Genomic DNA, 56226 nt, shown 5'->3' with positions numbered 1-56226 from the left:
ACGGCCAGCGGATGCACCTTCACGGCACCGCCCACGAGCAGCGGCTGCAGCACGTGCGCCTCGAGCAGGTGCACCCCGAGCACGCCGGCCAGCATGATGATCGCCTGGAACGGGCCGCCGAACACCAGCGCAACCAGCACGGCGATGATGCCGGAGACGATGGCGCCGATCACCGGGATGAACGACGCGATCAGCACGATCACCGCGATCGGCACCGCCAGCGGCAGGCCGAGGAAGAACGCGACGAGGCCGATGCCGATGCCGTTCACGAGCGCGACGAGAATCTGAACGCGTACGAAGCTCGTCAGGGTGCCCCACCCGGCCGTGCCGGCCGCGTCGAGGCCGGGTGCTGCGTTCTCCGGGAACAGCCGAACGATCCACCGCCAGATTCCTGCGCCGTCGATGAGCATGAAGATCGTCGCGAACAGTGCGATCAACGCTCCTGTGAGCACGTGGCCGGTCGCGGTTCCCACCTTGAGCGCGCCGCCGAGGATGCTCGAGGCATCCTTCTGGATGAAAGCTGCGGCATCCTTCAGATAGTTCGACAGGTCGTGGTCGCTCAGGCTGAACGGCGGCTGTCGCAGCGCCTCCCTGACGCGGTCGTAGGCGGACATCCATTCGCGTTGGAGTTGCGGGATGCCCGCACGCACCTGCCAGACCACCAGCAGCACGAGGCCGCCCACGACGACGACGAGCGCCAGCAGGCACACCACGATCGCCAGCCACTTCGGCCAGCGGCGTTTCATCAGCGCGCTGACGCTGGGCTGCACGAGTGCGCACACCAGGATGGCCACCAGCAGCGGCACCACGACGTCCTGGAACACCGAGATGAGGTAGATCACCACTCCTGCGAGCGCGACGATGACCAGCAGCCGCCACGCCCACTCGGATGCCGTGCGCACGCCACGCGGCAGTCCCGAACCGTTCTTCTGGTCCTTGCTCGGTTCGACATCGCTCATGGCGCGCCCCTCCCCTCGAGATGCGCGCGGCCGCGGAAGGTCGTTCGTGCGCATCCGTCGAACACTACGTGACGAAGACGCCCGCAGACAGGGGGTCGCGTCGGAACGCGTGGCGTGTGCGCCGAGCGCTTGGCGAGATCCTTTCGCACTGTGTCGCTCGCGCCACTGTCGACGACGCGGCCGGGGCGAAAGCCTTGTGAGCGATCATCCGTCTTACAAAGGAGAACCATCATGACCCGCGTCGCCATCAACGGCTTCGGACGCATCGGCCGCAACGTGCTGCGCGCGCTGCTCGAGCGCGACAGCGACCTCGAGGTCGTCGCCGTCAACGACCTCACAGATCCGAGAGCACTCGCCAAGCTGCTCGCCTTCGACAGCACCGCCGGACGCCTCGGCCGACCCGTCAGCGCCGACGGCGACGCCCTCATCGTCGACGGACATCGCATCGCGGTGCTCGCCGAGCGCGACCCTGCGCAGCTGCCGTGGTGCGAGCTCGACGTCGATGTCGTGCTCGAGTCGACCGGCCGTTTCACATCCGCCGCTGCCGCCAAGGCCCACCTGGATGCCGGCGCCCGCCGCGTGCTGATCAGCGCGCCGGCAGACGGTGCAGACGTCACGCTCGCGTACGGCGTGAACACCGACGCGTTCGACCCGGCGCTCCACACCATCGTCTCGAACGCGTCGTGCACGACGAACGCGCTGGCGCCGCTCGCCGCCGTACTCGACGATCTGGCTGGAATCGAGCACGGCTTCATGACGACCGTGCACGCCTACACGCAGGAGCAGAACCTGCAGGACGGCCCGCACCGCGATCCACGCCGCGCGCGTGCCGCCGCGGTGAACATCGTTCCGACCACCACCGGTGCCGCGAAGGCGATCGGGCTGGTGCTGCCGAAGCTGGACGGCAAGCTCTCCGGCGACTCGATCCGGGTTCCCGTTCCCGTCGGATCGATCGTCGAGCTCAACACGGTCGTCGGCAAGGATGTCTCGCGCGACGACGTGCTCGCCGCCTACCGTGCGGCGGCGGACGGGCCGCTCAAGGGCATCCTGGAGTATTCAGAAGACGACCTCGTCTCGTCCGACATCACGGGCAACCCGGCGTCGTCGATCTTCGACTCCGCGCTCACCCGCGTCGACGGCCGCAACGTCAAGGTCGTCGCCTGGTACGACAACGAGTGGGGCTTCTCGAACCGCGTCGTCGACACGCTCGAGCTGCTCGTGCGCGGGTGATCGCGAACCAACCTCCGATCGGCACTCCTTGCCGACCTCCGGCGTGGCGAGATGTCGTTTCAACTGCAAAATGTGCTGTTCCCGATGACCTGAAGCGCGTTTTCTGCAGTCGAAACGACATCTCGTGCGTGCCCGGCTTCGTTCGCATCTCCCAAACACTTGTTTGACAGTTGGGAATCGTTCGACAAGACTGTCGTCTCGTGAACGAGATCGAGCAGTTGAGGGCGACGGCGCATCCGTTGCGGCTCCGCATGCTGTCGCTGCTGACCGGCGCGACCATGAGCGCCGCGGAGGTGGCGCGCGAACTCGGCGTCACCCAGGCCAACGCGAGCTACCACCTTCGGCTGCTCGAGCGGTCGGCGCTGGTGCGAGTCGTCGAAGAGGTCAAGGTGAACGGCGGGGTCGCCCGCCGTTACCGTCACGAGGCATCCTCCGAGCCGTTCGCCATTGATGAGACCGCTCGCGACGAGACCGCAGCGGATGCCCGCGCCCACTTCTTCGCGCTGCTCGCCGAGGCACTGCGTGAGCGAAGCGCCCGGCGCATCGACGGCCCTTCGGTGAACACCGACGCCGAGCTCTGGGTGACGCCGGAGGTGTGGCGCGAGGTCGTCGGGAAGGTGGGAGAAGCATCCGCGCTGCTGCATGCATCCGCTCAGCCGCCGCGCACGGAGGGCACGGTCACCGTGTCGATGACGACGGCGCTCTTCCGGCTCTCGCCCGATCGGGGGAAGCGGTCGTGACTCCGACGAGCAAGGCGACCCCGACGAGCAAGGCGACCCCGACGAGCGAGGCGGCTCCGACGACGAACAGTCCGTTCCGCTACGCACCCTTCCGCTACCTGTTCTCCGCACGGTTCGTGAACGTGGTCGGCAACGGCGTCGCCCCGATCGCCCTGGCGTTCGCCGTGCTCGACATCGGCGGGTCGCCACTCGACCTGGGCATCGTGGTCGCCGCGAGATCGATCGCGAACGTCGCCGTGCTGCTCATCGGCGGGGTGATCGCCGATCGTCTGCCCCGCAACGTCGTGCTGCTGGGCACCTCGATCCTCGCAGCGCTCACGCAGGGCACCGTCGCATGGATGGTGCTGAGCGGCTCCGCGTCGATCCTCGCGCTGGCAGCCCTCAGCGTGGTCAACGGGGCTGCGGCGGCCGTGGCACTGCCGGCATCCTCTGCCCTGATTCCGCAGACCGTCCCTGCGACGGCATTGCGCCCTGCGAACGCATTGCTGCGGTTGGGCCTCAACGGCGGAACGATGCTCGGCGCAGCGGGTGGCGCCGGACTCGTGGCGTTGGTCGGCCCCGGCTGGGGGCTCGCGATCGACGCGCTCGGCTTCGCCATCGCCGGTCCGCTCTTCATGCTCGTGCGGGGTCGTCCGACGCAGAAGCGCACGGAGGCGACCAGCGTGCTGCACGACCTGCGCATCGGATGGCGCGAGTTCGCCTCGCGCACCTGGGTGTGGGTGGTCGTGCTGCAGTTCGCCCTCGTGAACGCGGCCTTCGCCGGCGGGGTCGCCGTGCTCGGACCGATCGTGGCGGATGCCTCGTTCGGCCGCGCCAGCTGGGGACTGGTCGTCGCGGCGGAGACCGCCGGGCTCGTCGTCGGAGGGCTCGTCGCCCTGCGCTGGCAGCCGCGGCGCGCCCTCTTCATCGGCGTGCTGCTCACCGGAGTGTGCGCGCTCCCGATCGCTCTGCTCGCCGGCGCGCCCTCCGTGCCGCTTCTCGCCGCCGGCTTCTTTCTCGGCGGAATCGCGCTCGAGCAGTTCGGCGTGGCGTGGGACCAGTCGTTGCAGAGCCACGTTCCCGCCGACCGGCTCGCTCGGGTGTACTCGTACGACGCGCTCGGGTCGTTCGCGGCCATCCCGCTCGGCGAGCTGCTGGTCGGCCCGCTCGCCGCGCAGGTTGGCGTGCAGGCCGTGCTGTTCGGCGCTGCAGCCATCATCGTGCTCGCGTGTGCCGGCGCCGCCTTGGTCCCCGCTGTCCAACGACTCGGGACCGACGTCGACACGACGCACCGCGACGTCGACCGCGAGGTGGCGCCGTCGCCCGCCGAGTAGCCCGAATGCGTCAACGCACCCGTTTGATGGGCACGAAGAAGACGATGCACGAGAGGGCCAGCACCCCCGCGATGACGAAGAGCGCGGTGTAACCGAGCGTTCCGATGACGATCGCGCCGACGCCGCCGCCGATCACACCAGACAAGGTGTTCGTCGTGGCGAGGAAGCCGAGGTCGCGCGCTGCGGTCTCTTTGTTCGGCAGAATCTCGACCATGAGCGCCTGATCGACCGACGAGAATGCTCCGAACGCCAACGCGGCGAGCAGGATGTTGACGTACAGCACCCAGGTCTGCGTGCTGAGCAGCAGCACTGCCACTCCCGCGACGAAGAGCACGACACTGACGATGACGGGTGCTTTGCGCCGTCCCAGTCGGTCGGAAAGCGGGCCGGCGATGGCGGTGGCGACGGCCGCCGCCACGGCGAGCAGGATGCCGAGCACTGCGCCCAGTGAGGCCGCCTGTTCGATCGACAAGCCGAAGTGATACCGAAGCTGCTGAGTCTGAGTCTGCACGAGCATCATCAGCCCGACCATGAACACGAGCCGACCGAGATAGACCAACCAGTACTCGCGATCCTTGGGCGGGCGGAAGGTCGACATCATCTCCCGCAGGTTGACGAGCTTCTCACCTGGCTCGCGACGTAGACGCGCGCCAGGGATGGCGAGGACGACGACGAGCATCATCACGACCATGGTCCACGGCAGCACCAGGAATCCGACGCTGAGGTGCCGCACGCCGAAGACCCCGACGAGCACACTCACGACGATGCCGCCGAGCGCCGAGCCGAGCAGCGTGCCGAAGCTCGCGAAGGCGGATGCCCGCCCCATCAACTTCGAGTTCACCCGGTCCGGTAGCAGAGCGGTGTAGCTCGCGAGTGTGGTGTTGAGGCCGATCTGGAAGCCGCAGAAGAGCACGACGACGGCCCAGACCGCCGTGTACGGCACGAAACTCAGCCCCAGGATGCAGATCGCGGCGATGACGGTGCCCGTGATGATCCAGGGATTGCGACGACCCAATCGCGTTCGAGTGTGGTCGGAGACATTGCCGGCGACGACCGCGGCGACGGCCCCGAACAGTGCCCCGAACACATTCGCGGCACCGATCGATGCGTTGGCACCCGCCTCGTCGAGCCGCGCCGTGAAGTTGTATGCCATGAGCCCGGCAACGGCCGACGTCGGGATGGCGGTGCCGAGGATCATCAGCAGGTTGACCGGACCGAACCAGCCCAGACGGGCGACGAACCGACGTTCGCCGAGCTCGTTCGTCGGCGATTCGTCTGATGCGAAGCTGTCGGGTGCCGCGCCCTCCTGAGCGGGCCGGCTGGTCATCTGGTCGTGGGGAGGCGCGGGGACGGGGGCGTCCTGTGACATCGTCGAACTCCATTGTCTGGGATGCAGCGGATAGGGACGACGCAGAATATACCGACTGGTCGATTCTGCGTCCCGGCTAGTATCACCACTTTGGATCTGGAAAATCTACCAACTGGTAACTATGGTGATGGAATGCACCCGCCTCTTCCTGACGGATTCCTCTTCGGCGCCTCCACCTCTGCGCACCAGACCGAGGGGAACAACGTCGCCAGCGACTGGTGGGCGTTCGAGAACGCGCCGGGAAGTCCCGTGACGGAGCCGAGCGGCGATGCCTGCGACAGCTTCCTCCGATGGCGTGAGGACATGGACCTGCTTCGCTCGCTCGGTTTCAACAGCTACCGGTTCAGCGTCGAATGGGCCCGAGTCGAGCCGGTCCGCGGACGCCTCTCGCATTCGGCAGTCGCGCATTACGTCGACATGGTGGAGCACGCCCGTCGTATCGGGCTCGAACCGGTTGTCACGTTGCACCACTTCACGCATCCGCTCTGGTTCATGAGGGATGGTGGCTGGCTCGCCGACGACGCCATCGACAGGTTCGTGCGCTATCTGGATGCCGTCTCACCGGTGATCGACGCCGGTGCCCGGACCGTTGTGACGATCAACGAGCCCAACATCCTGTCGGTCATGCACGCCATCGTGCGCGGAGACGCTGCGCTCGAAGGCGGACTCCTCGGCGGCATCCCCGCCCCCCACCGAGCCACCGCGGAACGACTGGCCGATGCGCACCACGTGGCCGTCGACCACCTGCGGCGACGGCATCCGGGCGTTCGAACGGGGTGGACGGTCGCCAACCAGGCTGTGCAGTCGGCGCCGGGCGGCGGTGCTGTCGCCGACGACTACCGGTACACCAGGGAGGACTGGTTCCTGGAGCACAGCCGAGACGACGACTTCGTCGGCGTGCAGTCCTACACCCGCACGGTCATGGGACCCGACGGCATCGTCCCTGCTGCCGACGACGCCGAACTCACCCTGACCGGCTGGGAGTACTACCCGGCAGCCCTGGAAGAAGCGGTGAGGCACACGGCCACGGTCGCGCCAGGCCTGCCGATCATCGTGACGGAAAACGGTGCAGCGGTCGCGGACGACGAACGGCGCATCGACTACACCCGACACGCGCTCCGCGGTCTCGCCGAGGCGATGGCGGACGGCGTCGACGTGCGCGGCTACCTGCACTGGTCTGCACTCGACAACTACGAGTGGGGTCGCTACGCACCGACCTTCGGTCTGATCGCAGTGGACCGCACGACTTTCGTGCGCACGCCGAAGCCCTCCGCATTCTGGCTGGGCGACCTCGCGCGCAGGGGCATTCTCATCACTGACCATCAGGAGTCGGCGAACCAGGAACACGCATGACCGATCGGGCCGACACCGTCCCGATTCGAATGGCAGACGAGCTCACGGGCGGGCCACGCATGCGGTTCCGCTTGCAAGCGGCATGGGCGGCCGTCGCGGTGCGGCTCAGGGCGCCGGTGTGGATGACGCTTCCCGCGGTCCGTGCCATCGGCCCGCTCCTCGAGGACCGCACGCTTCTGCCGGCGATGGCTGCCCTCGAGCCCGCTGGAGTGCACCGCACCCTGGATGCACGGTACGGCCCCGACCCCGCGGAACTGGTCGACGTGTTCCGACCGGTTGATGCTCACGGACCGCTCCCCACGGTGGTATGGATGCACGGGGGTGGCTGGATAGGCGGCACGAAGAACGACCTCCGCTCCTACCTGGCCGTGCTCGCCTCGCACGGGTTCACCGTGGCCGGCGTCGACTACTCCTGGGCGCCGGAGGCGCACTATCCGACACAGGTCATCCAGGCGAGCAGAGCCGTCGCGTGGCTGCGCTCGCACTCGGCAGAGTTCGGGGCCGACCCCGAGCTGATCATCCTCGCCGGCGACTCCGCCGGAGCCCACATCGCGGCGCAGGTGGCCCGCGCGGCGACGGACGCCGGTTATGCCGAGCGCGCCGGACTCCGGATCGCCGACCTCGAGCGATCGAGCATCCGCGGAGTCGTGCTCACCTCAGGCCCATTCCGTTTGGGGCAGTCGAACGCGGAAGACCCGCTGGGCGGCTTCGGCGACCTGCTGTTGCGTGCATACACCGGGCGCCGCAACTACCTCCGTGTGCCTGCGCTGCGAGCGGCATCGCTGGTGGACGACATGCATGTCTCGTTCCCGCCCGCGTTCATCTCGGCTGGCACCACGGACCCCATGCTGGCCGACTCGCGGGCACTCGCCGGGGCGCTCGTTGCTCGGGGTGTCCCTGTCGTGGAGGCTTTCTTCCCGGCCGACCATGTTCCGGACCTGCCGCACGAGTTCGCAGTCGACCTGCGCCGCGGGGAGGCGCGCGACGTACTCGCCCACATCGTGGACTTCGTGCGTCGCAATACCGTGCGGGAGCCCGGCGCTACCATCGACGAATGACGGATGCGCCCGAAGCGGATGCGGGCGAGCCGCTCACGAAGTCCGCTCCGCCGCCGCGGGCGACGAAGGGGCAGCGCACTCGGCAGCGCATTCTCGGGTCGGCCCTCGACCTCTTCAGGGAACGGGGCTTCCAAGCGGTCTCGCTCCGTGACATCGGCGCACGGGCCGGAATCACCCACGTGACGGTGCTCCACTATTTCTCGTCGAAAGACGAGTTGCTCACTGAGCTCATGGTGCATCGCGACGACGTCGAGCGCGACCACTTGACCGACTTCGTGCGCGCCAACAGCGACCCTGACGACCCTCGCTGGCGGGGTCTGCGCCATCCAGCTCTGCGCTGGTACATGTCCCGGTTGGAGGGCAACGAGACGGAACCCCAGGCGACATCGCTGTTCCTTCGCATTGCCATGGAGGCCACGGCGGAAGACCATTCGGCGCACGATCATTTCGTGCGCCGCTACGAACTGGTGCGCCGGATGCTCGTCGACGCCCTGACCGACGAGCTCACGCAGCACGAAGGCACGGCTGTCGCGGTCTCGCCGACGACAGCCGCCGAACAGCTCATGGCCATCTCCGACGGCACCACCTTCCAGGAGGTGTACTGCGCAGATGCCACGCCCATCGTCGACAGCGCGTGGACGTATCTGCGCCTCATCGGGGTGGCCGAGGAGTCCTGACACGGACGCTTCGCGGGTCTCGATGCGCGTGCGGCGGAGCCTATCGATACTGACCACCGGGGCCCGGGCTCGACCAGCGGGCGCGAGCTAGCGGATGCCCGTTGTCGCGAGCGACAGCATGCGCTTCAGGTCGGCATCCGTTCCACCACGCCGCTGCGCTGCCCACGCGACCGACGACACCAGCGCGAAGACGTCGCGCGGGTCGACGTCGTCGCGCAGCTCGCCGGCGGCCTTCGCCCGGGCGACGAGCACGGAGGTCGTGTCGGTGAGCGGGAAGCAGGAGTTGCGCAGGGGTGAGTCGTCGCGGCGGAACGCCTCGGCGATCGACTCCGGCAGGTTGTCGTAGGTGCGAAGGTGCATGGCGAGCGCGAGCATCCACTCGTGAAGTGCTTCGCCAGGAGCCTCCGATGCCTTCAAGCCGGCGGCGAGGGTGTCGAGCCGGTCGACGCTGTCGCCGAGGGCGGTGGCGATGAGGCTGTCGCGCGTGGGGAAGTGGCGGTACAGGGTGCCGGGGCCGACGCCCGCTCGGCAGGCGATGTCGTCGAGTGAGGTGAGCACACCGTGCTCGGCGAATGCGTCGCTCGCCACCTCGACGATGTGGTCGTAGTTGCGCTGCGCATCGGCCCTCATCGGCCGCGTCGTTGCGGCTGTCGCGGTACCCATCTCGTTGCTCGCTTTCCCGTGCTGTGTCGCGTCTTCGTGCGGTCCGTGGCCGCCTCTCCTCGCGTTCGCGACCCCATGCTACGCCGGGCCACGAGCGTTCGCCGACGACGAACAGCCACACCATTGACAAAACGGAGACAGTCTCCGTATCGTTGCAGACCTAACAGGAGACTTCCTCCGAATAGCCACCGTACGCCACTAGGGATCGGATCGCCATCCATGTCAGAGGCAACTCTCGAACTTCCTCCAACGGGATCACTGCCGGCGCAGTCGGTCGCCTCCGCTCCGAAGTTCCGCACGCTCGGCCTCGTCGTCGTGTTCGTGACGCAGCTCATGCTGGTGGTCGACGCGAGCATCGTGAATGTGGCGCTGCCCGACATCCAGAAGTCGCTGCAGTTCACGCCGGTCGGCCTGTCCTGGGTCGTCACCGCATACGCGCTGGCCTTCGCGGGCCTGATGCTGCTGAGCGGCAAGGTCGGATCGATGATCGGCGCGAAGCGGGCGCTGATCATCGGCACGCTGGTGTTCATCATCGCGTCTGCCGCCGGCGGGTTCGCTCCGACCGCAACCGTGCTCGTGGTGGCGCGCGTGGTGCAGGGCATCGGCGCCGCGATCGCCGCACCCAGCACGCTGGTTCTGCTGATGGCCAACACCACGCCTGGCAAGCAGCGCAACCGTGCGATGGCGCTGTTCGTGCTGGCCGCGGGAAGCGGCGGCGCCATCGGCCTGATCCTGGGCGGCATTCTCACCACCGGCTTCGGTTGGGAGTGGGTGATGTTCGTGAACGTGCCTGTCGGCATCTTGATCGTCGTCGGGGCCGTCATGTTCCTGCGTGAGACGGAGAAGGAGCACGCGCGGCTCGATGTGGGCGGTGCTGTGGCATCCACCATCGGCATGGTCGCTCTGATCTACGGCTTCACGACCGCGGCGAGCGCCGGCTGGACGGACCCGATCGCACTGGCGTCGTTCGGCATCGCCGTGGTCTCGCTCGTGACGCTCGTGCTCATCGAGCGCAGGCACCACAGCCCCGTTGTTCCGCTCCAGCTCTTCGTCGGACCACGCAACGCGGCACCCCTCGTGGCGATGCTGCTCGTGCCGGCCGGGATGTTCGCGTTCTTCTACTTCATCACCCTGTTCACCCAGCAGGTGCTGCACTTCAACCCGCTGTCGACCGGGCTCGCCCTGCTACCGTTCGTCGTCGTGCTGGTCACCGCGAACCAGCTCGCGCCGAGGTTCCTGCCGCGGGTCGGCGAGTGGGTCGTGGGCGCAGTCGGGCTCGCCCTTCTGGCGGGCGGACTGCTGTGGCTGAGCAGGCTGGACTCGCACGACACGTTCGTCACGGGCATCCTCGGCCCGATCATCGTGATGGGCGCCGGGGCCGGCCTGACCTTCGCCCCCATCACCTCTGTGGTGATGAACCGCGCGCCGGAGGAGCACGTGAGTGCGGCATCCAGCGTGCTGCAGACCATGCAGCAGCTCGGCGGATCCATCGGCGTCGCCGCGCTCACCACGGTGTTCGTCTCGGTGACGGCGACCAGCGGAGAGACCGGAGGCGTGGCGGCAGCGGTGCTCGGGGGCGCGGCCTTCGTGTTCATCGCATTCGTGCTCTTCGCGCTGTGGGGCAGCAGGGTGCGCGCCGACAGCGACCGCGAGGCGGCGCCGCAGGTGCACTGAGCCTCGACCCACCCCGTTGACCCGGCACTGTATTGCTGAGCGGGCCTTCAATTCACGTGAATACGGGGGCCGCTCGGCAATACAGTGCCGGGTCGACGTTCGCGGGTTCTTCTCCGTCGGGGGAACGAGGTCCGGGATACCGGACAGCTTCGGGGGGCGACTCGCGGCGCGACGCGCACACTGGTGATGTGACCGTGTACGTGTCAGCGCTGGAGCTGTTCTCAATCGGCATCGGCCCGTCCAGCTCGCATACCGTCGGCCCGATGCGGGCCGCCCGTCGCTTCGCGTCCGCCCTCGAAGACCGGGGACTGCTCGCCGACGTGACCCACGTCACGTGTGTGCTCTGCGGCTCGCTCGCCGCGACCGGCGTCGGTCACGGAACCCCTGATGCGGTCGTCGCCGGACTCGCCGGACTCGAGCCGGAGACGTGCGATCCCGACGACGTGCACGGCGCCTGGGCGAGCGCCACCGGCCACGGCGCTCTGACACTCGCCGGGGGGCCGACCGTGTCGTTCGACACCTCCGACATCACGTTCGAACCCCGCACCAGGATGCCCGAGCACCCGAACGCGCTCATCCTGCGCGCGTACACTTGCGACCGGTCGGCACACGACCGAGGGGCGGCACCTGCCTTCGAGCAGACCTGGTTCTCGATCGGCGGCGGCTTCGTGCGGCTCAAGGAAGAGTCCACGACGGACGAACCTGCCACCGCGGACGAACCTGCCACCGCGACCAAGCCCGCTGCCGCCACCGACGATGAGCCTCGCGCTGACGAGTGGGCGTACTCCAACGCCGCCGAGTTGCTCTCGCTCTGCGCGCGTGAGGGCATCGACATGTGCGACGTCGCCTGGAGGGCTGAGCTCCGGGCGCGGAGTGCAGCCGACGTGCGTTCGGGACTGGATGCCATCTGGCTCGCCATGCACGGCAGCGTGGAGCGCGGGCTCGTCACGGGCATCCGCGAGCTGCCTGGCGGCCTTCACGTTCCGCGCCGCGCCGCGGCCATGCGCGAACGACTCGAGGCGGCACCCGCTGACCTCCCTGACCTCGCCGGCGAGTGGATGCGCGCCTTCGCCCTCGCCGTGAACGAGGAGAACGCCGCCGGCGGACGCGTCGTGACGGCGCCGACGAACGGTGCGGCCGGCATCCTGCCCGCCGTGCTCGAGTACCACATGCGGTTCAACCCGCGGGCGACGGATGCCGACGTTCAGCGCTTTCTGCTGACCGCGGCGGCCGTGGGCGGCATCCTCAAGGCGAACGCCTCGATATCTGGTGCCGAGGGCGGATGTCAGGCCGAGGTCGGATCCGCCTGCGCGATGGCCGCCGCTGGGCTGTGCGCCGTGCTCGGCGGAACGCCGGCGCAGGTGGAGAACGCGGCGGAGATCGCGGTCGAGCATCACCTCGGGCTCACCTGTGATCCGGTCGGCGGGCTGGTGCAGATTCCGTGCATCGAGCGCAACGCCATCGCGTCGTCGACCGCGGTCTCGGCCGCGCGACTCGCCCTCAACGGCGACGGCCGGCACATCGTGCCGCTCGACGTCGCCATCGAGACCATGCGCCAGACCGGCGCCGACATGAGCGACATGTACAAGGAGACGAGCGCCGCCGGACTCGCGGTCAACGTCGTCGAGTGCTGAGGCTGCCGCCTGCTTTCGGCTCGTAGTCTGCCAGCCCATCCATGGGGCGCCGGAATAGGATGCCCCGTGCATGCGTTCGCATGCAGTGACCGTGCGAGAGCGCGGCAGCGGCAGCGTCGCCGACACACTTATCCGCACCATCATCGAGGAGTCCCGTGTCCCTGACGCTCGACAACGACCGCACCGCCCAGACCAGCACCCCGATCAACGAGGTGCTCGCCAACCGCTTCAGCCCTCGTGCCTACGACTCGGATGTCGCTGTCGACGAGACGAAGCTCGTCGCCGCTCTCGAGGCGGCACGCTGGTCCCCGTCCGCCGCCAACACGCAGCCGTGGCGCTTCATCGTCGCCCGCCGTGGAACTCCCGAGTTCGACACGATCGTCGCGAACCTGATGGGCTTCAACCAAGTGTGGGCCGTGAACGCCGGAGCACTCATCGTCGGGCTCGCGGAGAACGTGAACGCCGAGGGCCAGCCGATGCGCTGGGCGCAGTACGACCTCGGTCAGGCGCTCGCGCACTTCAGCGTGCAGGCACACCACGAAGGGCTGCACGTGCACCAGATGGGCGGCTTCGAGGTGAACGGCATCCGTTCGGCCTTCGGCGTCGAGGACCGCTTCGAACCGATCAGCATCACCGCTGTCGGGCTGCTGGGCGATGTCGAGAGCCTGCCCGAAAGCACCCGCGACCGCGAGCGCGCGCCTCGCACGCGTCGTCCGCTCGACGAGATCCTGATCGTCAACGCGTAGTCTTCCCGCCACTCACGTGGCGTAGTTCCGCGCCGCCGCCGGATGCCCTTGCGGCGGCGGCGCGTGTCAGTCGTTCGAATCGCGCTCAACTGTCCGAACGACCTCAGCTGTTCGAACGAGCTCAGCCGTCATCGCCCTGATCGTTGCCGTTCTTCTTGTTCTTCTTCTGCTTCTCGTGCCCGTGGCCGACCTTGGTCGGCGCGGGCACCGTCGTCTCGGTCGGTGAAAGCGTCGGAGATACCGTCACGATGACGGTGGGGAGCGGAACGGGCTGCGCCTGACGCTGTTGGGCATCCAGCGAGGTCCATACGACGGCTCCGGCGATGACCACCGCAGCGGCGAGCGCGACAGCGAGCACCACGGCAAGGCGTCGGCGGTGCGGGTGCTTCGCGGTCGGTGCCGATTGCTCGACCTCGTCGGCGGACGACATGCGCATGGTCGGCGCATCCTGCGCTGACGGCAGCGGCAGCGTGGGCATGATCACCGTCGACTGCTCATCGATCGCCGGCAAGTCTCCGCTTCGGCGCAGCGATTCGACGGATGCCGCGACCTGCGCCGCCGACGGACGCTCGCCGGCATCCCGCGCCATCATCGACCCGAGCAAGTCGTTCCAGCCGACCGAGAGCCCCGAAGGCAGAACCGGATCCCGCGCGAGCCGGGCGACGCTCGACTCCACCGTGGATCCAGGAAACTCCCGGCGACCCGTCAAGCACTCCAAGACGACCAGGCCGAGCGAGTACACATCGGTCGCCGGTCCGACCTGGCCACCGGACACCTGCTCCGGGCTGAGATAGGCGGCGGTCCCGAGCACCATGCCGGCCGTCGTCAACTGCTCATTCCCGCTGAGCTGGGCGATGCCGAAGTCGACCAGCATGATCGAGCCGCCGGCATCCTCGATCAGGATGTTCTCCGGCTTGATGTCTCGATGCACGATTCCCCGCGCGTGCAGGTAATCGAGAGCCTGGCCGAGCTCGGCTGCCACACGCACGGCGAGATCCCGGTCGGGTCCGAGTCGATCGATCCGCCTGCGCAGCGACTCACCCTCGATCAACTGCATCACGAGGAACGCGGGATGCCTGCCCTCGGCATCATCCGGCCACTCGGCATCGAAAAGCGTGACAAGGTGCGGATGGCTCGCCGACGCGAGAACACGCGCCTCGCGCAACCGGCGCTTGCGATCCGACGCGATGGCGCCGTCTGCGCTGAAGACCTTGACCGCCACCGGTCGCCCGAGCTTCTCGTCCCAAGCGCCGTAGACCGTGGACATTCCGCCGCGCCCCAGCGCATCGGCCAGTCGATAACGTCCGGCCAGCAGCACAGAGGGTGCGGCATCGGGGTCAGACATCCGCCACCTCCCGATCAGCTCTCCACTTTACGGGTCGTGGCGGCGAGGCTTCTCAGGCCACCAGCCGGCCGATCGTGTTGGCCCAACCCTCTCGCATGCCGACGGCGACCCAGGATGCGATCTCCTCGTCGGTCATGGATGTCGGGAATGCGCAGGTGAAGACGTGCTCGGTCTGCGAGCCGTCGCCGACCGGCGCCAGAGCGATCGTGCAGACGATGCGCCGCTCCGGCGGGATCTCGTCGAGGTCGGGCCAGCCGCCGCTTGCGCCCCACTCGAAGACGATCCGCTCGCCGGGCACGAGTTCGAGATAGCGCCCTCCCGACCAGTAGCGCTTGTCCTCGCTCTCGTCCATCATCACGCGGAAGACTCCGCCCGGTCGCGCGTCGGCCTCGATGTGCTCGTCGGGAACGGGTCGGCCCGGATTGAAGAACCAGGCGAGGTGAGCCGCGTCTGTCCAGGCGCGGTAGGCAAGCTCCGGCGAGGCATCCAGTACACGGGTCAACGTGAACCCGCGGGTCGCCTCGGTCAGAGTCTGGCCGAAGAGTGTCGTGGTCATGATCATTCCTCCGTTGTGGTCTTCATCGACTTCAGATGGGTTTCGAGCGCATCGAAGCGCTGGTCGAAGAACGCGCGATACGGTGCGAGCCAGGCGTCCGCTTCTTCGAGCCGGGCCGCGTGCAGATGCACGGTGCGCCACTGGGCGTTGCGCTCCTTGCCCACCAGTCCGGCCCGCTCGAGCAGCGTGATGTGCCGCGAGACGGTCGCCAGCGAGAGGTGGAACGGAGCCGCGAGCTCGCCGATGCTCGCCGGCCCTTCGGCCAGCCGCGCAAGGATCGAACGTCTGGTCGGGTCGGCGAGCGCGAAGAACACGGTGCTGAGTTGGTCACTCGCTGCATCCGGCATATTTACACCATAGCGTAATTACGCGCTAGCGTAAATGCGCATCACCCGTCGGCTCTTGTCGTGGCGTGCGTCAGCGCCCGCCGGCCACCCGCAATGTCGTCGCGGTCACGTACGACGCGTCTTCACTGAGCACCCATTGCACGGCGGACGCGATCTCATCCGCCGCAGCGGGGCGTCCGATCGGAATGCCGGGAGTCATCCGCTCGACTCGGCCCGGATCGCCGGTCGTCGCGTGCAACTCCGTGTCGACGAGCCCCGGCGCAACGGCGACGACGCGGATGCCGAGGGGCCCGACCTCTTTGCCGAGCCCCATCGTGAACGCGTCCACCGCAGCCTTCGCCGCCGCGTAGTGCGCATACTCGCCAGGGCTGCCGATCGTTGCCGCTCCCGACGAGATGTTAACGATGACGCCGGCCGTGCCGCTGCGCGTGAACTCCTGCACCGCTCGCCGGCAGCCCAGCACCGTCGCGGTGAAGTCCACGTCGATCGTTCGCCTGATCTCGTCGACGGGCGTCGCGGCGAGCCGTGCGAAGCGCGTCGTGACCGCCGCGTTGTTGACGAGGGCGTCGAGGCGGCCGAAGCGTTCGCGCGCCACAGCGAAGGGCGCTTCGATGCCGTCATCGTCGCCCAGGTCCGCCTGCACGAATTCGACCGACGCACCCGCTTCGCGAGCGGATGCCGCGACCCGCTCCGCAGCATCCGCATCCGTCCGGTACGTGGCGACGACGTCGTACCCCGCCCGTGCCAGACGCAGCACGATCGCAGCTCCGATGCCGCGGGAGCCGCCGGTCACGATCGCGACCGGGCGGGCATCCTCTTGACGGGCGTCGCTCACGGACGCAGCAGGGACTTGATCGCGCGACGCTCGTCCATCGCCGCGTAGCCCTCGGCCACCTCGGACAACGGCAGCTCGAGATCGAAGACCCGCCCCGGCTCGATCGAACCGTTCAGGATGTCCACCAGCAGCTCGTCCGCGTAGTTGCGCACCGGAGCCATGCCGCCCGCCACCTTGGTGTTGTTGTCGAACAGCTGGCGCACGGGCAGCTGCGGCCCGCCGTTCGGCACTCCGACGTAGCCGACGAAGCCACCTGGGCGCACGGAGCGCAGCGCCTGATCCATCGATTCGGCGGTGCCGACCGCTTCGACCACCGCGTCAGGGCCGATGCCGCCGAACATCTCCTTGACGATGCGCGCACCCTCTTCGCCGCGCTGCTCGACGATCTCGGTCGCACCGAAGTCGCGGGCGAGCTGCTGGCGCTCGGGGTTGCGTGACATGGCCACGATGCGGGATGCCCCGAGCCGCTTCGCCGCGACCACGGCGCACAGCCCGACGGCGCCGTCGCCGACCACGGCGACCGTGCTGCCCTCGTGCACCTCGGCGACGTGCACGGCGTGATGGCCGGTGCCCATGACATCCGCGAGGGTGAGAAGGTGCGGAACCAGCGCGTCGGTCAGGCGATCCTGCGGCACGACGACGAGGGACCCGTCGGCGTGCGGCACACGTACGAGCTCGGCCTGGCAGCCGTGATACCAGCCCAGCTCGAGGCACGACGAGCTGAAGCCGTTGCGGCAGTTCTCGCACGTGTAGTCGCAGTCGTAGAACGAGGCGATCACGAAGTCGCCGTCCTCGATCCCCGAGACGGCGGCGCCGGTGCGCTCCACGATGCCGACGAACTCGTGACCCATGCGCCGCGGGCGCTCGGTGGGGACGACACCGCGGTAGCCCCACAGATCCGAACCGCAGACGCACGAGGCGACGACTCGCACGATCGCATCGTGCCCCGTCGTCAGCTCGGGGTCCGGCACATCTTCGAGGCGAACGTCACGTTCGCCGTACATCACAGTCGCGCGCATGCTTCGAGCCTAGGACGACGCGTCGGCCACAGCCGTAGTCGCAGACGCACACCCTCACCACAACAGCGCCATTTGCGCTGTCGTGGTGATGGCGCGAACATTTGGCCGTCCTGCACACGACGGCCATCGACCGCGACACGCCGTTCAGGTTTGAGAAACTGCGAAATCCGAGGCGCCGGGGTCTTTCGCTCGCCCCGTTGTCGGCCCTAAGGTGACGTGCAGACTTTGTCGATTAACGCTGGGGGAGCGACGACATGGGGAAACGAAACATTGGGGGACCGCGCGCGGTGACGCGCCGCACCGTCATCCTGGCCGGGTCGCCGCAGTACGCCGGGGTGGCCATGGCCGGAACGATCGTGCCGGCCGTCGCGCAGGCATCCGAGCCGCTACGGGACGACTACGCGGATGCCGTCGGCGCACATTTCGACGCCGCCAGCGAGTACGGGCACTTCGCCCTCACCCTCGCGTCGGTCGAGTCGCTCGGCAACGACCGAGCGGATTCCGACACCCGCTTCGGCCTCATGTTCACCGTCAGCTCCGCACGTCCGCCCGCCGGTGTGTACCGGCTCTGCGCGACGGAGAAACCCGACCTCCCCGACGCCCAGCTGTTCATCGCCGCCTCAGCGCGCCCGCGCCGCTCGTCGTCCCGTCGCCTCGCCGGTCGGCGTCCGTGATAGCCACAGATCAACTGCGGTACCGGCCGGTCGCCGACAGCGACGGCCCCGCCCTCTTCAGGCTCTTCCAGCAGGTGTATGCAGACGAGATCGCGACGCTCGCCGTCGACGCGGGAACGCGGGATGCGCTGGCATCGATGCAATACGTCGAGCAGCGGATGCGCGTGCGTGCGGAATTCCCGGACGCCGTCGACCTGGCGATCGAGTGCGACGGCACACTCTGCGGGCGCCTGCTCACCGTGATGCGCGGCGGGGGCATCCAGCTCGTGCAGCTCTGCGTGCTCGGCGATCACCGCGGCCGCGGAATCGGCACCCGTGCCATGCACCGTCTTGCACGCATCGCCGACGAGCACCGATGCCAGATCTGGCTACCGGCCGACGCCGGCAGTCAGGACTGCCGCGGCTTCCTCGAGCGGGTCGGGTTCACCGTGACCGGTCGCGCCGGACGGTTGCTCGTCGTGCCGCGCGCCGACGTCGCGGCCTGACGCCCGCCGGCGACGTCCGGTGCTGTGGAACTCCGGCCCGTGCGTCGTGTGAACTTCTCCTCGCGCTCGGTCCTGGCGATCAGCGCACGCCGCAGCCGCCATGCCGCGAACACCGCCACAAGGCTGATCGCGAGGTGGATGCCGAGGAACGCGTCCGCCAGCCCGGCCCCGAGCAGCACCCCTGCCACGAGCGGTCCGGCCGCCGAGAACGCGGTCTGCAGCGCGGCGACGGTGCCGAGCGTCTGCCCCACCATCCCCTTCGGCGCGAGCGAGGCCGTGAGCGGGTTGAGCACCGGGCTGTAGATCGTCTCGCCGACGGCGAAGACGCCGTACGTCATGACGAACAGCGCAGAGGCGATGCCCGGCATGAACTGCGCGGCCGAGAGGATGACCCATGAAAGCGCCCAGATACCGCCGACTGCCATGAGCAGCACCGGCGCGGTGCGCTTGGCCGTGAGCTTCACGACGACGACCTGGATAGCGACGATCACGAGGCAGTTGACCGCCGCCGCCGTGCCGATCGCCGACGGATCCACGCGCAGCGTCGTCAGCGCGTATGCCGGCAGGCCGGACTCGAACTGGGCATAGAAGCCGAGCGCGAGCGTGACCGTGACGATGGCCGTCCACCGCATGGCGGGCTCGGCGAAGATCGCGCGCAGGGCGCCACCGACGCGCCGGCCTCCGGCATCCGCTTCGTCTCGGTCGATGACCGCGATCGCACCGGTCTCGGCCTCCACAGCGCCGACCGAGCGAGCGGATGCCTGCGCCGCGGCATCCGAGGCCGCCCGCGCGCCTGCGATCGGCGTACGACCCGCCCAGAACCGTGCTCCGGCGAGCCCGATGATCCCGGACGCCAGCACGAAGCCGGCCGCCGCCATCAGAAATCCGATGTCGAGGCCGTTCGTGCGGTTCAGGTCGACGACCAAGCCGGCGAGGAACGCGCCGGCGGCCATGCCGAGGGACTCACCGGTGAACTTGTAGGCGAAGATCTTGCGACGATCGGCGCCGGACGACCAGTTCAGCGCGAGCACCTGCTTCGCGGGAACGGCAGCCGAGAGGCCGAGGCCGAACACGAGCATCCCGGCCAGGAACAGCGCTGGCTGGTCGACGAAGACCAGGGACCCGACGGCCGCAGCGCCGATCAGTTGCGAGACGACGACAACGGTGACGGGGTTGAAACGGTCGGCGAGGCGACCCGCCAACGGCGCCGCGACCAGAGCGCCGACCGAGAACAGTGAGGATGCCCCGGCCGCGACGAGCGCACCCCATCCGCGGGTGTCAGCGGCGTAGGCGTACTGATAGGGGAGCACGGCACCCCACCCCAGTGATCCGATGGCTGATGCGAGCACGAGAAGCATCGCGCGCATGATGGCACCTCCTCGTGGCGCTGGTAAGACTTCGACGACGTAGGATTCGAACACGAACTGTTCGACATCGAAATATTAGCAACCGAAGTAGACATGCGAGAATTCCCGTATGGCGAAAAAGACACCGAGCGCACCGGAGCTCCACCGCCAGGCGGTCGCGACCTACGTCGCAGCGGGCGGCGAAGAATCGGTCCAGCGCGTGATCACGGCGGTGCAGAGTCTCACGAAGAAGCTCGACCAGTGGTACGACAGACAACTCGCCGACCTCGATGTCGCCGCCGGTGAGTGGTCGGTGGTCACCGCACTGGCGAAGGCAGGCGAATCGCTGACGCCGAGTCAGCTCGCGGACCTCACGAACGTGGCACCGTCATCCATGACGCATCGCCTCGACAAGCTGGCCGAGCGCGGGCTCATCGAACGCACGCCGGATGCCGGCAATCGCACCCGCATCTTCATCAGCCTCACCGACGAGGGCTGGCAGCTGTTCAGTCTCGCGATCCGAGGGTCGGATGTCGTCGAGTCCGACGTGCTCCAAGACCTCAGCGACGCCGAGCGCGCCGAACTCGCGCGCCTGCTCGAGGTGGTGATCGCGAGGCTCGACGACGTCGACGCCTAGCGGCGACTCCCCGCCGATCGAGTAGTGCCCGCTCCGCGCTACTCGACCATCGGCGGAGCGTCGGTGCCGAGGAGCCGCTGCAGGGCATCCTGCACGTCGGCGATGCGGTCGCCGCCCACGAGGGATTCCCACTGAGCCCGGAGCTCGTCGAACACCGCCTCGCCGTCGCGCATGAGCGAGTGGCCGCGATCCGTCACCACCAGGCGCGCTCGTCGACCGTCGCCCGGATCGGGGCTGCGACGAACGTAGCCGCCCTCTTCCAGAGCCGCGACGGTCTTCGCTGCCGCCTGCTTCGAGACCGACGTGCGTCGACCCACCTCGGAGACCGACCCGGCGCCGGCCGCCACGGCACGCAGCGCGAAATCATGGGCGGGGCGGACCCCGGGGTAACCGCGCTCGGCGAGCCGGAGAGTCGCCTCCTCTGCCATGAAGCGGAACCCAGCGAGAAGCAGCAACGCCAGGTCGGCACCACCTCGAGACATGCGCCAATCGTAGCGACATCGATCAGATCGACAATATGGTTGTCTATATCGTGAATCTGTGACAACCTGGTTGTCTTACTTCCGTAGTTCGCCAGGAGGCGCAGATGAAACCCGACCGAACAACCATCGCCGGCGTGCGGCACGAGACCGCGGCGGTCAATGGCACGCGCCTGCACTACGTCACAGCCGGAGACGACGGCACTCCGGTGCTCCTCGTGCACGGATTCCCCGAAACGTGGTGGGCGTTCCGCAAGCTCATCCCGCTTCTCGCCGCACATCACCGCGTCTACGCGGTCGACCTGCGTGGATTCGGCGATTCGGATGTCGCCGATGAGAACTACTCGAGCGCAGTCGCCGCCGACGATCTTCACGCGCTGATCGAGCACCTGGCCGTTGGGGCGATGCATGTGGTGGGACAGGATGTCAGCGGCGGCACGGTCTTCCGGCTCGCCGCGACGCATCCCGGCGACGTCATCGGCCTCACCGCGATCGAGTCCGGCATCGCGGGCTTCGGGGCAGAGCACCTCGCGGATGTCACTCATGGTGGTGTCTGGTACATCGGTGCCCTGGCATCCCCCGGCGTCGCCGGTCTTCTCTTCGAGAGGCAAGCGAGCGCCTTCATCGGGGAGTATCTGTACCCGCTCTACGGAGTATCCGCTGCGGCAGTCGGCCCCGACGACGTTACCGAGTTCGCTCTCACCTACGGCAGGGCCGGCGGATTCTCGGGTGCCGCGGGACTCTACCGTGGCATGCTCACGGAGGGGGACGAGCTCCGCGCGCTTGCACAGAGCGTTCCCCTGCGGATGCCGGTGACCACAATCGGCTCCCGCGGCGGCGGCTTCACCCATGCGGCGTTCCGCAGCGTCGCCACGCAGGAGCCGACCGCCGTCCAGCTGGACGGCGTCGGCCACTACGTCGCGCAAGAGGCTCCGGCGGCGCTGGCGGACGTTCTTCTCGAGACGTTCGCCACCACTACTCGACAGCGCCCCCGCTGATCCAGTAGCGCCCGCGCAGCGGACGCGTATCGAGGTCCTCCAGTGCAACCGCGAACGGGTCTCGATACGCGTGCGGCTTCGCCGCGCGCTACTCGACCAACGGGAGGCGCTACTCGACGGGGGTGACCTCGAGGTGGTCGCCGTCGACCGCGAGATCGACGCGCACGACGCTGCCGTCTCGGATGCGCCCCTCCAGCAGGGAAGTCGCGAGACGGTCGTCGATCTCATGCTGCATCAGGCGTCGCAACGGACGCGCCCCGTAGATCGGGTCGTAGCCGCGCTCGGCGAGCCAGGAACGGGCATCCGGTGTGACACCCAGCTCGAGACGACGCTCATGCAGCCGCGCCTGCAGCCGGTCGATGTAGAGCGAGACGATCTCGCCGAGCTCTTCCTCACTGAGCGCCGAGAACACCACGATGTCGTCGAGCCGGTTGACGAACTCGGGCTTGAACGCCTGACGCACGAGCGCCTGCACCTCGCCCTCCTTCTCGGTCCATGACAACGACGGATCGACGAGCACCTGCGATCCGAGGTTCGAGGTGAGAATCAGGATGGTATTGCGAAAGTCGACAGTGCGACCCTGGCCGTCGGTGAGACGTCCGTCGTCGAGCACCTGCAGCAGAATGTCGAACACCTCCGGATGCGCCTTCTCGACCTCGTCGAGCAGGATCACGCCGTAGGGACGGCGACGCACGGCCTCGGTGAGCTGTCCACCCTGCTCATATCCGATATAGCCGGGAGGGGCGCCGACCAGACGCGAGACGGTGTGCTTCTCGCCGTACTCCGACATGTCGATGCGCACCATGGCGTGCTCGTCGTCGAAGAGGAACTCCGCGAGCGCCTTCGCCAGCTCGGTCTTGCCGACGCCCGTCGGACCGAGGAAGAGGAACGACCCGGTCGGCCGATTCGGGTCGCTGATGCCAGCGCGGGAGCGACGCACGGCATCCGCCACCGCGTGCACCGCACGCTTCTGGCCGATCAGTCGCTTGCCGAGCTCGTTCTCCAGGTTCAGCAGCTTCTCGGTCTCGCCCTGCATGAGGCGCCCGACCGGGATGCCCGTCCACGCCGCGATCACCGCCGCGATGTCTTCTTCGGTGACCTGTTCGTTCACCATGCGCGGCTCGTCCGGCGCATCCTCGGCCTGCTCGGCCTCCGCGAGATCGCGCTCGAGCTGCTTGATGGTCTCGTATTCGAGCTTGGATGCCTTGGCATAGTTCGCCTCGCGCAGCGCGCGATCCCGCTCGGTGACCGCTCCGTCGAGCTTCTTCTTGAGGTCGCCGACGCGGTTGAGGCTCATTCGCTCACGAGCCCAGCGCGCCTCGAGCTCCGAGAGCTCGCGCTCGTGGGTGACGAGCTCCTCGCGCAGCTTGGCGAGACGCTCCTTCGACGCGTCGTCCTTCTCCTTCTTGAGGGCGAGTTCCTCGAGCTTCATACGGTCGACCTGGCGCTTGAGCTGGTCGATCTCGACCGGCGACGAGTCGATCTCCATCTTCAGGCGGCTCATCGCCTCGTCGATCAAGTCGATCGCCTTGTCGGGCAACTGCCGCGACGTGATGTAACGGTTGGACAGTGCTGCGGATGCCACCAGCGCGGCATCCGAGATCGTCACGCCGTGGTGCGCCTCGTAGCGCCCCTTGAGCCCACGGAGGATCGCGATCGTGTCCTCGACGCTCGGCTCGCCCACGTACACCTGCTGAAAGCGTCGCTCGAGCGCGGCATCCTTCTCGATGTACTCGCGATACTCGTCGAGTGTCGTCGCACCGATCAGGCGCAACTCACCGCGCGCGAGCATCGGCTTGAGCATGTTGGATGCCGCGACCGACCCCTCGCCACCGCCGGCACCCATGAGCAGGTGCAACTCGTCGACGAACGTGATGACCTCGCCGTTCGACTCGTCGACCTCTTTGAGCACCGCCTTGAGCCGCTCCTCGAACTGGCCGCGGTACATCGCGCCTGCAACCAAAGCGGAGATGTCGAGCGACACCAGCCGCTTGTTCTTCAGCGACTCGGCGACGTCGCCCGCGACGATGCGCTGAGCGAGGCCCTCGACGACGGCCGTCTTGCCGACGCCGGGTTCGCCGATCAGCACCGGGTTGTTCTTGGTGCGCCTCGTCAGCACCTGGCTGACGCGACGGATCTCGGAGTCGCGACCGATCACGGGATCGAGCTTGCCCGCCTTGGCAAGCTCCGTGAGGTCGATTCCGTACTGTTCGAGCGCGCTCTTCTGGTCCTCCTGGCTGGAGGGTGCACCCTGCATGTTCGCCATCTGTGTCCTGTCCTTCCCGCATGGTGGCGGATGTCTGTGAGAGTTCCGGATGCCGCAACCGATCCGTCCGGTCCAGCTCGGCCCGACGGGGACCTCGCTCCAACACCGCACGAACGACAGCATGCCGAAAACTTGAGTCTGATTAACTCAACTTTAGCGAGCGGCCGAGTATTCCGCTATCGATCACGCGGCATGGACATCCGCTCGCCGGTCATTCCGCGGAGCGACGACGACACCCGATCGTCACCGCGACGACGCCGAGGACCAGCGCGATGGTGCCGACGCCGAGGAACGGCCACGCGTCGCTTCCGGAATCGGCGAGTGACGGTCCGCCCGAGGTCGGCGGCGTCGCCGCTGCCGCGGGCGGCGTCGGGGTAGGAGTAGGCATCGAAACGGCCGCGGATACGACGTCGATGGTGAGCGCGATGTCGGCCGTTCCCGCCGAGGTCGTCACCGACTCGGTGACCTGGTAGGTCCCCGAGTTGGTTGGGGTACCCGCGATGGTGCCCGTCGCGGGATCGAGCGAGAGCCCGGTCGGCAGCACTCCTGCCGTGATGGCGTACGTGCCTCCCGTCGCGTTCGTGACGGTCGGGGTGAACGAATAGCCTTGCCCGACCGTGGCCGCGGTCGGGGTGCCGGCGATGGTCGGCTGGCAGATGTCGTTCGCCTCGAAGGAGAAGTCCTGGATGGTCCAGGTCGGGCTCTCCCGCGTGTCGAGGGACAGGATCGCGGCGACACCGGCCACCGGCTGCGGGTCGTCGAAAGTCGCCGTGAAGGTCTCGGCGACGTTCGGGATGGCGACTCCCGCCCCACCCGGATAGCCCGCCGGGTGGAAGAGGTTCGCCGAATAGGTGACGTCGTCGTCGACGGATGCCTGGGAGTCGTTGCTCAACGCCAAGGTCATCGCGCCGGGATTCGGGGTCGCTGCCGATCCGCCGAAGAGGACCGTCAGGGAGACGCCGAGAATCTCACGCGTGCATCCGGCCGGAGCACCCGGCGGGAGCACGGCGCCGGCACGGGCGGTCTCGGTCGTTGCGGGCAGCGTCGAGAAGTCGAGAGCGTCGGGGAACGTGACCGACCCCGGGGTACCCCAGCTCGAACCGGACCCCGCGGGGAGCACCGCAGGGTCGGCATCCGTGTACTGGGCGGCCGGCACGGTGCTTGTCGCCGCGAACGCGGCTCCCGATTGACCGAGCACGACCAATGCCGTGCACACCAGCCCGAGGCCGCCCAAACCTGCCCACCGCGCACCGCGCATCTTCACGTCTACCCCCGTCGTAGCGTCCCCGGTCAACATACCCCGGGAGGTGTCAGCAGCACACGAGTCGGGACTGTGACGATCTCCGCTTTCGTTTCGGCGTCCGGGTGTCGTCTCAGCGCTTGTTGCGGTAGATGAGCACCGTCGGCGGAGCGAACACGATCGTGAGTGCGGCCGCGGCAACGAGCACCCAGATGATCTGGTCACCGGCGGCAGTGCCGTTCATCAGACCGCGCTCGGCGGTCACGAGCTGCGTGATCGGGTTGACGTTCACGAATGCGTGCAGCCATCCGGGAAGAGTGTTCGGGTCGACGAAGATGTTGCTGGCGAAGGTCAAGGGAAACAGGATGAGCATGCCGACGAGGAGCGCACCGACGAGGCGCCGTGACTCGAGGCGCGTCCGCACGCGAACAGCGACGAAACATGCTCCACCGCGGAGAACCCGACAGTCAGCGACGCCTGTGAGGCTCCTTGTGAGACGGGATGCCGTGCGGTCGGGCACCGACCTCCGGCGTCGGGGCCGTCCGAGGAGCCTGCGAGGATGGGCAGATGCCTCATGTCGTCGCGCTCTACCGCTACCCCGTGAAGGGCTTCACTCCCGAATCACTGGATGCGTTGACCGTGCAGACGGACGGCCGGATCGCCGGAGACAGGGTGCTCGCGTTTCGCTTCGCCGCGGCCGCGACGCCCGAGGACCGGGATGGTTTGGATTATTGGCCCAAGTCGAAGGGGCTGGCTCTGGAGTCGTTCCCTGGGCTCGCCGCGTTGCGCCTGGCGTACGACGACGCGACCGCGCGCGTGCGGATCGAGCATGATGGCAAGACTCTGGTCGAGGGAGGGCTGGACGAGGACGGCCGCGCCGCGATCACCGAGGCCGTGACCGCGTTCGTGCTCTCCTCTCCCGAGGGCAAGCGCCTGGCCCGGCCCGGGCGGCTTCCGTTGACGCTCGTCGGCGATGGTGTCCGGTCGCGCTTCCAGGACCGGTCGCGCGGTTACGTTTCGGTGCACAGCCGGGCGAGTGTAGGTGCGCTGAGTGCCGCACTTAGGCAGACCATCGACGACCGTCGGTTTCGCTCGAACGTGGTGATCGATGGCGTGGAGGCGTGGGGCGAGCTGAGCTGGGAGGGCGAGGTCCGCATCGGCGACGTGCGTCTCGCCGCGGCCGGCCCGATCGTGCGGTGCCTCGCGACGCACGCGAACCCCGACAGCGGAGCACGGGATGCGAAGGTGCTGACCACGCTGACCGGCCGCCTCGGTCAGCGAGAGCCGACGCTCGGCCGCCTGCTCATCCTCCCCGGTGCGAGCGGCACGGTCGGCGATGGGTCCGGCATCGGAGGCACGATCCGGGTCGCCGACGAGGTCGTCATCGGCTGAATCCGACGCCGTTCTCGCCAGCGCCCGCCACCGCTCGGGTCCCACAACTCCGTCTGCTGCAGATTCGGCTTCGGGACGCCGAATGTACCCAGCGGCCCCGCACAGAATGCAACTGTCCCTAGAGTCGAGGCATGCGTACACCTACTCTGCGCGAATCGCAGTTGACCGGGCTCGGACACTACCAGCCGAAGCGCGTGCTCACCAACGAAGAACTGGCCAGGAGCGTCGACACGAGCGACGAGTGGATCCGCACTCGCACCGGCATCCGAGAGCGACACATCGCGGGGCCAGACGAGACCGTCGCGTACATGGCCACCGAGGCCGCACGCATGGCCCTGGCAGACGCCGGGCTCGACACCGTCTCGTTGGTGGTCGTGGCGTCGACAACGCTCGTGGACCGCACACCGTTCACCGCGGCACGCGTCGCCGCGAATCTCGGGATGCCGGGGCCTGCCGTCATCGACATCAACACGGCCTGCTCCGGCTTCGAACACGCCGTCGCCATCGCCGATCAGGCGATCAGCGCCGGCACGGCGGACAGCGCACTGGTGATCGGGGCGGAGCGACTCTCCGACGTGACGGACTGGACGGATCGGCGCACATGCATCCTCACTGCCGACGGGGCGGGAGCGGCGGTGCTCACGGCATCCGAGGAGCCGGAGATCTCACCCGTGGTCTGGGGCTCCGTGCCCGGAATGACCGACGCCGTCGTGATCGACGGTGACCCTCAGGTGTTCTCGCAGGACGGCCAGAGCATCATGCGCTGGGCGCTGACCAAGGCCGCACCGCACGTTCGGCGGGCACTCGAGACCGCTGGCGTCACGATCGACGACATCGATGTGATCGCGTTTCACCAGGCGAATCTGCGTCTGATCGAGCCGCTCGCCAAGGCGATCGGTGCGACCGAGCGCCACATTGTGATCCACGACATCGAGGAGTCGGGGAACACCTCGGCGGCCAGCGTGCCGCTCGGCCTCTCGAAGGCGTGGCACCGTGGTGAGCTTCCCCGCGGCGGTCTCGCCTTGCTCTTCGGATTCGGCGGCGGATTCGCGTTCGCGGGACAGGTCGTCAGGCTGCCTCGATAGCCACTCGGCCGACACAGATCGACGACCGCAGCCTCGACGATTCGTCTGGAACCTGCTCCCTGACGCTCCGTGTCACATTGTGGGCGTGCATCCTGTCTTAAATACTGACCCGGCGTTTTCGAGCCCGCCGGGTGGAGGCGCGTCATGACACTGACGTCGAAAGAGACAACCAGAACCCCGAGCACGGATGCCCCGTCGCGATTCGCGGCAACACGGCGCTGGTTGGTGCGCCCCTTGCACCACCGGGCGGTGCACGAGTTCCGCGTCGCCGGCGTCGGCGCTGACTCCGCACGGCTGAGGTCGCTGCTGGCCCCGGATGTCGCCGTGGTCGTCGATGGCGGCGGCACCGTCGAGCCGATGATCAAGGTCATTCGTGGGGTCGACGAAGCCCTGATGGTGCTGGTGCACGGACTCGCGACTCAACCCGATGTCGTCGTCGAGGAGAGCGCCGTGAACGCACAGGCCGGTCTGATGCTCCGCCGCCACGGCGAGGCGATCGCCGCGATGACGATCGACTTCTCAGCGCACCTGATCAGCGTGGTGTGGATTCGCCTCTACCCGGAGCGCCTGCGTCGCTGGAATCACGTCTAGGGGGGTCTGTGACGAGGAACTGGCGGAGGTCTACTCGGTCGAACCTCAGTCGGTAGACGGGACGGTATTACGGTCGGCCGACAGGTCGATAGACGTTCACGACCACACCGTCGGGGAACGGCATGCTCTCGACCAGATCGAGGTGCCGTGATTCCGGCACCTGGTCGAACAGTGCTGCCGGCGATCTCGGTGGCGAGGTCGCGCCGCGCGACCCTGGTTTCGGGCCACGTCGCATCCTCGTCTCTGAGTGTCGTCGAGAACACGACCTTGGGAATGCTGTTCATCGGCGCTGCGTATGGGTCGTTCGATGTGGGCCAGGCGGACGACATCTCTTGGTAGGTGGCACGACCCATGAGATGAGCTCCCGCCTTGCTGATCCGGTCGAGTTTCCACTTCTTCAGCTCAGCACTCTCAGGGATCGCCATGCCTGGATGCTCGCGCTCGCTCGCGACGAACCCGTCCAGCGACATCGACATGTACAAGATGACGTCCCGCAGACCTTCGTTCCGTTGCGCATTCTCGTCACCGCTGTCGCGTTCCATGGTGTTCTCCTTCCTCGGTGTTCACGTGATGGTTCAGTTCTTGCGCACCGGGTACCGCAGATGCAGCACACGTTCTCCCTGGATGACCACGTCTGGATCCTCGAGAAGCTGGTGGGCGCCGGCGAATGATCCGAAATACGGTTTGCCGTGGCCGAACACGACAGGGGCGATGTCGATGGCAACGTGGTCGATCAGCCCAAGGGCGAGGGCCTGGCCACCGATGTCGCCGGCGGTCACACCGATGTCGCCGCCACCTGCCAGGCGATGAGCTCGGACGAGAGCATCCTCGACCGAGGTGGCGAACTCGTACGGGGCATCCGGATGCCAGCCTTCCGGCTTCGGCCGGTGCGACACGACGACGACGTGATCACTCGCCGCCGGGTGCCCCTCCCAACCATTGGTGAGATCGAAGAGACGGCGGCCGATCACCACGACCTTCTGGCGAGACCACATGCCGCTGACGTAGTCGACGGATGCCGCCGAGACCTGGAACGGCGAACCGTGCACTTCGGGGTGGTCCTCGTCGACGATCGGATGATCGCCGTTGAAGTACCAGTCGTGGAGCGAGCCCACGTCGTCATTGTCGTCGGCGATGTAGCCATCCAGGGAGGACACCGCGTGCAGGTAGGTTGTCATGGTTCTCTTCCTTTCGTTCAGTTCTTGCAGATCAGTGCAACGGGGGCTCCGTCACAGCGGGCTTGCGGACGAACAGTGCGAGGGCGATCACCGCGAGCGAGAGGATGCCGCCGGCGAGGAACGCGAGGTGCGAGCCCTCAGCTGCCGCCGCAGGCGATGGCAGGTCGGGGTTCGCATCCCCCGTTGCCGCGACCCCGGTCGCGTAGAGCGCGACGAAGATCGCCGTCCCGGCAGCTCCAGCGACCTGTTGCAGCGTGGCGATGGTGGCACTGCCGTGCGAGTACAGCTGCGGCGGGAGCGAGCCGAGCGACGAACTGAACGCCGGGGTGAACAGGAAGGCGAGGGACAGCATCAACACGATGTGCGCGCCGAGGAGCACCACCCACGAGGAGCCCTCCCCGAGGCCGATGGCCAGGGTCCACAGCGACACGGCCAGGCCGATGGACCCTGGGATGACCAGCGGCCGCGGGCCGAATCGGTCGTACAGCCGCCCGACGGTGGGCCCGGCGAGACCCATCAGGAGCCCGCCCGGCAACAGGATCGCACCCACCCAGAGTGGCTCGAGGCCGAGCGTGTACCGCGCGAACTGCGGCAGCACGATGAATGCGCCGAACAGTGACACCATCGCGGCCGCCATCATGGTGACCGAGACCGCGAAGTCTCGCGAGAGGAAGGTCCGCAGGTCGAGCAGGGCCGAGTCCGTGCGCTGAAGCACGATCTGCCGCCAGCCGAAGAAGCCGAGCGTCACCAGTCCGACGACGATCGGGATCCAGGGCTGAACGGCTGCCTCACCGGCCGCGGCGGCTCCGATCTGGCTCAGACCGAACACGAGGGCAGAGAAGGCGAGCGCCGCCAGGATCACCGACGACATGTCGAGTGGCACCTTCCTGATCTCCGAGACATTCGGTACTCGGCGTGCCCCGATGATGAGCATCGTGACTGCGATGGGCAGCATCACCCAGAACAGGCCCTGCCACGGCAGCACCTGGATGAGCGCGCCCGACACGATCGGTCCGACGGCGGGTGCCACCGACATGACGATCGAGACGCGCCCCATAACGCGTCCTCGTTCCTCTTCGGGAACGATCGTCATCACCGTGGTCATCATGAGCGGCATCATGATCGCGGTGCCGATCGCTTGGATGACCCGACCCACCACCAGCGCCTCGAACACCGGCGACAGCGCGGCGACGACAGTGCCGACAACGAAGCTCGACATTGCGACGACGAAGACCGGGCGGGTGTTGAGCCGCTGCATCAGCCATCCTGTGATCGGGATGACCACGGCCATCGTGAGCGCGAACGCGGTCGTCAGCCACTGGCCCTTCGTCGCATCGATGTGCAGGGCTTCTTGAATACGCGGTAGCGCGACGCCCATCATCGTCTCGTTCAGGAACACGACGAAGACGGCGGCGAGCAGTAACCCCAGCGCGGTGCGGTTGCGCACCGTGAGGCTGGCGGTGGATGCCGGCGCAGGCTCGACGTCGGAGCGGGCGATGGTGTCGGTCATGTCTCTCTCCTTCATTGGAGGTGCTGCAAAAACTAAAGCACACTGCAAATTATGCAGTCAAGTGGTATTGTGAAATACATGACGAACCAGCACTACGGCCAGTTCTGCGGGTTGGCGCGCGCGGCGGAGATCATCGGACAGCGCTGGACGCTACTGATCCTGCGCGACCTGAGCGTCTGGCCACGGCGCTACTCCGACCTGACAACCGGCCTTCCGGGCATCCCGACGAACACCTTGGCCTCGCGGTTGAAGGAGCTCGAAGACGAGGGACTCGTCGCCCGCACGCTTCCCTCCGGGGCCGACCGTTCGGTCGTCTATGCGCTCACGCCCCGCGGCGAGGAACTCGGACCTGCGCTGGACGCGCTGTCGCGATGGGGCGCTGGCGGCATGCGGATGCCGCGCGAAGGAGAGATCGTGACCACGGCATCCATCACCGCCGCCCTCCGCGTCGCGGCCGGCGAGCGCATCGTGCCGCAAGACTGGAATACGACCTATTCGGTGCACGTGGGCGATGTCGAGGTGCACGTGCTGATGCGCGACGGCACCATCACTGTCGACCCAGGAGCGGCCGAGAATGCGGACCTGATCATCACGGCCGGACCGCAGATCCGCGATCTGCTCGCCGGTGAACTGGATGCCCAGACCGCGATCACGACCGGTGCCGTGCACCTCGAGGGCGACGAGTCGCTCTTCGGACGGTTCGCCGACACGCTGCGCGTACCGTACAGTCCCCACGTTCACGCGACGAGCTGACCTGGCTCTGTGGCGTCACGTCCCGAAGGTGTGGCCTTCCACCCGTTCGGTTGCTGCTCGCAAGACGCGGACGGCCGTCGCGATGTCGTCGGTGTTCAGACCGACCAGCGCGACCCCACGAACCTCTTCGAACGGATCGGGCACTGCACTCCACATGGCGCGGCCGGCGTCGGTCAGCATGACGAGCTTCTGGCGTTGATCCGTCGCCGATGGCGCCTGCTCGACGAGTCCTTTGCGAATGAGGGTCGCCACGATGCCGCTGAGGCTTGCGCGCTCCAGATGCAGGGCGCGGCCGAGGTCGCGTTGCGAAGTCGGGCCGTTCGAGATGAGCTCGCAGAGCAGCGCCCACTGCGTCGAACCGATCCCCTGCTGGCGCAGCACTGCCTCGACGGCCGCCCGGTTGGCGTAGTAGTACCGCTTGGCCCAGGCGCCGACTGACCCCGATTCGCTGGTCTGATCGCTCATGCGGTCAGTATTCACCAGGGGATGCTGGTGTTCTCCCATCTGGTGAATGTACCGGTCGGACCGTCCGGACCCAGCAGGCAGACACGAACGACCTCCCGCGAGCCGTCCTCCACCGATTCGGTGCCGGCGAAGCCGTTGAGGTTGGTGGCAGTGAAGGCCGGCGACACCAGGTTGACCTTGATGTCCGTCGACTCCAACTCGACCATGATCGCCAGAGTGATCGCGTTCTCGGCAGCTTTCGATGCCGGGTACACCGGCCCGAACATCGAGTGATACGGATACGCCGGGTCAGCGTTGGTGGCAAGGGATCCGACGCCGCTCGACACGTTCACGATCCGCGCGTCCGACGACTTTCGCAAGAGCGGAATCATCGCCTGATACACCGCGAGAGTGCCGAACACATTGGTCTCCCAAACCGTTCGGATCTCATCCAACGAGGCGGTGCTCGCCTTGTTCGCGGCTGCGTAGTCCTCGAGGAAGTCGCCACCGCCATGGCCGGCGCGTGAGATGCCGGCGTTGTTGACGAGCAGGTCGAGACGGCCGAACTCATCCTCGACGCGCTGCGCAGCTGCGGCGATGGATGCCGTATCGGTCACGTCGATCTGGATCGGAAGTGCACCGTCGCCGATCTGCTCAGCCGCGGCCTGACCTCGGGCGAAGTCACGTGACCCCAGGAGCACGGTGACGCCGTTCGCGACGAGTTCCCGTGCGACCTGGAACCCGACTCCCTGATTGGCCCCCGTGACGAGGGCGATACGCGATGGCGCCATGATGACTCTCTTTCATTCGGTACCTAACAATTCTTGTTCGGTACCGAACGAAAGTCAAGGAGTGTTCGGGGGATGTCACCCGGCTGCGCGGTTTCTCCGGCTGAGGGCATCCACCGCGACGGCGGCCAGCAGAACGAGTGCCGTGACCATCAGTTGGGTGGCCGCCGACAGGTTGAGCAGGCCCATGCCGTTGTAGATCGTCGCGACGATCAGCCCGCCGAGCAGGGCGTGCACGACCTTGCCGCGCCCCCCGAACAAGCTGGTTCCGCCGATCACCGCGGCCGCGACTGCGAGCAGCACGTACTGGCCGCCGTCGACGTTGCTCGAGATCGACCCGAGTCGGGACGCGTAGAAGATGCCCGCCACACCGGCGGTCAGGCTGGCCAGCGCGAATGCGATCATCCGCACCCGTGACAGATTGATGCCAGCACGTCGCGCGGCCTCGGCGTTGCCTCCGATGGCGTACACATAGCGACCGAATCTGGTGTGGGACAGCAGGAACGTCCAGCCGAAGACGATGGCCAGCACGATCGGGACCGCCCATGGCACCCCCGTGCTCGCACTGCAGATCAACACGAGAGCTGTCCCGGCGACGGCGATCAGCACGACCTTGATGATGCTCAGCCCGAGCGGCTGCGTCACCAGACCCCCAGCTCGACGGCTTCGATCTCGCAGCAGCGTGACCAATGCATACGCGACCACCACGACGACGAGAGCCATCCAGGCGAGCACGGTGTTCACGTACCCGTACGCGATGTCGTTGATCACGGCGTTGTCGACCGACATCGTGCCGCCACTGGTCGGCCCCGCTAGCGCATCGATAAGCCAGATCAACAGTCCCTGGAGCCCGAGAAGCCCGGCCAGCGTGACAATGAACGACGGAATCCGCAGTCGGGTGACGAGCAACCCCCAGACGATCCCGATGACGGCGGCGACCGCAAGCCCCAACAGCACGCCCACGTACCACGGCGCGTGATAGGGCGAGCCGGTGATCCACACAGCGAACACCGCGCCGATGGCACCAGTGAAACCGAGGGACAGGTCGATCTCGCCGAGCAGCAGCACGAACACCTCGGCGACACCGAACAACACGAAGACCGATGCCTGCACCATCAGGTTGATGATGTTGTTCGGCGACAAGAAGACCGGATTCGTCACCTGGAACACGATGATGATGACGATCAGGCCTCCGACGACCGGGAGCACGCCGCTCTCACCTGACCGCACGCGGACGAGCCAAGCGCGGAGGTACCCTCGCAGCGATCCGGTCGCCAGTTCGGGCACCCCGGCAAGCGCCTCCTCGGAGACCCTTGCTCCCTCGGCGAGCGCCGCCGTCGTCTGCTTCTCTGATGATGACATTCATTGCCTCCGGTCGGAGCCGTCCGAGAGGCTCCCGGTCGTGATGAGCTCGACGGTGCTGTTGATGGTCAGCTCCGAGATCGGTGCCGTCCTGGCGAGCGTGCCCAGGTACATGACGGCGACGCGATCCGCCACCTGGAACACGTCGTTGAGGTTGTGCGAGACGACCAGCACGGCGATGCCCTGCGAGCTGAGCCGCTCGATGAGCTTGAGAACCATCGCGGTCTGCGAGACGCCGAGCGCCGCCGTCGGCTCGTCCATGATGACCAGCTTCGCGTCCCACATCACAGCGCGCGCGACGGCGACCGCTTGCCGCTGCCCACCGGAGAGCGAGAACACGGGCTGGCGAATCGAGCGCACCGTCGTCACCGACAGGTCGCGCAGCGTCTGGTTCGCCTTGGTCTCCATCGCGGCCTCGTCGAGCAACCGACCGTAGTGCAGGTCCTCCCGCCCGAGGAACATGTTCTGAACGATGTCGAGGTTGTCGCAGAGCGCGAGATCTTGGTAGACGGTCTCGATGCCGAGCGCCGAAGAATCGTGCGGGGTTGCGATGTGCACCTGGTTGCCGTTCCAGAGCAACTCGCCGCTGTCGAAGGTGTGAATGCCCGCGATCGCCTTGATCAACGTGGATTTGCCCGCGCCGTTGTCGCCGACCAGCGCCGTGACTTGGCCGGCCGGGACATCCAGATTGATGTCGTTCAGAGCCTGAACCGGGCCGAAACGCTTGCTGATGCCTCGCAGGCTCAACAACGGCACCCCCTCGGGCTCACGCCCGGCCGGATCGGCGGCCGGGCGTGAGCCAGTCAGCTCCTCGCTCACTAGGGGGTGATCCCTGCTGCCGTGCACTCCGACTTGTAGGCCGACGTGCACAGTTGGGATGCCGGCACGAACTTGTCGGCGATGACCGTCGAGTTCATGTTGGACGTCGTCACCCATTCCGGCTTCAGCAGCACCGAAGGAACCTTCACCTTGCTGGTGGTGTCTGCGGTGGAGCCGTTCACCAGGCCGGCAGGCGGGGTGTCACCGGCGCGCAGGTACATGGCCAGCGCCGCTGCCGCCTGAGCCTCCAGGTAGATCGGCTTGTATGCTGTGCCGCACTGGTAGCCCGACAGGATGTTCTGCAGGCCGACGAGGGTCGCATCCTGTCCCGTGATCGGGAAAGACTTCGCCTTGATGCCGTGGTTCTTCAGATAGGTGATGATCGGCGCCGCGTTCTCGTCGTTCGGCACGAGTGCCGCGTTGGCACCCGAATGAGCTGTGTACGCCTGGGTGAACTCGGTCGCCGCTGTCGGCGGATCCCAGGTTCCGGCAGGCTCAGCCGCCTTGGTCCATCCGCCCGAGGAGTACAACGGGTTCAGGACCTTGTCGTAGCCCTGTGCGAACAACGTGGCGTTGTTGTCGGTCGGATCGCCCTTCATCTCGATGACGTCGGGCTTGCTCACTCCCCACGCCTTCGTGCAGGCGACCAGGCCATTGCCGATCAGTTCGCCGACCTTGACGTTGTCGAAACTGACGTAGTACGCACGAGTGCCGCCCAGTGTGAGGCGGTCGTAGTCGATGACCTTCACGTTGTGCTGTGTCGCGTACTGCTCGATCTTGGCTCCTACCCCGGAGTCGAGCGGATCGACCACGAGAACCTTCGCCCCCGCGGTGATCGCCGTCTGTGCGTCGGTGAGCTGGGTCGCGTCGCTGCCCTGTGCGTTCTGCACGGTGAACTGACTCGACGTCAGACCTGCCGCAGTGAACGCCTTGGTCAGATAGGGAGCGTCGAACTCCGTGTAACGTGCCGACGACACCGTGTCGGGAAGGATGACGGCGACGTTGCCCGACCCCTTCGCCACCAACGGCTTGAGCTTGTTCATGCTCGAGAAGTCGCGCTGGAACGACGACACCGAAAGGACCGGAACGGCGGCGCTGCCCGACGAACTCGACGTCGAACTGGAACTCGGAGAGCCGGAACATCCGGCCAGAACAAGGGTTGCGCCGGCCAAGACCGCCGCTATGCCCACTCTCTTCTTGAATTGCAAGGGACTGCTCCTCACCATTGATGCAATCGCGGGACTCCGACAAGCGGATCGCGAAGCCTCGCGACCGCGCGGTGTCCCGGTCAGCTGGGAACTGACACGTGCGACAGTAGGAACGAACGCGTGAACGGGCCGTGAACATTCACTCGCCGGCATGAACAAACCGTAGAAATCGGATGCCTGCCGGCCGATCAGACCGCTGCGAACCGGTATCCGGCGCGCGGCTCGGTCAGGATCAGCGGCGGCTGCCCATCGACCTCGAGCTTGGAACGCAGGCGCCGCACATAGACCCGCAGGTACTCCGTCTCGGTCTCGTATCCGGCACCCCAGACGCGGCGCAGCAGTTGAGCGTGCGGGATCAGGGCCCCCGGACGGAGCGCGAGTTCGCGAAGGAGCGCGAACTCCGTCGGAGTAAGGTGCACGGCCGCGCCGTCGCGCGAGACCTGCTGTTTATCGAGATCGATGCACAGCCCGTCGACCTCGATCACCGACTGCACGTCCTCCGGAGTAGGCCCCGGCCTGCTGCGCCTCAACGTTGCGGTGATGCGCGCGAGCAGCTCTTCGATCCCGAACGGCTTGGTCAGGTAGTCGTCGGCCCCGACGTTGAGTGCCGCCACCTTGTCGTGCTCCCCACCGCGCGCCGAGACGACGATGATGCCGATGCCGGAGCGCCCACGGATGCGGCGGCACAGCTCGATCCCGTCGGCCGCGGGAAGCATCAGATCCAACAGCACGATGTCAGGTCGTTCCCGCTCGATCTGCCGCATCACGTGCCTGCCGTCTGCCGACACGAGGGTGTCGTAGCCGCGCACCGTGAGGTTCGCGCGGATCAGGTCGACGATGTTCGGATCATCCTCGACCATGAGCACCGTGGTGAGGGCGCTGCGGTCACGCATCGTCCGCCTCCAGCACGAGCGAGCGCGACTCGACGGGCAGCCGGATCACGTAGCGACTGCCCGGATTCGCCGACTCCCGCCACAGCGCACCGTTGTGGGCCGCGACTATGCCCCGCGTGATCGCCAGACCCAGCCCGGCGCCCGCGCCGGGGTCGCGCCAGGCGTGCTGCGGGGCATCCGACTCGCGCCCACCCTCGCCGGACAACCCGACGCCGTCGTCGGTGACCTCGATGATCACGTCGTCCCGCCCGTCGTACCGCACGTCGACGCGAACCGTGGTCGCCGGCGGATTGTGCCGCACGGCGTTGTCCATCAGGTTCATCATGACCTGCTCGAGACGATCGTGATCGGCCCAGACGACGGGGACATCTCCTTCCGAATGGATGTCGATGGCCGCCGCGGCGCGCGGCGCAAGGCACGATCGCGCCGCGTCGATGACGAGCGCGAGGTCCACCCAGTCCGGCCGCAGCCGCAGCACCCCAGACTCGATCACGGAGAAGTCGAGCAGGTCGTCGACAAGCCGGTGCATGCGCGCGGATTCGCTGCTGATCCTCGTGAGGAACTGGTGCTGCGAAGCGTCGTCCCACGTCACATCCGTCTGCATCAGGCTGGACGCGTAGCCGTGGATCGCGGTGAGCGGGGTGCGCAGCTCGTGGGAGAGCCGTGCGAGGAACTGGCGCTGCAGGTCCTGCGAGCGCCGCAGAGCCGCCATCTCGTGACGGGCCAGCTCGGTGTCCTCGCGCTCCTGCGCCAGCAGGATCGAATGGCCGGCATCCTCGAGCAGTACGCGTTCGTCGGAGCCGACGATCCTGTCCCGCCACTCGCCGACGAGAATCGTGGACTCCGCCGGTCGCACGAAGAGACGGCATCCGCGACCGGAGGTCATGCACAGACGCGTGACGGATGCCTCGTCGAGCGTCTCGCGCGCGGACGCGACGGCAGCGGCGAGGCGAGCAGCGGCATCCGCGCGTTGATCGCCTGCAACTTCGCCGCCGGTCACCAGGTCGCCGGTCGGCTGCCTCGCGGCGAACGCTCGACACGACGCCGGTTCGCCTGGCGTGCAGGTGTAGAGGGCGACCTGGTCGGCACGGACCGCCTCGAGCACGATGCTCAGAGCTGCGGTGATCCGATCGGTCAGAGAGTCGGGACCGGCGAGCGTCTGCAGCACGGCGCGGATGGTCTCCAATACCGTGTTGCGCGCCGTCAACGTGGAGAGCAGGCGCTCCCGCTCAAGTGCTGCCGCCGCATATCCGGCATACAGGTTGACGAGGTCGAGCTGGTCGCTGCCCGGAACGCCGATCTCCGCGCGGTAGACGCCGATGACCCCGCGCAGCTCGCTGCCGCCCGAGAACGGCACGGCCCAGCAGCTGGCAATGCCTGCATCCTCGAGCTGCGACGCGTACGGCGCGAGGCGGGTGGATGCGATTGCGTCGGCATCCACGACTACGGCACCCCCGGAGGCCGCCGCGACCAACGGCATGTCTGCGGCCCGCGCGGGGATGCTTCGCCAGGCATCCTGCAGTGCCGCGTTCAAGCCGACGCAGCAGACGCAGCGCAGCACGTCGTCCTCCAGTACGTGCAGGCTGAGCCGCCACGCGCCGAGTGCGGCGCCGAGCGTGGAGAGAATGAGCGTCAGACCCGCGGATGCGCCTGCCGGGCTCAGACGATCGGTTGACACCAACCGGTCCGCAAGGCCGTGCAGGCGGGTCAGCTGCTGGCGCGGTGCCGATGCCGCGTCACGCCCCGCCATCAAGGCGAGGAGTTCGTCGGGATGCGATCGCGCCGGATCGAGTTGTGCGACCAGCCGACCGTGCCGCAGCACCACGATTCGGTCCGTGAGTCGGAAGAGCTGGTCGACGTCGTGCGAGATCAGCAGAATCGTGGTGCCCTCTGCGCGTAGCCGGCGGACGATCTGCTCGACGTGAACCGAATCCGCCTGGCTCAGCACTGAGGTCGGTTCGTCGAGCAGCAGCAGCCTGGGCGTCGGCGTGACGGAGCGCGCCAGCGCGAGCAGCTGCCGTTCGGCTGCGGTCAGCGATGACGCAAGACGACTCGTGTCCGGGATCGGGATGCCCAGGTTTTCGAGCTTCGCTCGCGCACGGTCGTGAAGTCTCGACTCCGACTGCAGCAGCGGACTTCGCTCCTTGCCGAGCGTCAGGTTGGCGGCGACGTCCAGGTTGTCGGCCAGTTCGAGGTGCTGCCACACGACTCCGACCCGACCGTCCGCCACCGGGGAGGAGCGAGGGCCACGACGCTTCCCGGCGAGCCAGACCTCGCCGCGCGCATCGTCGATGTCGCCGCAGATGCACCGCAGAAGGGTGGACTTGCCGGCACCGTTGTCACCGGCGATGCCGACGACCTCGCCGGCCGAGACATCCAGGTCGACGTTCTGCAGCGCGGTCACGCGACCGTACGTGACACAGAGCCCGCGCGCCCGGAGAACCGTCGTCTCCGACCGCGTCCCGAGCGTCGCCCGCGCCGACATACCGTCATTATCGGTTCCGGGACCGCTGCGGTTCCGCGCGCTCACAGGTGGAGGAGCCGTTCGCATCGCAGATGCATTTCCACCTGATCGGCGGCGCATTCAGGGCTCATATCGTGTCGGGCCGCCGAAGTACTCTGACCCGCGGAATCACGCGGTAGGGGCACCCGTTGCGCTTCCGGGGCGCCGGCCGGACGCGGCTGTGCGACCTTTCAGCCGAGGATGCACTGCCCTGACGCGAGTTCATCGACGGAGTACCGTCGGCGCGCGGTTGTCGACACGGCCGGTCGCGTGGCGCACGCTCGCTGTCTCTCACCGCTGGATGCGCGTCCCGACCGGCGGATATGCTCTGCATCGCGCACGAACGCGTGGTGCAACGGCTGCGCGAGCGGATGCCCGTGATCGTCGACGACACCGGGTCACCGCGATTCCTGCGTAACGAATGGCGAGCCATCGCCGCCAGGACGGATGCCCGCTTCGCGCTGGTCTGGGTGCGCATCGACGAGGTCGAACAGCGGCGACGCGTGACGCACAACCGGGCCCTCGGCGAGCGCCACGACGTGACCGACGCCGTGCTCGACGAGCATGTCGCGGGGTTCGAGGCACCGGGAACGGACGAACATCCGCTGACGATCGACTCGGCAGACGGCCGTGACCCCGGTGCGATCGCGGGTCTCGCGCATCGGGTGCTGGAGGGCTGAAGGCACCTGTTACGTGCTCGCTCAGACCCCAAGTGCTCGAGCGTCGCGTAGGTCAGGACTCCCGATGCTGACGGAACCACCCCACGAGCGCGTTCGCGTGACCGTGTCCGATGCCGAACGTGTCCTTCAGGTACGCGACCTGCTCCATGTGCTTGCGATCCGCGACCTTGTCGAGCTCGGACATCCAGTGTGCGATCGGCTGGCCGTACTTCTTCTCGATCGAAGGGAAGTAAGACGCGGGACCTGTGACCTTCTCATCGGACATGCGGTCAGTATCCCAGGATCAGCCTGATGGGTTATCCCTGCAACGGGAAGGGATATTCGATTTTCGACCACCGTCTTATCGTCGGATGACAACAACTGTCCCGCCCGGCGGCTATCGCGCAATTCGCGCGAAGCCCGCAGCAATTCACCGTTTCATCAGCCTCTCCTCCACACAGTGCCCCTTCAGCGCTTCGTCAACACAACAGTCCTATTCGTATCTATATTCGATTGTCGCTGGTATATTGAGAACATGCACTCTCACTTGACCCGACTCGCAGAGACCACCGAGCTGGTGTGCTCTCTGCTCGGTGATGTCGCGACAGTGCCGACGAGCGGGGCTGGTTGCGCTGACGCGACCGACACCGCAAAGTCGTCCGGCGCCCTTGTCGACGTGGTCCGGTGTTTGAATGACGCGGACCTCGAGACTCTTCTAGCGGATGCCGCCCGCGGCCGCGCCGAGTTCGATCGAGTCATCGCCATCGGTGCTGGCGAAGCAGCCAAGCGCTCGCGGCGCGAGCTCGGTCACGCGGGCCTCGCCCAGCGCAGGGGCTACCGCGGTGCGGCTCAGCTGGTGCAGTCGTTGACGGGCGAATCCAAAGGCGAAGCCGCACGGCAAGTGAAGGTAGGCGAACTGCTCGGAGAAGCAGCCGCGATCGAAAGTCTTGCCTGCGAGGCGCCCATCGTAGAACGGGGCGATGATGCCCTTGATCGTCCCGGCGAGGATCGCGAGCACGACGATTCCTCTCTACCCCTGCCGAACGATTCACTGCCGTGGCAGCACCCGGTCACTCGCGCGATCAACGACGGCACGACCTCCGCCGAAGCCGGGCACCTCATCGTGCGCGTCCTCGAAGGCGTCACGGATGCCTGCCCCGACGAAGCACGCCGTGCCGCGTGCGAAGAACTCGTCGCGTTCGCCAGTGGCTCGCAGTCGTCGACGTCGGGCATCGGGGCTGCACTTCGCGAAGACCTGCTGCGCAATGCTCGTCAGGTGCGTGATGCCATCGACGTGGATGGCATAGCCGAACGGTACGAACGGCGCTTCGAAAAGCGATCTCTGAAGACCTGGCACGACAACGATGGCGCTCTCAACGTCCACGTGGTGTGCGACGACGAATCCGGTGTGTTCGTCAGCCAATTGCTCGACATGTCACTCAGTCCGCGGCGCGGTGGTCCTCGCTTCACCGACCCTGCGGCCGACGATTGGGCGCGGGACCTGCTCGCCGATCCGCGCAGCAATGAGCAACTGGCGTTCGACAACGTCGTGGCCGTGCTGCGTGCCGGTGCCGCTTGTGACGACTCCACGGTATTCCGCGGCGAACGCCCGGGTGTACGTGTGATCACGGTGGTCGATCTCGCCGAGTCCGAGCAGTCTTCTCCTCACGGCGAGGTCGAAGGCTCCGGGTTCTCGGTTCCGGGCTGGTTGGTAACGGCGACCGTCTGCGACGCAGGCGTTACTCCTGTCCGCATCGACTGCACCAGCCGCACGCTCGATCTGGGTCGCGACCAGCGGTCGTTCTCCGCGGCCCAGCGGACAATCCTTCGGCTCCGCGACGGCGGATGCCTTTGGCCCAGTTGCGATCGTCCCGCGTGGCAAGCAGAAGCCCACCACATCAATCCCTGGAGCGAGGGCGGACGAACCGATGTCGCCGACGGTGTACTGCTCTGCAAATTCCATCACCTGAATCTGCACAACAACTACTGGCGGATCGTGCGCAACGGAACTCAATACTCGCTCATCCCACCCGCTGATCACGATCCGGAGCGCCGCCCAGTGCTCCTGCGCCCGAAGTCTGCGACGTTCGGTCGAATACTCGAGCGTGCCGGATGAGACGCCGCAGCATTGCAACCAGGCTCACCGGCTCAGTGGCTAGTCGTCGACCAGGCTCAGGTCTACCTGGATCTCGCCCGCCAACTGCTCGAGATCACCGATCGCCTGGGTCACATCTGTGTCCTCAGGCACCCGGGCAGTCACTGTCGCCTCGAAGAGAGTGCCGCCGGCCATCGGCGCCTCACGCGTCTGGCTCGAGAACAGATCGATCGTGATGCCGTGACGAGTCAGGATGCCGGTCACATCGCGCACGATTCCCGGCCGATCGTTGCCGAGCACGCTGAAGGTGAACCGTCTGCCAGGGCGAGCATCTGCGGGTGCTGCACCGCCGTGCACCGTGATGCGCAGCAGGCCATCCAGATTCTCCAGGGCTCGGCTCAGCTCCTCGAGCCTGGCATCGGGAACGGAGACCAGCACGATGCCGGCGAATGCTCCTGCCAACTCCGCGAGTTCGCTCGTCTCCCAGTTGCCTCCGTGCTCGCTGACGACATCCGCAAGGGACTGCACGAGTCCCGCTCGATCGTCCCCGACGACGGTCAGCACCAGCCTGGTCATACCCCCGAGCATAGGACGGGCCGGCGATCAGTCGGCGTGCCGCACGACGTTGATCACGTTGCCGTCAGGGGCTCGGACGAAGAACCGGCGGACACCCCATGGCTCGGTCCTCAAGGGCAGCACGATCTCGTAGCCGAGTCGCTGTGCCTCGTCGTACGCAGCCTCGACATCTGGCGTGTGAACCGAGATTACCGAGTCAACAGGAGCGTCGGCGTCACGGGTGACGAGTTGCACGTGCGCTCCGGTCTCCGGACTGGCGAACGAGGCCACCCATCCCAGGTTGAACTGCTCGTCGCTCAGGCCGAGGAACTCCGTATAGAACGTCCTCGCACTCTCGATGTCGGCTACAGGAAGGTTTGCGGTGACTCTCACTGCACGCATCTCTGCACCTCCGTTCGGACGGTTGTCACTCGCGACGTTACGCCGAAGCCGCGCCGCGCCCATCGATCGCAGCCATGTGGCGCATGTGCAGCCACTTCACCTGGCTGCGGTTGCTGCGAAGCGGCGTCTCAACCGCCCATATGGCGGCTGCGCCGGGTGGCTGCGGAGCGGCGTCGCAGTTGCGAACATCGCGGCTGCGACGCTCATCGGCTCGATCGCTTCGGTGACGCGAGCAAGCTCGCATCACCGAAGCTCAATCGCCCATAGGCTTGAGGGCATGTCCAAGGTGCTCGCATCCCTTCCCGTCGGCGAACGCGTCGGCATCGCCTTCTCCGGAGGTCTCGACACCTCCGTCGCCGTCGCATGGATGCGTGAGAAGGGCGCGGTGCCCTGCACCTACACCGCCGACCTCGGCCAGCCCGACGAGCCCGATGTGGATGCCGTCCCCGGCCGTGCGGCACAGTACGGCGCAGAGCTGTCCCGGCTGGTCGACTGCAAGCTGCCCCTCGTCGAAGAGGGTCTCGTCGCGTTGCAGTGCGGTGCCTTCCACATCCGCTCCGGCGGCAAGACCTACTTCAACACCACGCCGCTCGGCCGTGCCGTCACCGGAACACTGCTGGTGCGCGCGATGCTCGACGACGGCGTGGAGATCTGGGGCGACGGCTCCACCTACAAGGGCAACGACATCGAGCGGTTCTACCGCTACGGCCTGATGGCCAACCCGCGGCTGCGCATCTACAAGCCCTGGCTGGACCGCGACTTCGTCACCGAACTCGGCGGTCGAACCGAGATGAGCGAATGGCTGCAGGCGCGCGATCTGCCGTACCGGGCATCCGTCGAGAAGGCGTACTCGACCGACGCCAACATCTGGGGCGCCACCCACGAAGCGAAGCTGCTCGAGCACCTCGACACCGGGATGACCATCGTCGAGCCGATCATGGGCGTGCCGTTCTGGCGCGACGAGGTCGAGATCGCGGCAGAGGATGTCACGGTGCGGTTCGAGCAGGGGCGTCCGGTCGCGATCAACGGCGTCGAGTTCGACGACCCTGTGGCACTCGTTCTCGAGGCGAACGCCATCGGCGGGCGGCACGGACTGGGCATGAGCGACCAGATCGAGAACCGCATCATCGAGGCGAAGAGCCGCGGCATCTACGAGGCGCCGGGTATGGCACTGCTGCACATCACGTACGAGCGGCTGCTGAACGCCATCCACAACGAAGACACCGTCGCGAACTATCACAACGAGGGTCGCCGTCTCGGACGTCTGATGTACGAGGGTCGCTGGTTCGATCCGCAGTCGCTGATGCTGCGTGAGAGCATCCAGCGCTGGGTGGGCTCGGCCGTCACCGGTGAGGTGACGTTGCGACTGCGTCGGGGGGACGACTACTCGATCCTCGACACGCACGGCCCGGCATTGAGCTATCACCCCGACAAGCTCTCCATGGAGCGCGTGGGGGATGCCGCGTTCGAGCCGGAGGATCGCATCGGCCAGCTGACCATGCGCAACCTCGACATCGCGGACTCGCGTGCCCGGCTCGAGCAGTACTCGGCTTCTGGCGTGATCGACGGCGCGACAGCCCTGCTGGTCGGAGATCTGGGAGCCGGCGAGTCGGCCGAGATCAGCGCTGGTGATGCGTCCGCCGACGAGACGACCGAACTGGCCGGCCTGAACGAGGCCAACGAGGCGGCGGCGTTCGACCTCGGCACGGACTGACTCCTGCTGGAGTAGCGCCGCCGGTCGAGTAGCGCTGTCTGCGCCGGTCGAGAAGCGCCGCCTTCGCCGGTCGAGACGCGCCGCCTTCGCCGGTCGAGTAGCGCCGCGAAGCGACGCGTATCGAGACCCCGCCACGGCATTCAGACGCAGATGGGTCTCGATACGCGTGCCCTGCGGGCGCGCTACTCGACCAGCGGAGGTCGGGCGGAGGGTGCGGCTTCGCCGCTCGCTACTCGACGAGCGCGGGAGCGAGCACTCCTCAGCGGAGGGTCAGAACAAGCTGACTCGGAGCGACTGCACCCGACTCAGCGACTGCTTGAAGTGGCCGGGGTTGAGAGTCTTGCTGTCTACGGCGGCCGTGATGGCATCCAGCGCATCCATGCCCTGAGTCATGTCGCGTGCGGAGCAGAGCAGGAGGTCCATGCCCGCCTGCGCAGAGAGCAAGGCGCGGTTGCCGGTGTCGCCGAAGGCATCCAGCGCGCCGGCCTCGAGTGCGTCGGTGATGGTCACTCCATTGAAACCGAGGCGGCCCCGAAGCTCGCCCTGCACGATCGCGGACGAGATGCCGGCGGGATACAGGGCATCCACAGCCGGATAGATCGCCCACGACGTCATGACCAACTGCACCCCCGCGGCGATCGCCGGAACGAAGGCGGATTCGTCCACGCTCCGCACTTCGGCGAGCGGTTGCGAGAGGGTCACCGGTCCGAGGTCCGTGTTCTCGTCTGCCGTCGCTGCGCCGAGGCCGGGGAAGTGCTTCGACGTCGCTGCGACACCGGCACCCTGCTGTGCCCGCACGAAGTCCGCACCGAGGCGTCCCGCAAGCGCAGGATCGGAACTGTACGAACGTTGGAACTGGTCGTCGAAGTTTCCCGGCGTGCGGAACACGTCGAGCACCGGAGCCAAGTTGAGGTTCATACCGACATTGCGCAGAGCAGCGGCTGCGCCGGAGCCCGCGGCGGTGGCTGCGGCATCCGGGTCGGCGGCCAGCCCGATCTGCTTTTCGGAGAGCACGGGTTCCTGGCCCCTGAGCCGACGGATGAGGCCACCCTCTTGGTCGGTCATGAACAGCAGAGGTTCCTTCACGGGAGAGGATGCCTGTGCAGCGCGCAACTGCGCCACGACGCTTGCGATCTGATCGAGACTCGTGATGTTCTCACCGAAGAAGATGACTCCACCGACGGTGCCTGCGGCGATGGCATCCAACAGAGTCTGCGGGGGAGTCGCTCCCGGATAGGAGAAGATGATCCGCTGGCCGGCCTGCTGCCGCGACGAGAGCTTGGCCCACCAAGGCGGCGCGGCGAACGCTGCGGGCACCATACCGGCACCCAGGACGCCGGCGCCGGCGAGCGCGATGCCCGCGGCCGCGCCGACGCCGGCGGTGAGCACGGTGCGGCGAGAAAGTCCGGACCGATCGGATGATGTGGACGATTCGGGATTCATGGTTGCTCCTCACATCGCCGCCACACTGCGGCATCGTTCCGACCGTGGCACCGCCCCCGTTAGGGTGTCAAGGGGTCGCGCGGATGCGCGGACCACGACGAGCGTGCCGAACGCGCGCGGAACGGTGTAGAGACTCGCGTCAGTGCGCGGTACTCTCCCACACGGTGAGCCGACCGCACATGCCCCAACGCTCGACCGGCTCGGGCTGGATCGCGCGGATTCCCGCCGTCTCAAGCGAGGCTGCGCTTCCCTGCGCAAGTTGCGAGAGGGCGGCGATGGTGGCGTCCGTCTGCGCCACCGGACCGGCAGCGACGATCCGCTGCCACTGCGGGATGTGACGCGAGACCAGTGCCGCGGCCGCGGCGTGCAGGTCGTGAAGGGTGCCCGTGAGGTCCGTCGCGGCACGGTCGCACAACTCGGCGAATCCCGCCAGCGCCAGGTCGCGACGCGCACGCGCAGCACTCTCCAGCCGGATCGGATCGTCGGTCGTGGGCAGGACGGCGCGCTCCCGATATCGCTCAGGATCACGCAATACCTCGAGCGGGAACGTGATCACGGCGTCGCCCGCCTCGGGAAGCCCCGCATTCGACATCAACGTCACGATGTCGAGTCGTCCGTCCGAATTGATCAGTCGGTGCACCGTTCCCGGTGCGAACCACGCGATAGTTCCCGGCTCGAGAGGCGTGATCTCGACCCCACGCGACCCGAGGGTCTGCACCTCTCCGTGGCCGCCGACCACGACGTAGCCCTCCGTCGACGCGGTATGCAGGTGAGGCGATCCACCGCGAAGGCCGTCGGATGCCTCCCAGTCGTAGACACGGAGCCGGGACACCGCGATGCCGCCGGGAAGCCCGCGGTCGAGGGCGAGCGCCGTGGCATCCCGGTCAGTGGCATCCGTGCCCGGATCATCGGTGGTCACGGTAGCGCCGCTTCGACCTCGACGGCTGCCTGCGCTTGTTCGCCGAAGACGGCATCGAACGCGGGCTTCGGCTGCAGCCGACCGTCGAGCACGTGTGCCGCGCCGAACCCGGCGAAGGTCTCCGGAATCCACGAGTGTCCATCGCTCAGTCCCCAGAGCACGAACGCCGTGCACTCCGGAACCGCGCGTGCCGCGGCGACCATGGTCGTGTAATCGCTCGCCTGCCGTTCGAGATCGGCCGCGTTCACGCACGCGACGGATGCCTCATCCACGCCAACGGGCATCCGGATGTCCACCTCGGTCAGCGCCACCTGCAGCCCGAGATCGGCGAACCGCTGCAGGTTCTCCCGCATGGTCGTCGGCGGATCGCCGACGATGCGATGGCCCTGGGCGCCGAATCCGTGGATCGGCACGCCCTCGGCCAGGAGCCGCTGGACGAGCACGTAATAGGCGTCGCTCTTCTCACCGAGGTCCTCGACGTTGTAGTCGTTGATGAAGAGGCGTGCTGACGGGTCCGCCTCGTGCGCCCAGCGGAACGCGTCGGCGATGTAATCGATGCCGGATGCCTCGAACCACGGCGTGCGGCGGGGCGCGCCGTCGTCGTCGAGCGGCTCGTTCACCACATCCCACTGCTCGATGCGTCCGCTGTATCGGCCGACCACGGTGTGGATATGATCGCGCAGCACGTCCGCACGCTCCCCGGCGGGAAGTTCGCCGACCCACTCCGAGAGCTGGCTGTGCCAGGCCAGGGTGTGCCCGCGCACGGCGAGCCCCTCGGCCTCCGCGAGCTCCATGACTCGATCGGCGGCGGCGAAGTCGAAGACGTCACGCGACGGGCGGAGCGACACGAACTTCATCGCGTTCTCGGGTGTGATGAGTCGGAAAAGCCGGGGAATCAGCTGGCGGTACACCGGATCGTCGAGTGCGTCGGCATCGACCGCGCAGCCGATCCTGAACGGGTCGTGGTCGTGGCCCGTCGTCTCGATGCTCACGCGCTCAGCTCCGCTCCGGCGGCAGCCGTGCTCCACGGAGCGCCGCTCCCCTCCATGCTGCGGTAGAACGGCGACGCCGCGTCGATCTCGCCGGCGGAGATTCTTGTTCCCGTGAACGCGGACGCGTAGATTCCCGCGATCAGTTCGAGCGTGCTGCGGGCATCCGTGATCGTCACGGGAAGCGGTCGACCGGTTTCGACGGCATCCAAGATGGCGGCGAACTGCGCCGCGTGACCGCTTCCGTTTCCGTGTGGACCGAGTCGCCAGGCCGCAGCGACGCGATCTTCGCACCCTGGCGCTGCCGTGATCTTCCACGAGGCATCCGAGTAGCCGTAGAGATGCTCGAGTTCGACTGTGGCGAACTCGAAGTCGAAGCGCAGATAGCTGGTCTCTCGCGGAGACAGCAGGCTGTTGACGACGCTGGCGACGGCCCCGTTCTCGAGGCTGACGATCGCGTGGGTGAGATCCTCGGTGGCGACGGGGCGTGCCTGTCGCGCCGCGACTGCGACGACCTGCGACCACGAGCCCAGCACCGAAAGCATCGTGTCCATCTGGTGGATGCCGTGGCCCATGGTCGGGCCGCCGCCTTCGATCTGCCAGTTTCCGCGCCACGGCAGGTCGAAGTACGAGTCCGGGCGGTACCAGAGCGTGTTGCAGACAGCGGTGAGCACGCGCCCCAGCGCGCCGTCAGCCACCCGGTCGCGCAGCCAGAGGGCGCGGGACCCGAAGCGGTGCTGCGACACCGTCGCGAACTGGGCTCCGCCCGCTCGCTCCGCCTGCGCGATCTCGTCGAGCTCTGCGAGAGAGAGTGCCGGCGGCTTTTCGCTCAGCACATGGATGCCGCGGCGCAACGCGGCGATCGCCTGCTCCTTGTGCAGCCCTGGGGGCGAGCACAGGTGAACGATGTCGAGCTCGACCGTGTCGAGCAGCTCCTCGAGGCTCGTCGTGCCGACCGGCACATCCCACGCGGACTGGAACTCGGTGACCCGATCCGGCTCGATGTCGCACGCGCCGACGATGCGAGCGCGGCCTTCGAGTCGGCGCACGTTCTCGGCGTGCACGCGTGCGATGCCGCCCGTGCCGACGATGCCGATGCGCAAGGGGTTGTCGGAATCGATGTGCCGTCCGGACGCGCTCCTGGTCGACGGACTGCTGATTGGCGCGTTGCCGGTCAGCGCACTGCCTGTCGGTGCAGCAGTGATGTCGTCGCCCGCCATCTCAGCGCACCCCGGCCAGGGTCTCGGACGTCGCGCCGGCGTCGAGCGAGATCTCATGCGCGACTGCGAGACCTTCGGATGCCTTCACCGCCGCAGCAGCGAGGGTCGCCATGCGCGGGGCATCCGCTTCACCGTCGGCGACGGTCACCGCGTAGCGGAGGTCGAGCGTCTCGCCCGGCTCGAAGATGCGCACCCGGTCGAAGAACGGCGCAGGGTTGATGCAGGCGAACGGCTCGGAGCGCACGAACCACTTCGTGCCGAGTCTCTGCTGTGGCGTGACGTCGGCGAACACGACCGTCGATGAGCCTCCCCGACCGTCGTGGCGTCCGGTGAGACCCGCCCATGTTCCGGTCGTGCCGCGCACGTCTTCGCCGGTCGTGCCGTCAGCTCCGATCAGCCTGCCACCGGTGAACGAGCGCGGGCCACGCCAGAAGAGGCCGCCGTATCCGGCGTTCTCCCTGCCCTCCGTGGTGGGGGAGCCCAACTCGATCGGCGCGCCGGAGTCGTTGGTCAGCTCGCTGCGCCATCCGAGAATCCAAGCATCGTTCTCGACGTCCGGCGAGACGGTCAGCGTTCGACGCTCCTTGATAACGACCTCGCCGGCAGTGTCGGCGACGGGTTCGCGGTGCCAGGTGAGGTCGTGTGCGAAGGTCACGCCCTTTGACGTGTTCAGCACTGCGGTCACCCGGTCGTGATCCTGCGACCCGTTGTTGCCGAGGTCGGCATAGCCGCCTGCGGCTCGCGAATACGTGGCGCCTCCCCAGAAGTTGTCGGGTCCTACGTTCGGCAACGCCATGGTGATGCCCTTGTGCCACACGTGATCCCACGGGCGGAAGACGGTGACGAGTCGACCGGACAGCGTTCGGACCGGATGCACATACGGTCGTGGCGACTCGTACTGTGTCTCGTCCGGCCGGTAGACGTACTCGAGAAGGTCCGCGCCCGTCGACGAGATCACGCGCACCGCTCTGTCGACGTCGTGCTCCAGACCGAACGGTGTCGTGCCGAAGGCAGCAGTACCGGAGATCTGCCGAGGCGGTGATGGCTGGGAGGGAACGCTCATGCGACGGGGGTCCTTTGTGAAATCATCGTTGATCAGAGCCGAAGCGACATCGGCGCCGCAACATTTTCGATACATTATCGGAAAGGCAGCCTAAGCGGGTGTGCAAACGTCGTCAAGAATGGCACCCACGTGCATCCCGTGTTCGAGCAGTCGCAGCGGCACCGGCCCGGTTACGCTGTGCCAGGGGTGACGCGTGGCGTCAGAAGGAGCGTCGTCAGTGGCGGAATCGAAGGGCACGTTGGCCGATGTCGCCGCGCAGGCCGGCGTATCGGTGCCCACCGTGTCGAAGGTGCTGAACGGCAAGTCGGATGTCGCACCGGCAACGCGCGCCAAGGTGTACGAGGCCATCGAGTCGACGGGCTACCTCACCAAGAGGGCCGCGCCGCGCGACTCCAGCGGTGTGATCGAGCTGTTGATCGAGGGTGCGGATTCGCCGTGGGCACTCGAGGTGATCCGAGGGGCGGAGGGCGCTGCGGCGACCCGTGGGTCCGCGCTCATCGTGACGAGTTCCGTGCACGATTCGTTCTCGATAGAGCGCTGGACCGAGTCCCTGCGGGCGCGGCGCTCCGCCGGTGCCGTCGTCGTGCTGCCCAGCGAGGGTGACGGCGTGCTCAAGGCGTTGAAACAGCTGCGCATTCCGGTGGTGCTCGTCGATCCCGCGGGCTGGGAGGGCGCGGACTTCCCCACTGTCGGAGCCACGAACTGGTCGGGTGGTTTCGAAGCGACCAACCGGCTCATCGAGCTCGGCCACCGCGACATCGGCCTCATCGCAGGGCCGAGCCGTCTCGCCAGCGCGCTCGAACGCCAGGAGGGCTACGCCGCTGCGCTGCGCAGGGCGGGTCTCCCGTATCGTCCCGAGCTCGTGGTCGACGGCGAGTTCCGGATGTCCGGCGGTTACGCGGCAGGCGCGACCCTGCTCGACCTCGCTGCGCGGCCGACGGCGATCTTCTCCAGCTCCGACCAGCAGGCCGCTGGGCTGTACGAAGCGGCACGGGAGCGCGACATCCGCATTCCCGCCGAGTTGAGCGTGATCGGATTCGACGACACCGTGCTGAGCAGACACCTCTCGCCCGCGCTCACCACGATCCATCAGCCCCTCACCGAGATGGCGGCCGAAGCGGTTCGGCTGATCAGCGAATTGGGCTCCGACCCGTCGTCGCACGCCGCACGCCGCATCGAACTGACGACCTACCTGGTCGAACGACGCAGCGCGATCGCCCTCACGTCGCCGACGCCCACGCGCTGACGCGGTCGGCCGCCGGCGGCCGAAGAGTGCCGACACGAGCCCCTCGTCACGCTTTCCTGGCCGGTGCCGTCGCACTGCGTACCGGTGACGGCACCATGAGCCGGCATCTCGTGCCGCAGTCGAGGATCGCCGACGCCTGCCGTCGGCTCCAGCGCGTGTGACGACCGCGACCGCCAGGTATTCGGGCCTGCCGCGGCACATGCGGGGTTCGTCAGTTCGTCGCGGCATCCGTCGGGGCGGGCTTCATCTCGGCATCCGTCAGCGCTGAGTCCGTCGCAGATTCGTCGGCGCCGAGTTCGTCGCGGCATCCGCGGTCCGGTCGCACCCAGTGCGGGGGACACGGCTCGGATGCCCATGCTCGCCGGGAGCCGCGTCAGGGCTGCGCCGCCCCGGTAAGCGCTTGCCGGTTGACAGCACGGTGAGGGTGGATTACGTTCACTTTTCGATAGTTGATCGAAATTCGTTTCGCAAAATGATCGAGCCTGCAGCCACAGTGCGGTGGTCGACTTCGTGCTTCACACGATGTCGCCAGCCGCGCGAGTCCAAGGAAGGACATCGCGTATGACCTCGACCGCGGTCGCGCCGGAGAAGTCGCCGGTTGACGCGAGGCGTGCCAAGCGGCGCGTCAGACGCAGTCCGTGGTGGCGCAACTGGCAGCTGTACTCACTGCTCGTGCTTCCCGTGGCATTCTTCGTCATCTTCCGATACCTGCCGATGGCCGGGAACATCATCGCCTTCCGGCAGTACGTGCCGGGCGGCAACATCTTCGGCAACGCGTGGATCGGATTCTCGAACTTCGAGCTCTTCCTGACGGACCCCAACTTCTGGCAGGTCTTTCGCAACACGGTGATGCTCGGCGGACTCGCCTTGATCATCGGCTTCCCGGTTCCGATCGTCCTCGCCCTGCTGCTGAACGAGTTGCGCTCACGCGGCTTCAAACGTTTCGTGCAGACGACGACCTACCTGCCGCACTTCCTGTCGGTGGTGATCGTCGGCGGCATGATCCTGCAACTCACCTCGCTCACCGGATCGATCAACCACCTGCTCGGCTCGCTCGGGGTGCAGCCCATCGCCTTCATCCAGGACCCGGGCTGGTTTCCCGCGATCTACGTCGGAAGCGAGATCTGGCAGACCATGGGCTGGGGGACCATCCTCTACCTGGCGGCGCTGACCCAGATCGACGAGAACCTCTACGAGGCAAGCCGCATCGACGGCGCGAATCGGTGGCAGCAGACCTGGCATGTGACGCTTCCCGGCATCGCCCCGACGATCGTGACGCTCCTCATCCTGAACATCGGCACGTTCATGAGCGTCGGCTTCGAGAAGATCCTGCTCATCTACAACCCGGCGACGTACGCGACGGCCGACGTCATCTCGACGTACCTGTACCGCGTCGGCATCCAGTCCGGCAGCTTCAGCTACGCCGCGGCGATCGGCATCTTCGAAGCCGTCATCGGCCTCGTGCTCGTCACTGCCGCCAATTTCGTTTCCAAGCGCCTCGTAGGAGCAAGCCTGTGGTGATCGACGCACAAACCGCGAGCAGCATCGCCGCACCCGGACCTGTCACGACCAAGGTCAGGAGGAAGCGCACTGCGATGTCACGAACGCGAGGCGAGAAGATCTTCGCCGTCGTCAATGTGGTCGTGCTGCTGCTGGCAGTGGCGATCACGCTGTACCCGTTCCTGAACGTGCTGGCCCAATCGCTGTCGAGCGAGAAGTACATCGACTTCGGCGATGTCACGATCTGGCCCCTCGGTTTCAATTTCGACACCTACAAGATCGTCGCCTCCGACCCGACGTTCTGGATCAACTACCGCAACACGGTGGTCTACACGGTGGTCTCGACCGCGGTGTCGATGGTGTTGTCCACGATGTTCGCGTACGCGATCTCCCGCAAGGACCTCAGGGGCCGCGGATTCTTCATCGGCATGGCACTCGTGACCATGCTGTACAGCGGCGGGCTCATCCCGACGTACGTGCTCGTCAACGGTCTCGGCCTCACCAACACGATCTGGGCGATCGCGCTGCCGAACGCCATCAGCGTGTTCAACGTGCTCGTCATGAAGTCCTTCTTCGAGAACATGCCGCGAGAGCTCGAAGAGGCTGCGGCGATCGACGGTCTCAGCACCTACGGAACGCTCCTGCGCATCGTGCTGCCGCTCTCCAAGGCCGTGCTCGCCACGATGGTGCTGTTCTACGCGGTGGCGAACTGGAACTCCTGGTTCCCCGCGTTCCTCTACATGGACCACTCGAACCTCTATCCGGTGACCGTGTACCTGCGCAACCTCATCGCCGGCGCGACCGGCGCGCAGGATGCCGGTGCGTCCGCCGACAGCAACCTGACCCAGATCAGCGCGAACATCAAGGCCGTCACGATGGTGCTCACCGTGCTGCCGATCCTCTTCGTCTACCCGTTCATCCAGCGTTACTTCGTCTCCGGCGTCATGCTCGGCTCCGTCAAGGGCTAGACCGGCGCGACGCATCCCACCCATCCCCACCACTATCACGAAGTCGAATCACCAATGGAGGTCTCGCAGAAATGTCACTGAAAGTAACCCGCCGTGAAGTGCTCGCCATGGGGCTCGCGAGCGTCGCCGTCGGCATCCTCGCAGGCTGCACGTCAACCGGCGACGCAACGCCCGTCGTCACGGGCAAGTCCACGGGCATGATGAAGGACTACGCCGCAGGCAAGCAGTTCAAGGCGAGCAAGCCCCTCAGCATCAGCATGCTGTTCCAGGACAACCCGGCCTATCCCTACAAGTCCTCGTGGCAGATCTTCAGCGAGATCACGAAGCGCACGAACGTCACGCTCAAGCCGACGGTCGTACCCTTCGCCGACTTCACCGACAAGCGCTCCGTGCTGATCAATTCCGGCAAGGCGCCCGACATCATCGCGAAGACCTACCCGGGCCAGGAATCGCCGTTCGTGGGCGGCGGGGCGATCCTCGCGGTCAGCGACTACGTGAAGTACATGCCGAACTTCACCAAGAAGGTCAAGGACTGGGACCTGGAAGCCGACCTCGACACCATCAAGCAGTCCGACGGCAAGTACTATGTGCTGCCCGGCCTGCACCAGACGCTCAGCCCTGACTACACATTGCAGTTCCGCGACGACGAACTCGACCGCCTCGGGCTCGACCAGCCCACCACCTGGAACGAGTTCAAGACGGTTCTGAAGGAGCTGAAGAAGGCCCATCCGGATGGCTACCCGTACAGCGACCGCTGGGGCGGAGCCAACGTGATGAACATCGCCGCCAGTCCATACGGCACCATGGCCGGCTACGACGCCGCGACCAGTTCGAACTGGGGTCTGAACAACGGTCTCCTCTTCGACTGGGCCAAGAACACGTACTCGTTCACGCCGATCGACGACAACTACAAGGCCCTGATCAGCTACTTCGCCGGCCTCGTGAAGAGCGGGCTGATGGATCCCGAGACGTTCACGCAGACGGATGACCAGGCCAGCGCGAAGTTCACGACGGGCAGGACCTTCGCGATCAGCACCAACGCCCAATACCTGCAGCTCGACCGCACGGCCATGGACAAGAACCTGGGCGTCGGCAAGTACAAGATCTCGAAAGCGCCGATCCCCGGCGGACCGAAGGGCAAGGTGCTCGCCGGCAGCCGGCTGGAGAACGGCATCATGCTCTCGACCGCCGCATCCAAGCGCGACGACTTCGAGGCGTTCCTGCAGTTCATCGACTGGCAGTGGTACTCGGATGCCGCACAGGTGCTGGTCAAGTGGGGTGTGA

At 67.0% G+C, this 56226-nt stretch carries 55 protein-coding genes (2 of these 55 cut by a window edge); 24 read left to right on the top strand and 31 right to left on the bottom strand.

Annotated features, from left to right (window positions below):
• A protein-coding gene (locus MJ603_RS01970; protein WP_243061981.1) for an AI-2E family transporter crosses the window boundary here: on the bottom strand, positions 1-959 show its 5' portion. The gene continues 217 nt to the left of window position 1, outside the view; only the first 959 of its 1176 coding nucleotides appear in the window; it begins with the start codon at positions 957-959; its stop codon lies beyond the left edge, outside the window.
• A 231-nt stretch (positions 960-1190) separates the two neighbouring features.
• Between MJ603_RS01970 and gap the strand changes: the two genes are divergently transcribed.
• The 3 genes from gap to MJ603_RS01955 all read left to right on the top strand — a co-directional run bounded on the left by gap (position 1191) and on the right by MJ603_RS01955 (position 4242).
• Positions 1191-2189 (top strand): type I glyceraldehyde-3-phosphate dehydrogenase, encoded by a 999-nt coding sequence (gene gap / locus MJ603_RS01965; protein WP_243061980.1) that lies wholly within the window; start codon positions 1191-1193, stop codon positions 2187-2189.
• 200 nt (positions 2190-2389) lie between these two features.
• A complete protein-coding gene (locus MJ603_RS01960; protein WP_243061979.1) occupies positions 2390-2929 on the top strand; it encodes a helix-turn-helix domain-containing protein in 540 nt (179 codons plus the stop codon).
• Entirely contained in the window at positions 2926-4242 is a 1317-nt protein-coding gene (locus tag MJ603_RS01955) for an MFS transporter (protein ID WP_243061978.1), read from the top strand. The genes MJ603_RS01960 and MJ603_RS01955 overlap by 4 nt, the downstream gene beginning before the upstream one ends.
• 10 nt (positions 4243-4252) lie before the next feature.
• On the opposite strand, the gene MJ603_RS01950 is transcribed toward MJ603_RS01955, so the two are convergent.
• On the bottom strand, positions 4253-5611 hold the full coding sequence (locus tag MJ603_RS01950; RefSeq protein ID WP_243061977.1) for an MFS transporter: 1359 nt from the start codon (positions 5609-5611) through the stop codon (positions 4253-4255).
• Positions 5612-5743: 132 nt separating this feature from the next.
• Here MJ603_RS01950 and MJ603_RS01945 point away from each other — a divergent pair, with 132 nt between their 5' ends.
• From MJ603_RS01945 to MJ603_RS01935, 3 genes are read left to right on the top strand one after another with little or no spacing between them, the layout of a single operon-like run.
• Positions 5744-6964, top strand: coding sequence for a glycoside hydrolase family 1 protein (locus tag MJ603_RS01945; protein ID WP_243061976.1), 1221 nt, complete (start codon positions 5744-5746; stop codon positions 6962-6964).
• A complete protein-coding gene (locus MJ603_RS01940; RefSeq protein ID WP_243061975.1) occupies positions 6961-8022 on the top strand; it encodes an alpha/beta hydrolase in 1062 nt (353 codons plus the stop codon). Before MJ603_RS01945 ends, MJ603_RS01940 begins: the two co-directional genes overlap by 4 nt.
• Entirely contained in the window at positions 8019-8699 is a 681-nt protein-coding gene (locus MJ603_RS01935; RefSeq protein WP_243061974.1) for a TetR/AcrR family transcriptional regulator, read from the top strand. Before MJ603_RS01940 ends, MJ603_RS01935 begins: the two co-directional genes overlap by 4 nt.
• An 87-nt stretch (positions 8700-8786) precedes the next feature.
• On the opposite strand, the gene MJ603_RS01930 is transcribed toward MJ603_RS01935, so the two are convergent.
• Complete coding sequence (locus tag MJ603_RS01930) at positions 8787-9329, bottom strand: TetR/AcrR family transcriptional regulator (protein WP_243061973.1); 543 nt, start codon at positions 9327-9329, stop codon at positions 8787-8789.
• Between the two features lie 252 nt (positions 9330-9581).
• Between MJ603_RS01930 and MJ603_RS01925 the strand changes: the two genes are divergently transcribed.
• The 3 genes from MJ603_RS01925 to MJ603_RS01915 all read left to right on the top strand — a co-directional run bounded on the left by MJ603_RS01925 (position 9582) and on the right by MJ603_RS01915 (position 13416).
• A complete protein-coding gene (locus MJ603_RS01925) occupies positions 9582-11036 on the top strand; it encodes an MFS transporter (protein WP_243061972.1) in 1455 nt (484 codons plus the stop codon).
• Between the two features lie 188 nt (positions 11037-11224).
• A complete protein-coding gene (locus tag MJ603_RS01920; RefSeq protein ID WP_243061971.1) occupies positions 11225-12670 on the top strand; it encodes an L-serine ammonia-lyase in 1446 nt (481 codons plus the stop codon).
• 155 nt (positions 12671-12825) lie between these two features.
• On the top strand, positions 12826-13416 hold the full coding sequence (locus MJ603_RS01915) for a nitroreductase family protein (protein WP_374230782.1): 591 nt from the start codon (positions 12826-12828) through the stop codon (positions 13414-13416).
• Positions 13417-13537: 121 nt separating this feature from the next.
• On the opposite strand, the gene MJ603_RS01910 is transcribed toward MJ603_RS01915, so the two are convergent.
• The 5 genes from MJ603_RS01910 to MJ603_RS01890 form a co-directional block, all read right to left on the bottom strand.
• The gene (locus MJ603_RS01910; protein ID WP_243061970.1) at positions 13538-14761 is read right to left on the bottom strand and encodes a serine/threonine-protein kinase; all 1224 of its coding nucleotides are present in this window, start codon (positions 14759-14761) and stop codon (positions 13538-13540) included.
• 52 nt (positions 14762-14813) lie between these two features.
• Positions 14814-15317: an SRPBCC domain-containing protein gene (locus MJ603_RS01905; RefSeq protein ID WP_243061969.1), complete on the bottom strand. Its 504-nt coding sequence runs from the start codon at positions 15315-15317 to the stop codon at positions 14814-14816.
• Between the two features lie 2 nt (positions 15318-15319).
• Positions 15320-15664 carry a helix-turn-helix transcriptional regulator gene (locus MJ603_RS01900; RefSeq protein ID WP_243061968.1) on the bottom strand — a complete coding sequence of 115 codons (345 nt, stop codon included), beginning with the start codon at positions 15662-15664 and terminating at the stop codon, positions 15320-15322.
• A gap of 70 nt (positions 15665-15734) precedes the next feature.
• Positions 15735-16499 (bottom strand): SDR family NAD(P)-dependent oxidoreductase, encoded by a 765-nt coding sequence (locus tag MJ603_RS01895; protein ID WP_243061967.1) that lies wholly within the window; start codon positions 16497-16499, stop codon positions 15735-15737.
• Positions 16496-17518, bottom strand: coding sequence for a zinc-dependent alcohol dehydrogenase family protein (locus MJ603_RS01890; protein WP_243061966.1), 1023 nt, complete (start codon positions 17516-17518; stop codon positions 16496-16498). The genes MJ603_RS01895 and MJ603_RS01890 overlap by 4 nt, the downstream gene beginning before the upstream one ends.
• A gap of 254 nt (positions 17519-17772) precedes the next feature.
• Here MJ603_RS01890 and MJ603_RS01885 point away from each other — a divergent pair, with 254 nt between their 5' ends.
• Both MJ603_RS01885 and MJ603_RS18700 read left to right on the top strand, forming a co-directional pair.
• The gene (locus MJ603_RS01885) at positions 17773-18192 is read left to right on the top strand and encodes a hypothetical protein (RefSeq protein WP_243061965.1); all 420 of its coding nucleotides are present in this window, start codon (positions 17773-17775) and stop codon (positions 18190-18192) included.
• Complete coding sequence (locus MJ603_RS18700; RefSeq protein WP_243061964.1) at positions 18189-18677, top strand: GNAT family N-acetyltransferase; 489 nt, start codon at positions 18189-18191, stop codon at positions 18675-18677. Before MJ603_RS01885 ends, MJ603_RS18700 begins: the two co-directional genes overlap by 4 nt.
• Here the strand turns inward: MJ603_RS18700 and MJ603_RS01875 are convergent.
• The gene (locus MJ603_RS01875) at positions 18581-20044 is read right to left on the bottom strand and encodes an MFS transporter (RefSeq protein ID WP_243061963.1); all 1464 of its coding nucleotides are present in this window, start codon (positions 20042-20044) and stop codon (positions 18581-18583) included. The genes MJ603_RS18700 and MJ603_RS01875 overlap by 97 nt on opposite strands.
• Before the next feature lie 109 nt (positions 20045-20153).
• Between MJ603_RS01875 and MJ603_RS01870 the strand changes: the two genes are divergently transcribed.
• The gene (locus tag MJ603_RS01870) at positions 20154-20660 is read left to right on the top strand and encodes a MarR family winged helix-turn-helix transcriptional regulator (protein WP_243061962.1); all 507 of its coding nucleotides are present in this window, start codon (positions 20154-20156) and stop codon (positions 20658-20660) included.
• 38 nt (positions 20661-20698) lie between these two features.
• Here MJ603_RS01870 and MJ603_RS01865 read toward each other — a convergent pair whose 3' ends face one another.
• Entirely contained in the window at positions 20699-21142 is a 444-nt protein-coding gene (locus tag MJ603_RS01865; RefSeq protein WP_243061961.1) for a MarR family winged helix-turn-helix transcriptional regulator, read from the bottom strand.
• A 104-nt stretch (positions 21143-21246) separates the two neighbouring features.
• Between MJ603_RS01865 and MJ603_RS01860 the strand changes: the two genes are divergently transcribed.
• Positions 21247-22137 (top strand): alpha/beta fold hydrolase, encoded by an 891-nt coding sequence (locus MJ603_RS01860; RefSeq protein ID WP_243061960.1) that lies wholly within the window; start codon positions 21247-21249, stop codon positions 22135-22137.
• Positions 22138-22246: 109 nt separating this feature from the next.
• On the opposite strand, the gene MJ603_RS01855 is transcribed toward MJ603_RS01860, so the two are convergent.
• From MJ603_RS01855 to MJ603_RS01845, 3 genes are all read right to left on the bottom strand, one after another.
• Positions 22247-24403: an ATP-dependent Clp protease ATP-binding subunit gene (locus MJ603_RS01855; RefSeq protein WP_243061959.1), complete on the bottom strand. Its 2157-nt coding sequence runs from the start codon at positions 24401-24403 to the stop codon at positions 22247-22249.
• A gap of 211 nt (positions 24404-24614) precedes the next feature.
• Entirely contained in the window at positions 24615-25661 is a 1047-nt protein-coding gene (locus tag MJ603_RS01850; protein WP_243062703.1) for an Ig domain-containing protein, read from the bottom strand.
• A gap of 115 nt (positions 25662-25776) precedes the next feature.
• Positions 25777-25998, bottom strand: coding sequence for an ABC transporter permease (locus MJ603_RS01845; protein ID WP_243061958.1), 222 nt, complete (start codon positions 25996-25998; stop codon positions 25777-25779).
• A 212-nt stretch (positions 25999-26210) separates the two neighbouring features.
• Here MJ603_RS01845 and MJ603_RS01840 point away from each other — a divergent pair, with 212 nt between their 5' ends.
• From MJ603_RS01840 to MJ603_RS01830, 3 genes are all read left to right on the top strand, one after another.
• On the top strand, positions 26211-27035 hold the full coding sequence (locus MJ603_RS01840; RefSeq protein ID WP_243061957.1) for an MOSC domain-containing protein: 825 nt from the start codon (positions 26211-26213) through the stop codon (positions 27033-27035).
• Positions 27036-27166: 131 nt separating this feature from the next.
• Positions 27167-28120: a beta-ketoacyl-ACP synthase 3 gene (locus MJ603_RS01835; RefSeq protein ID WP_243061956.1), complete on the top strand. Its 954-nt coding sequence runs from the start codon at positions 27167-27169 to the stop codon at positions 28118-28120.
• A 144-nt stretch (positions 28121-28264) separates the two neighbouring features.
• Positions 28265-28711 carry a hypothetical protein gene (locus tag MJ603_RS01830; RefSeq protein ID WP_243061955.1) on the top strand — a complete coding sequence of 149 codons (447 nt, stop codon included), beginning with the start codon at positions 28265-28267 and terminating at the stop codon, positions 28709-28711.
• Here MJ603_RS01830 and MJ603_RS18835 read toward each other — a convergent pair.
• The 3 genes from MJ603_RS18835 to MJ603_RS01820 all read right to left on the bottom strand — a co-directional run bounded on the left by MJ603_RS18835 (position 28708) and on the right by MJ603_RS01820 (position 31414).
• Positions 28708-29181, bottom strand: coding sequence for a dihydrofolate reductase family protein (locus MJ603_RS18835; protein WP_374230834.1), 474 nt, complete (start codon positions 29179-29181; stop codon positions 28708-28710). The two genes, MJ603_RS01830 and MJ603_RS18835, sit on opposite strands and share 4 nt — an antisense overlap.
• Before the next feature lie 105 nt (positions 29182-29286).
• The gene (locus tag MJ603_RS01825) at positions 29287-29889 is read right to left on the bottom strand and encodes a dihydrofolate reductase family protein (protein ID WP_243061954.1); all 603 of its coding nucleotides are present in this window, start codon (positions 29887-29889) and stop codon (positions 29287-29289) included.
• Between the two features lie 31 nt (positions 29890-29920).
• Positions 29921-31414 carry a DHA2 family efflux MFS transporter permease subunit gene (locus MJ603_RS01820; protein ID WP_374230781.1) on the bottom strand — a complete coding sequence of 498 codons (1494 nt, stop codon included), beginning with the start codon at positions 31412-31414 and terminating at the stop codon, positions 29921-29923.
• A 63-nt stretch (positions 31415-31477) separates the two neighbouring features.
• Between MJ603_RS01820 and MJ603_RS01815 the strand changes: the two genes are divergently transcribed.
• A complete protein-coding gene (locus MJ603_RS01815; protein WP_243061952.1) occupies positions 31478-32152 on the top strand; it encodes a winged helix-turn-helix transcriptional regulator in 675 nt (224 codons plus the stop codon).
• A gap of 15 nt (positions 32153-32167) precedes the next feature.
• Here MJ603_RS01815 and MJ603_RS01810 read toward each other — a convergent pair whose 3' ends face one another.
• The 7 genes from MJ603_RS01810 to MJ603_RS01780 form a co-directional block, all read right to left on the bottom strand.
• Positions 32168-32617: a MarR family winged helix-turn-helix transcriptional regulator gene (locus MJ603_RS01810; RefSeq protein WP_243061951.1), complete on the bottom strand. Its 450-nt coding sequence runs from the start codon at positions 32615-32617 to the stop codon at positions 32168-32170.
• A gap of 11 nt (positions 32618-32628) precedes the next feature.
• On the bottom strand, positions 32629-33387 hold the full coding sequence (locus MJ603_RS01805; protein WP_243061950.1) for an SDR family NAD(P)-dependent oxidoreductase: 759 nt from the start codon (positions 33385-33387) through the stop codon (positions 32629-32631).
• 75 nt (positions 33388-33462) lie between these two features.
• A complete protein-coding gene (locus tag MJ603_RS01800; protein ID WP_243061949.1) occupies positions 33463-34746 on the bottom strand; it encodes a sugar ABC transporter permease in 1284 nt (427 codons plus the stop codon).
• A complete protein-coding gene (locus MJ603_RS01795; RefSeq protein ID WP_243061948.1) occupies positions 34747-35565 on the bottom strand; it encodes an ATP-binding cassette domain-containing protein in 819 nt (272 codons plus the stop codon).
• The gene (locus tag MJ603_RS01790) at positions 35565-36773 is read right to left on the bottom strand and encodes a sugar ABC transporter substrate-binding protein (RefSeq protein WP_243061947.1); all 1209 of its coding nucleotides are present in this window, start codon (positions 36771-36773) and stop codon (positions 35565-35567) included. The genes MJ603_RS01795 and MJ603_RS01790 overlap by 1 nt, the downstream gene beginning before the upstream one ends.
• A 188-nt stretch (positions 36774-36961) precedes the next feature.
• The gene (locus MJ603_RS01785; RefSeq protein ID WP_243061946.1) at positions 36962-37666 is read right to left on the bottom strand and encodes a response regulator transcription factor; all 705 of its coding nucleotides are present in this window, start codon (positions 37664-37666) and stop codon (positions 36962-36964) included.
• On the bottom strand, positions 37659-40151 hold the full coding sequence (locus MJ603_RS01780) for an ATP-binding cassette domain-containing protein (RefSeq protein WP_243061945.1): 2493 nt from the start codon (positions 40149-40151) through the stop codon (positions 37659-37661). Before MJ603_RS01780 ends, MJ603_RS01785 begins: the two co-directional genes overlap by 8 nt.
• A 341-nt stretch (positions 40152-40492) precedes the next feature.
• On the opposite strand from MJ603_RS01780, the gene MJ603_RS01775 reads away from it, so the two are divergent.
• Positions 40493-40849 carry an AAA family ATPase gene (locus MJ603_RS01775; protein ID WP_279238589.1) on the top strand — a complete coding sequence of 119 codons (357 nt, stop codon included), beginning with the start codon at positions 40493-40495 and terminating at the stop codon, positions 40847-40849.
• A 52-nt stretch (positions 40850-40901) separates the two neighbouring features.
• On the opposite strand, the gene MJ603_RS01770 is transcribed toward MJ603_RS01775, so the two are convergent.
• Complete coding sequence (locus tag MJ603_RS01770) at positions 40902-41114, bottom strand: DUF4287 domain-containing protein (RefSeq protein ID WP_243061943.1); 213 nt, start codon at positions 41112-41114, stop codon at positions 40902-40904.
• Between the two features lie 249 nt (positions 41115-41363).
• Between MJ603_RS01770 and MJ603_RS01765 the strand changes: the two genes are divergently transcribed.
• On the top strand, positions 41364-42944 hold the full coding sequence (locus MJ603_RS01765) for an HNH endonuclease signature motif containing protein (RefSeq protein WP_243061942.1): 1581 nt from the start codon (positions 41364-41366) through the stop codon (positions 42942-42944).
• A gap of 39 nt (positions 42945-42983) precedes the next feature.
• Here MJ603_RS01765 and MJ603_RS01760 read toward each other — a convergent pair whose 3' ends face one another.
• Positions 42984-43499: a glycine cleavage system protein R gene (locus MJ603_RS01760; protein ID WP_243061941.1), complete on the bottom strand. Its 516-nt coding sequence runs from the start codon at positions 43497-43499 to the stop codon at positions 42984-42986.
• A 27-nt stretch (positions 43500-43526) separates the two neighbouring features.
• The gene (locus MJ603_RS01755) at positions 43527-43880 is read right to left on the bottom strand and encodes a VOC family protein (RefSeq protein WP_243061940.1); all 354 of its coding nucleotides are present in this window, start codon (positions 43878-43880) and stop codon (positions 43527-43529) included.
• 277 nt (positions 43881-44157) lie between these two features.
• Here MJ603_RS01755 and argG point away from each other — a divergent pair, with 277 nt between their 5' ends.
• Positions 44158-45594: an argininosuccinate synthase gene (gene argG, locus MJ603_RS01750; protein ID WP_243061939.1), complete on the top strand. Its 1437-nt coding sequence runs from the start codon at positions 44158-44160 to the stop codon at positions 45592-45594.
• A 270-nt stretch (positions 45595-45864) separates the two neighbouring features.
• Here argG and MJ603_RS01745 read toward each other — a convergent pair whose 3' ends face one another.
• From MJ603_RS01745 to MJ603_RS01725, 5 genes are all read right to left on the bottom strand, one after another.
• Positions 45865-47037 carry a glycoside hydrolase family 3 N-terminal domain-containing protein gene (locus MJ603_RS01745; RefSeq protein ID WP_243061938.1) on the bottom strand — a complete coding sequence of 391 codons (1173 nt, stop codon included), beginning with the start codon at positions 47035-47037 and terminating at the stop codon, positions 45865-45867.
• 139 nt (positions 47038-47176) lie between these two features.
• Positions 47177-47956, bottom strand: coding sequence for a cupin domain-containing protein (locus MJ603_RS01740; protein ID WP_243061937.1), 780 nt, complete (start codon positions 47954-47956; stop codon positions 47177-47179).
• Complete coding sequence (locus MJ603_RS01735; protein ID WP_243061936.1) at positions 47953-48948, bottom strand: endo-1,4-beta-xylanase; 996 nt, start codon at positions 48946-48948, stop codon at positions 47953-47955. The genes MJ603_RS01740 and MJ603_RS01735 overlap by 4 nt, the downstream gene beginning before the upstream one ends.
• Positions 48945-50165 (bottom strand): Gfo/Idh/MocA family protein, encoded by a 1221-nt coding sequence (locus tag MJ603_RS01730; RefSeq protein WP_243061935.1) that lies wholly within the window; start codon positions 50163-50165, stop codon positions 48945-48947. Before MJ603_RS01730 ends, MJ603_RS01735 begins: the two co-directional genes overlap by 4 nt.
• A gap of 1 nt (position 50166) precedes the next feature.
• Entirely contained in the window at positions 50167-51228 is a 1062-nt protein-coding gene (locus MJ603_RS01725) for a PmoA family protein (RefSeq protein WP_243061934.1), read from the bottom strand.
• A gap of 217 nt (positions 51229-51445) precedes the next feature.
• On the opposite strand from MJ603_RS01725, the gene MJ603_RS01720 reads away from it, so the two are divergent.
• The 4 genes from MJ603_RS01720 to MJ603_RS01705 form a co-directional block, all read left to right on the top strand.
• Positions 51446-52474, top strand: a complete 1029-nt coding sequence (locus MJ603_RS01720) for a LacI family DNA-binding transcriptional regulator (protein ID WP_243061933.1) — start codon at positions 51446-51448, stop codon at positions 52472-52474.
• 561 nt (positions 52475-53035) lie between these two features.
• Positions 53036-53995 (top strand): sugar ABC transporter permease, encoded by a 960-nt coding sequence (locus MJ603_RS01715; RefSeq protein WP_243061932.1) that lies wholly within the window; start codon positions 53036-53038, stop codon positions 53993-53995.
• A 74-nt stretch (positions 53996-54069) separates the two neighbouring features.
• Positions 54070-54942, top strand: coding sequence for a carbohydrate ABC transporter permease (locus tag MJ603_RS01710; protein ID WP_243061931.1), 873 nt, complete (start codon positions 54070-54072; stop codon positions 54940-54942).
• A 71-nt stretch (positions 54943-55013) separates the two neighbouring features.
• A protein-coding gene (locus tag MJ603_RS01705) for an extracellular solute-binding protein (protein WP_243061930.1) crosses the window boundary here: on the top strand, positions 55014-56226 show its 5' portion. The gene runs 458 nt beyond the window's last position; only the first 1213 of its 1671 coding nucleotides appear in the window; it begins with the start codon at positions 55014-55016; its stop codon lies off the right edge, out of view.

The sequence above is a fragment of the Humibacter sp. RRB41 genome (genome assembly GCF_022761015.1).
GTDB lineage: Bacteria > Actinomycetota > Actinomycetes > Actinomycetales > Microbacteriaceae > Humibacter.
The sequence above is the reverse complement of the archived record's forward strand: the minus strand, read 5'-3'. Positions and strand labels throughout refer to the sequence as shown.

Bases quoted from the DNA above. Each gene is read 5' to 3' on its own strand.
- gap (WP_243061980.1), top strand. From the start codon at position 1,191: ATGACCCGCGTCGCCATCAACGGCTTCGGACGCATCGGCCGCAACGTG.
- MJ603_RS01950 (WP_243061977.1), bottom strand. From the start codon at position 5,611: ATGTCACAGGACGCCCCCGTCCCCGCGCCTCCCCACGACCAGATGACC.
- MJ603_RS01945 (WP_243061976.1), top strand. From the start codon at position 5,744: ATGCACCCGCCTCTTCCTGACGGATTCCTCTTCGGCGCCTCCACCTCT.
- MJ603_RS01940 (WP_243061975.1), top strand. From the start codon at position 6,961: ATGACCGATCGGGCCGACACCGTCCCGATTCGAATGGCAGACGAGCTC.
- MJ603_RS01935 (WP_243061974.1), top strand. From the start codon at position 8,019: ATGACGGATGCGCCCGAAGCGGATGCGGGCGAGCCGCTCACGAAGTCC.
- MJ603_RS01930 (WP_243061973.1), bottom strand. From the start codon at position 9,329: ATGAGGGCCGATGCGCAGCGCAACTACGACCACATCGTCGAGGTGGCG.
- MJ603_RS01925 (WP_243061972.1), top strand. From the start codon at position 9,582: ATGTCAGAGGCAACTCTCGAACTTCCTCCAACGGGATCACTGCCGGCG.
- MJ603_RS01910 (WP_243061970.1), bottom strand. From the start codon at position 14,761: ATGTCTGACCCCGATGCCGCACCCTCTGTGCTGCTGGCCGGACGTTAT.
- MJ603_RS01905 (WP_243061969.1), bottom strand. From the start codon at position 15,317: ATGACCACGACACTCTTCGGCCAGACTCTGACCGAGGCGACCCGCGGG.
- MJ603_RS01900 (WP_243061968.1), bottom strand. From the start codon at position 15,664: ATGCCGGATGCAGCGAGTGACCAACTCAGCACCGTGTTCTTCGCGCTC.
- MJ603_RS01890 (WP_243061966.1), bottom strand. From the start codon at position 17,518: ATGCGCGCGACTGTGATGTACGGCGAACGTGACGTTCGCCTCGAAGAT.
- MJ603_RS01885 (WP_243061965.1), top strand. From the start codon at position 17,773: ATGGGGAAACGAAACATTGGGGGACCGCGCGCGGTGACGCGCCGCACC.
- MJ603_RS01875 (WP_243061963.1), bottom strand. From the start codon at position 20,044: ATGCGCGCGATGCTTCTCGTGCTCGCATCAGCCATCGGATCACTGGGG.
- MJ603_RS01870 (WP_243061962.1), top strand. From the start codon at position 20,154: ATGGCGAAAAAGACACCGAGCGCACCGGAGCTCCACCGCCAGGCGGTC.
- MJ603_RS01865 (WP_243061961.1), bottom strand. From the start codon at position 21,142: ATGTCTCGAGGTGGTGCCGACCTGGCGTTGCTGCTTCTCGCTGGGTTC.
- MJ603_RS01860 (WP_243061960.1), top strand. From the start codon at position 21,247: ATGAAACCCGACCGAACAACCATCGCCGGCGTGCGGCACGAGACCGCG.
- MJ603_RS01855 (WP_243061959.1), bottom strand. From the start codon at position 24,403: ATGGCGAACATGCAGGGTGCACCCTCCAGCCAGGAGGACCAGAAGAGC.
- MJ603_RS01850 (WP_243062703.1), bottom strand. From the start codon at position 25,661: ATGCGCGGTGCGCGGTGGGCAGGTTTGGGCGGCCTCGGGCTGGTGTGC.
- MJ603_RS01840 (WP_243061957.1), top strand. From the start codon at position 26,211: ATGCCTCATGTCGTCGCGCTCTACCGCTACCCCGTGAAGGGCTTCACT.
- MJ603_RS01835 (WP_243061956.1), top strand. From the start codon at position 27,167: ATGCGTACACCTACTCTGCGCGAATCGCAGTTGACCGGGCTCGGACAC.
- MJ603_RS01830 (WP_243061955.1), top strand. From the start codon at position 28,265: ATGACACTGACGTCGAAAGAGACAACCAGAACCCCGAGCACGGATGCC.
- MJ603_RS18835 (WP_374230834.1), bottom strand. From the start codon at position 29,181: ATGTCGCTGGACGGGTTCGTCGCGAGCGAGCGCGAGCATCCAGGCATG.
- MJ603_RS01825 (WP_243061954.1), bottom strand. From the start codon at position 29,889: ATGACAACCTACCTGCACGCGGTGTCCTCCCTGGATGGCTACATCGCC.
- MJ603_RS01820 (WP_374230781.1), bottom strand. From the start codon at position 31,414: ATGAAGGAGAGAGACATGACCGACACCATCGCCCGCTCCGACGTCGAG.
- MJ603_RS01815 (WP_243061952.1), top strand. From the start codon at position 31,478: ATGACGAACCAGCACTACGGCCAGTTCTGCGGGTTGGCGCGCGCGGCG.
- MJ603_RS01810 (WP_243061951.1), bottom strand. From the start codon at position 32,617: ATGAGCGATCAGACCAGCGAATCGGGGTCAGTCGGCGCCTGGGCCAAG.
- MJ603_RS01805 (WP_243061950.1), bottom strand. From the start codon at position 33,387: ATGGCGCCATCGCGTATCGCCCTCGTCACGGGGGCCAATCAGGGAGTC.
- MJ603_RS01800 (WP_243061949.1), bottom strand. From the start codon at position 34,746: ATGTCATCATCAGAGAAGCAGACGACGGCGGCGCTCGCCGAGGGAGCA.
- MJ603_RS01785 (WP_243061946.1), bottom strand. From the start codon at position 37,666: ATGCGTGACCGCAGCGCCCTCACCACGGTGCTCATGGTCGAGGATGAT.
- MJ603_RS01780 (WP_243061945.1), bottom strand. From the start codon at position 40,151: ATGTCGGCGCGGGCGACGCTCGGGACGCGGTCGGAGACGACGGTTCTC.
- MJ603_RS01775 (WP_279238589.1), top strand. From the start codon at position 40,493: ATGCTCTGCATCGCGCACGAACGCGTGGTGCAACGGCTGCGCGAGCGG.
- MJ603_RS01770 (WP_243061943.1), bottom strand. From the start codon at position 41,114: ATGTCCGATGAGAAGGTCACAGGTCCCGCGTCTTACTTCCCTTCGATC.
- MJ603_RS01765 (WP_243061942.1), top strand. From the start codon at position 41,364: ATGCACTCTCACTTGACCCGACTCGCAGAGACCACCGAGCTGGTGTGC.
- MJ603_RS01760 (WP_243061941.1), bottom strand. From the start codon at position 43,499: ATGACCAGGCTGGTGCTGACCGTCGTCGGGGACGATCGAGCGGGACTC.
- MJ603_RS01755 (WP_243061940.1), bottom strand. From the start codon at position 43,880: ATGCGTGCAGTGAGAGTCACCGCAAACCTTCCTGTAGCCGACATCGAG.
- argG (WP_243061939.1), top strand. From the start codon at position 44,158: ATGTCCAAGGTGCTCGCATCCCTTCCCGTCGGCGAACGCGTCGGCATC.
- MJ603_RS01745 (WP_243061938.1), bottom strand. From the start codon at position 47,037: ATGAATCCCGAATCGTCCACATCATCCGATCGGTCCGGACTTTCTCGC.
- MJ603_RS01730 (WP_243061935.1), bottom strand. From the start codon at position 50,165: ATGGCGGGCGACGACATCACTGCTGCACCGACAGGCAGTGCGCTGACC.
- MJ603_RS01725 (WP_243061934.1), bottom strand. From the start codon at position 51,228: ATGAGCGTTCCCTCCCAGCCATCACCGCCTCGGCAGATCTCCGGTACT.
- MJ603_RS01715 (WP_243061932.1), top strand. From the start codon at position 53,036: ATGACCTCGACCGCGGTCGCGCCGGAGAAGTCGCCGGTTGACGCGAGG.
- MJ603_RS01710 (WP_243061931.1), top strand. From the start codon at position 54,070: ATGTCACGAACGCGAGGCGAGAAGATCTTCGCCGTCGTCAATGTGGTC.